Source organism: Streptomyces sp. SUK 48 (genome assembly GCF_009650765.1).
Lineage (GTDB): Bacteria > Actinomycetota > Actinomycetes > Streptomycetales > Streptomycetaceae > Streptomyces.
Genome location: NZ_CP045740.1, coordinates 2752941 through 2810611, shown reverse-complemented (window position 1 = coordinate 2810611; position 57671 = coordinate 2752941). Strand labels below are relative to the sequence as shown.

Genomic DNA, 57671 nt, shown 5'->3' with positions numbered 1-57671 from the left:
CAGCGCGAGCACGAGCCCGACGCCGACCAGGACGAAGCCGTCGTCCCCGCCCCCGACCAAGCCGACCCCGCCGACCACACCCCCGACCTCGCCGACCGGCTCGCCCACCCCGCCGCCCCCGACGGGCTCGCCCTCGGACTCGGCGAGCGACACGTCGTCGTTCACCAAGTCGGCGTCCGGGGCGGCCTCCCCGACGGACCCGGCCTCGGACCCGGCGGAGCAGGGGCAGATGTGAGAAACGGCGGTGCCGGACCGGCCCGAGGCCGGTCCGGCACCGCCGGTCACCACTGCGCGGGTTGAGCGCCGTCGCGACGGAAGGGGATACGCCGGGCCTCCTTAAGGCCCCGCCCCCTCAGAACAGCCGCAGCTTGTCGTCCTCGATGCCGCGCAGGGCGTTGTAGTCCATGACGTGGCAGTCGATGCCCCGGTCGGTGGCGAGGACGCGGGCCTGGGGCTTGATCTCCTGGGCGGCGAAGATGCCGCGGACCGGCGCGAGGTGGGGGTCGCGGTTGAGCAGGTCGAGGTAGCGGGTCAGCTGCTCCACGCCGTCGATCTCACCGCGCCGCTTGATCTCGATCGCGACCGTCCGGCCCTCGGCGTCCCGGCACAGGATGTCCACCGGGCCGATGGCCGTCATGTACTCGCGCCGGATGAGCGTGTAGCCGTCGCCGAGGGTCTCGATGCGGTCGGCGAGCAGCTCCTGGAGGTGCGCTTCCACGCCGTCCTTGATCAGACCCGGGTCCACACCCAGCTCGTGCGAGGAGTCGTGGAGGATCTCCTCCATCGTGATGATCAGTTTCTCGCCCGCCTTGTTGACGACGGTCCACACGCCTTCGTCCTCGCCCGCGCCCTCCTTCAGCGTGCAGGGCGGCGACATCCAGTTGAGGGGCTTGTAGGCCCGGTCATCGGCGTGGATGGAGACGCTGCCGTCCGCCTTGACCAGGATCAGGCGGGGCGCCGAGGGCAGGTGGGCGGTGAGCCGGCCGGCGTAGTCGACCGAGCACCGGGCAATGACGAGACGCATGGTCGGCAACGCTACTCGACACCCGCCGCCGTACGCGATTCGCCCGAGCCGCTCCCTGTGGATCGCCCCACTTGTCACTGCTTTGTCCCTGGAAACTCTTGTTCATCCATGGCCGATTGTGGGTGCAACCCGACCGTTCCATATACGCATTCTGGTGGTGTGGTCACCGACCGTTGCCTACCGTAGGGAACGGGAGGTCGCGGTCCATGTACTCAGCGTGTTTTTCGGCGCCGAACTCCCTTTATCCGTCCGGCAACCCCTGTTCACCAGGGGTGCGAGAGGAGAACCCATGTCGCTCGACGTCTCACCGGCCCTACTCGACGCGGCCGAGCGAGGCGAGGTCGACGAAGCGGAATTCGTCGACTGCGTCCGGACCTCCCTGCCCTATGCATGGGAGATGATCAGCTCCCTGGTGGCCCAGCTGAAGGTGGACGGCGGTCCCTTCGCCGACAACCAGACGCCCCCGCCCAACGAGCAGGCACGCGGTCAGCTGCTGCGCGCCCTCGCGAGCGACGCCATCCGCGGCGCGCTGCAACGGCACTTCGGCGTGCGGCTGGCCTTCCAGAACTGCCACCGGGTCGCGGTGTTCCCGCTGGACGCCTCGGTGGACGAGACGCTGACCCGCTTCACCTCGGTGCGGGCCCAGCTGCTGAACCAGTCGCCGGAGTTTCGGGACTGCTGACCCGCGGCCCCGGGACGTCCGGGGCGGTGCGTCGCCTGCTTGCCGCTCCACCCGTGCAAGGCGTCATCGGCGCTGGGGCGGCAAGCCCCCCAGGTGGCCTGCCCTCCATGCCTGTTCGCCCGCTTTCGCCGGTCGGACGACAGGCGGTCCGTCAGCGCAGCTGCGGGAGCACCTCGGCGCCCAGGCGGCGCAGGGTGTCCTCCGTCGCCGCGAGATCGCCGGAGCCCTCGACCAGCAGGGCGAAGCGGGAGATGCCCGTGCGCTCGGCGGTGGCCGCCAGCCGGTCGCCGGCGAGCCGGGGGGTGCCCACCGGGTGCAGCCCGCAGAGCAGTTCGGTGTAGGCGACCGGGTCGCGCATCGCCCGCGTGCGCCCGTCGACCGTCACATGCGCGTCGAGTCCTTGTTTCAGCCAACCCGGCATCGCCTTGAGCAGGGTCTCCGCCGCGTCCTGGCGGCGGTCGGCGAGCTGGCAGACCCCGGCCGCGACATGCGCGGCGTCCGCGATCTCCTCGGGCGTCCGCCCCGCCGCGCGGGCACTGCGCCGCCACAGCGCGACCATCTCGGCCTTCTCCTCGTCGCCCGCGTGCATCCCGAGCAGCATCGGCAGCCCGCGCTCCGCGGCCAGCCGTACGCTCTTCGGCGAGGTGCAGGCGACGACGACCTCCGGACCCGGGCTGTCCGTCAGGGCCTGGTCGGGACGGGGTACGACGGGCACCTCGCGGAACACGAAGCGCTCACCGGAGGCGCCCACCGAGGGCTCGCGCAGCCAGCGCAGCAGCAGATCGAGTGACTCGGGGAACCCGTTTTCGTACGCGTCAAGGCCGCTGCCGAACACCTCCAGGTCAACCCAGGGCCCGCCGCGGCCCACCCGAGGGTGAACCGGCCGCCGCTCGTCAGATGCAGCAGCGCGGCCTGCTCGCCCAGGGCGACCGGGTGGACGGTGGGCAGTACGCTGACGGCGGTGCCCACCCGGATCCGGCGGGTGCGGCCGAGCAGCAGCGCGGCCAGGGTGACGGCGGACGGACAGGTGCCGTACGGCACGAAGTGGTGCTCGGCCAGCCATACCGAGTCGAGCCCGGCCTCCTCGGCGACCTCCGCCGAGCGGACCGCCCGGTGCAGGGCCTCCCCCTGGCCCTGGCCCGGAAACTGGGCGCCCAGCACAAAGCTTCCTACGTACATCGCATTTCCCGCTTCCTCGGCTCCGACCCGAGCTCCCCCACCGGCATAACCGTCTGACACGTGCCAAGGACACGGCTTGGCAGGGTAATTTGCGGATTGTCTTCAGAATCGGCCGTTCCGGAGGGGGACTTGCGCCGGTTGGCGGCCTTCGCGTACCCCGCACGGCGGCGCGTACGCTGGACGCAGCCCTTGCTTGCCACCGAGCCCCGAGAGGTGTCCCGTGTCCCCGCGCCGCAACCGACCGAAGGCCGCCGATCCGACCGGCCGCAGCGCCGAGGACGACCGCACCGGGCGGTACGGCGGCTTCCAGGCCGCGGAGGACTGGCAGGGCGAGGAGTGGAGCGTGCGCCATGTCGCGGGCGCGAGCGCCCAGGGCAAGACCTACCGCTGCCCCGGCTGCGACCAGATGATCCCCTCCGCGGTGCCGCATGTGGTGGCCTGGCCGGAGCACGCGGGCGTGGACGACCGCCGGCACTGGCACAAGTCCTGCTGGAACGCGCGAGACCGCCGCACCACACGGGTGCAGCGGTCTCGTAACGCGCCGAAGTTCTGAGGAACCGGCCGGTCACACGCCCCGGCCGGTCACACGCCCCGGCCGGTCACACGCCCCGGCCGGTCACACGTCCCGGTTGCGCAGCAGCGCGTACGCCCCCGCGCCGGCCACCGCGGCCAGCCCCAGCATGATCCACAGCGGGTCCCAGTTCCGGGGCCCGGAACCGCTGAGCGTGCTGTCGTAGAAGACCCCGAGCTGGCTCGGGAAGCTGTACTCGAACAGGAAGTCGCGCACCGAGTGCAGCGACTCCGTGGCCATGAACAGGGCGAGCACCAGCGGGGCGAGCACCAGGCCGATCATGATGGTGATGCCGCCCGCGGAGTGCCGGATCATCGAGCCGACGAACAGCGCGAGCAGGCCGAGCAGCGCCATGTAGAGGCTCACGCCGACGGTGGCCTTCAGCCAGTCCCCGCCGGAGGGCGACTTTGTGCCGGAGCCGGACAGCATGGACGACTGCACCATCGCCACGAAGGTGACCGACACCAGGGAGACCACGAAGGCGACGGCGAAGAACACGATCGCCTTGGCGGCCAGCACCCGGCCGCGGCTCGGGCACGCGGTCATCGTCGTCCGGATCATGCCGGTGCCGTACTCCGAGGCCGTGGTCAGCACGCCGAGCGTGATGACGCACATGTTGCCGACGAGCAGGCCGAAGAAGCCGAAGGAGAGCGGGTTGGTGCCGTCCAGCGAGGACTCGCTGGCGTGCGCCGACACCAGCGCTCCGACCAGCAGGCCGATGCCCACGACGAGGAACACGAAGACGCTGAGCGTCCAGATCGTCGAGCGGACCGACCTGATCTTCGTCCACTCCGAGGCCACCGCGTGCCCGAGGTGGGTGCGCACGACGGGGATCGGCGAGGTGTAGCCGGGGTACGACCCGCCGGGCGCCGCCTGCCAGTCGGGCGCGCCGGGGGCCTGCGGCATCGGGGGCTGGTGGGTGCTCATCGGGCGTCCTCGGGCTGGGTCGGGTCGGCGGCGGGGGAGGAGGCGTCGGGCGTGGCGGGGGCGGCGGCCGGGGCCGGGGGAGCGGCCGGGGCCTGCGGGGCCTCGGCCGCCGGCTGGGCGTACGGGTTCGCGGCCGGGGCTCCCTGGCCCGCGGGGGCGCCCGGAGCGCCGTACGCGCCCGCCGGGGCGCCCGCGTACGGTCCCGAGGGCGCGCCGGGGCCGCCCGCCGGCATCGCGAAAGGCTGCCCGCCCTGCTGGGGCGGCGGCGGGGCGTACCAGCCGGGCTGGCCCTGCCCCGGCACCGGCACGGGCGGCTCGGCGCCGGGCGGCAGCGGCTGCTGGAGGCCCGCCTTCTGGTCGATGGTGGAGCGGTAGTCCACCGCGCCCTGGGTCATCCGCATGTACGCCTCCTCGAGCGACGCCTGGTGCGGCGACAGCTCCCACAGCCGTACGCCCGCCTCGTGCGCGAGGTCGCTGATGCGGGGCAGCGGCAGGCCCATCACGCGCAGCGCGCCGTCCTGCTCCGGCAGCACATGGCCGCCCGCCCCGGTGAGCGCGGCGCCGAGCTTCTCGCGCAGCTGCGGCTCGGTGTCGGGGGTGCGCACCCGCGCGAAGTCGGCGGAGTTGGCGGAGATGAAGTCCTTCACGCTCATGTCGGCGAGCAGCTGGCCGCGTCCGATCACGATGAGGTGGTCGGCGGTCAGCGCCATCTCGCTCATCAGATGGGAGGAGACGAAGACCGTACGGCCCTCGGCGGCCAGCGCCTTCATCAGATTGCGCACCCAGAGGATGCCCTCGGGGTCGAGGCCGTTGACCGGCTCGTCGAAGAGCAGCACCTGGGGGTCGCCGAGCAGCGCGGCGGCGATGCCGAGGCGCTGGCCCATGCCGAGCGAGAAGCCCTTGGAGCGCTTCTTGGCGACGTCCTGGAGGCCGACCACGCCGAGCACCTCGTCGACCCGGCGGGCCGGGATGCCCGAGAGCTGGGCGAGGCTCAGCAGATGGTTGCGGGCGGAGCGGCCGCCGTGCACGGCCTTGGCGTCGAGCAGCGCGCCGACCTGGCGGGGCGCGTTGGGCAGCCTGCGGTACGGATGACCGCCGATGGTCACCTGGCCGGACGTGGGGTTGTCCAGGCCGAGGATCATCCGCATCGTGGTGGACTTGCCCGAGCCGTTGGGCCCGAGGAAGCCGGTCACGGATCCCGGTCGTACCTGGAAGGAAAGGTTGTACACGGCCGTCTTGTCGCCGTACCGCTTCGTCAGGCCAACAGCCTCGATCATGCTCCGCACCCATCGGAAGATTCAGGACAGCGGAAAACCGCCCCCGTAAGGGTTAGGAGGATAGCCGGGCGCTGACGGTTCCGCCCAAAGAAAAGTAAAGCTGAAGTAATACGCTGCGTGAACGCGGCCTCTACTGCGCGTCCCGGTGCCTGAGCAGCGCATATCCTCCCGCGAGCGCGGCGATCACCCACAGCGCCATGATCCCGAGCCCGCCCCACGGCCCGTACGGGGTGCCGTCGGGATGCGGCACCGCCTGCATGATCCGGCTGCCGGCCTGGTCGGGCAGGTACTGGCCGACCTTCTTGGTGGTGTCGACGGCGGCCAGGATGTTGGAGATCAGGAAGAAGAACGGCATCAGGATGCCGAGCGAGAGCAGCGGTGAGCGCAGCATGGTGGCGACGCCCATGGAGAACACCGCGATCAGCGTCAGATACAGCCCGCCGCCGACCACCGCGCGCAGCACCCCCGGGTCGCCGAGCCCGGCGCGGTAGGGGCCGAGCACGGCCTGGCCGAGGAAGAACGTGGCGAAGCTCGTGACCATCCCGACGGCCAGGGCGAGCGCGCCCGCCACCGCGGTCTTGCCGAACAGGAAGACGCCCCGGCGCGGTACGGCGGCCAGCGAGACCCGGATCATGCCGGTGCTGTACTCGCTGGTGACGACCAGCACGCCGAACACGATCATGGCGAGCTGGCCGAGGGTCATCCCGGCGAAGCTGGTGAAGGTCGGGTCGAAGGCCAGCCGCTCCTGGACCGGCATCGAGTCGTACTCGTTGCGGGTCAGCGCGGAGATGAGCATGCCGATGCCGATGGTGACCACGACGGCGACCGAGAGGGTCCAGCCCGTGGACGACACCGACCGGATCTTCGTCCACTCGGCGCGGAGGCTCTGGGTGACCTGGGCGCTCGTCATGGCGTACCCCCTCGCCAGTCGGCACCCCAGTCCGCCGGGGCGGACTCCGCCTGCGCGTGGTACTCCACCGAACCCGCCGTCAGCCGCATGAACGCCTCCTCCAGGGAAGCCTGCCGCGGGCTCAGCTCGTGCAGGACGACGCCGTGCCCCGCGGCCAGCTCCCCGATCCGCTCGGCCTTGTCGCCCTCCGCCTCCAGCGCCCCGTCCGCCGCCTCCGTCACGGTGACCCCGGCCTCGTGCAGCGCGTCCAGGAGCCGTTCGCGCTGGGGGGAGCGGACGCGGACGTAACTGCGCGCGTGCCGCCGGATGAAGTCCGCCATGGAGGTGTCCGCGAGCAGCCGGCCCTGCCCGATCACGACGAGGTGGTCGGCGGTCTGCGCCATCTCGCTCATCAGATGGGAGGACACGAAGACCGTCCGCCCCTGCGCGGCCAGTGATCTCATCAGATTGCGGATCCAGTGGATGCCCTCGGGGTCGAGCCCGTTCACCGGCTCGTCGAACATCAGGATCCGGGGGTCCCCGAGCAGCGCGGCCGCGATCCCCAGCCGCTGCGACATGCCGTACGAGAACCCCTTGGCCTTCTGCCGCGCGACGGCCATCAGCCCGACCGTCTCCAGCACCTCGCCCACCCGGGCGCGCGGGATGCCGTTGCTCTGCGCGAGGCACAGCAGATGGTTGTAGGCGCTGCGCCCGCCGTGCATCGCCTTGGCGTCCAGCAGCGCGCCGATGTACGTCAGCGGGTCCGTCAGCTCGTCGTAGCGCCGGCCGTCGATCCGCACGGCACCGGCGGTGGGATGGTCGAGCCCGAGGATCATCCGCATGGTCGTGGACTTCCCGGCGCCGTTGGGCCCGAGGAACCCGGTGACGATGCCGGGCCGCACGGTACATGTCAGACCGTCGACGGCCACCTTCTCGCCGTACCGCTTGGTCAGCCCGTCCAGCTCGATCATGCCGCCACGCTAGAACGGGACAAAGCCCCCTGCCACTTGAAGCAGGGGGCTTTCGAAGGCGCGGAACCCTATCGGGACTGCTGCGCCGGGACCCCACGAGAGACGGGCTCGTCCTCGCCCGTCGTGCCGGCGGCGGCCACCGCCGCGCCGGTCAGCGTCGCCAGCATCTCGCGCACGTTCGTCAGCTGCGCGTTGATGCTGTCGCGGCGGTTGGTGAGGGCCGCCAGCTCACGCTCGGACTCGGAACGGATGCGGTCCGCCTTGGCGTTGGCGTCGGCCACGATGTCCTCGGCCTGGCGCTGGGCGGTCTCCACCGTCTGGCGGGCGCGGCGCTCGGCGTCGGTGCGCAGCTTCTCCGCCTCCAGGCGCAGCTGCTCGGCGCGGTGCTCGATCTCCGCCAGCCGCTTCTCCGCCTTCTGCTGACGCGAGGCCAGGTCGCGCTCGGACTGCTCGCGGCGCTTGGCCAGGTTCGTCTCGAAGTCGGCGGCGGCCTGCGCGGCCTTGGCGCGGGTCTCCTCGAAGAGGGCGTCCGCCTCCTCACGCTTGGACTGCGCGTCCTTCTGCGCGTCGGCCCGCAGCTGAGAAGCCTCGCCCTTGGCCTTCTCGACGATCCGGGTGCCCTCGTCCTCCGCCTTCGCCTTGCGCTCGGTGGCGTAGGACTCGGCGTCGTTGCGCACCTGCTGGGCGGCCGACTCGGCCAGCTCGCGGTGCTGTTCGGCCGCGCGGCGGGCCTCCTCACGCAGCTCCTTGGCCTCTTCCTCGGCCAGGCGCAGGATCTTCTCGACCCGAGCGCCGAGACCCGCGTACGACGGCTCGGCGTCGCTGACCTGGGTCTGGGCGTTCTGCGTCTCGAGGTGCAGCTCCTCGATGCGCTTTTCCAGGGCGGTGATACGGGCGTTGGCCTGGTCACGTTGGGAGACGAGGTTGGAGATACGTTCGTCCACCTGAGCGCGGTCGTACCCACGCCGCACAAGCTCGAAGCCGTAGGGGGAAGTGTCGCTCATGGGGTTCCTGTCAAATGAGACCGGTGAGGTGATAGGGGGAATCCTAGGCGCCGAAGCGGTGTGTCATCGAGCGGATACGTGTTTGATCTGGAGAATGACACCTCTTTTGAGTGGCTGACCGTCAGAGGACTTGCCAATGAGCAGGGCAAAGCCCTCAGTCGACACCGAAACACCCTTCGGATGCTAGCTGTCTGACGACTTGCCACCCGAACGGGGGGCTCCGACCGTCGCGCTCGCCTTGACCGAACCGTCCTTGCCCGCACCCGGTGTCTCGAAGGACTCCAGCGCGTCCAGCACCTCCTGGACACGGGAGATCTCGGCGTTGATGTCCTCGCGCCTGCGCACCAGGACCTCCAGCTCCCGCTTGCCCTCCTCGACCGAGCGCCGCGCCTCCTGGATCGCCTCCGCCTTGAGCTCCTCGGCCTCCTTGACCAGCCGCGCCTTCTTCTGCTCGGCCTCCTTCAGCAGGCCCTCTGCCTTCTTGACGGCCGCGATGCGCACCTTGCCCGCCTCGGAGTCGGCGTCCGAGCGGATCTCCTTCGCCCTCGCCTGGGCCTTCTCCAGCTGCTCCTCGGCGGCCTTGATGAGCGCGTCGCAGCGGTCACCGGTGGACTTCATCGTCTCGGCGGCCTCGCGGCGGGCCCGGGTGTGCAGCTCCTCGATCTCGGCGGTGACCCGCTCGCGCAGTTCCTCCGCCCGCTCCCGGATCGCGGTCGCGTCCCGGCGCGCGCCCACCAGCAGCTCGTCCGCGTCCGTCCGGGCCTTCTCCACCAGGGAGTTGCCCTCGATGGTCGACTCGGCGACGATCCGCTCGGCCTCGCTGCGGGCCGCGCCCACCATGGTGTCGGCCTGCGCCTCGGCGTCCGCCGTGGTCTGCTGCGCCTGCTGCTGTGCCTCGGTGAGCAGCTTGTCGGCCTCGGCCGTGGTCTCGCCGATGAGCTTGTCGACCTGCTCGGCCGCCTCCGAACGCCGCTTGTTGGCGTCCTTGCGGGCCTCGTCCATGGTCCGCTCGGCCTCTTCGCGCGCCGTGGCGAGCAGCCGCTCGGCCGCCGCCCGGGCGTCCGCCTCGACCCGCTCGGCCTCGGCGCGCGTCCGCTCGGCGTGCGCCTGCGCGGAGCCCACCGTCTCGGCGGCCTCGGCCCGCAGCCGCTCCGCCTCCGTGGTGGCCTCGCCGACCAGCTGCTCGGCCGCGGCCCGCGCCTCGGCCCGCACCCGCTCGGCCTCCGTCACGGACTCCGTGCGCACGCGCTCGGCTTCCGTCACGGACTCCGTGCGCAGCCGCTCGGCCTCGGTCATGGACTCCGAGCGGACCCGCTCGGCCTCCGCCACCGACTCCGTGCGCACCCGCTCCGCCTCGGCCGCGGTCTCCGTCCGGAGCCGCTCCGCCTCCGCGACTGTCTCCGTCTGGAGGAGTTCGGCCTCCTTGCGGGCCTCCGTGATGAGCGTGTCGGCCTGCGTCGCCGCGTCCGAACGGATGCGGTTGGCGTCCTCGCGGGCGTCCGCCCGGGTCCGCGCCGCCGCCTGGTCGGCCTCCGCCAGCGCGTCGGACGCCTCGGTGCGCACCCGCTGCGCGTACTCGCCCGCGTCCGAACGCAGCCGCTCGGCCTCCGCCGTCGCCTCCGCGAGGGTCCGCTCGGCCAGCTCCCGGGCCGCCTCGGACTCCTCCCGCGCCTCCTGCCGCAGCCGCCCGGCGTCCTCGCCCGCCCGCTCCCGCTCGGCGTGCGCGTCGGCCCGCAGCCGCTCGGCCTCCTCCTCGGCCTCCCGCTTCGTACGCTCCGCCGCGTGCTCGGCGGCCGAGCGCAGCCCGGCGATCTCCTCCTGCGCCTGCTCGTGCAGCCCGGCCACGGACTCCCGCACCTGCTGCGCGTGCTGCTCGGCGGCGGACACCATCTCGCCGGCCCGCCGCTCGGCCTCCTCGACCAGCCGGACCGCCTCGGCCTGCGCGTCCTCGACCCGCTTGCGCGCCGAGGCCAGCAGCTCCTCGCTCTGCTCGCGGGCCCGCCGGCGCTCCTCGTCGGCCTCCTCGCGGGCCGCGCCCAGCAGCTCCTCCGCCTCGCGGCGGCGCCGGGCGGCCTCCTCCTGCGCGGCGGCCAGCGTCTCGGACGCCTCGGCGGCCAGCCGCTCGGCGGCGGACTGCGCCTCCGCGCGCACCCGGTCGGCGCTCTCCTGCGCCTCGGTCTTCAGCCGCTCCGCCTCGGCCGCGGCCTCGCCCCGCAGCCGTACGGCCACGGCCTCGCCCTCGGCGCGGGACGCGGACGCGTCGGCCGCCGCCTCGTCGCGCAGCCGCTCCGCCTCGGTCTCGGCCTGCTCCTGGAGCGCCCGGATCCGCTCGGCGGCCTCGGTGCGCAGCCGCTCGGCCTCCTCGGCGGCCTCCTTGCGGATGCGGGTGGCCTCCGCACGGGCCTCGGTCAGCGCCTGCTCGGCCGAGGTGAGCCGCTCCTGCGCCTCGGTCCCCAGCCGGGTCAGCTCCTCGGCGGCCTCCGCGCGCCGCGCCTCGACCGCCTTGTCGGTCTCCTCGCGCAGCTCCCGGGCCGCCTTCTCGGCGTCCCCCTTGACGGACTCGGCCTGCTCGTCGGCCTCGGTGCGCAGCCGCTCGGCCTCCGCACGGGCGCGCTCCAGGGTCTCCTCGGCCTGCCGGCGCAGCGACGTGGCCCGCTCGATGGCCTCGGTGCGGACCTTCTCGCTGTCGGTGGTCGCCTTCTGCCGCAGCTCGTCGGCGTCCGCCTTGGCCTTGGCCAGCAGCTCCTCGGCGGACTTGGCCGCCTCCTCGATCTTGGTGACCGACTCCCGGCGGGCCTCCGTGCGGATCGACTCGCCCTCGGCCACCGCGTCGGAGCGCAGCTGCTCGGCCTCGCCGCGCAGCCGGCGGGCCTCCTCCTGGAGCTCGACCGTCTTGGCGCGGTACTCCTCGGTGTCGTCCTTCGCCGCGCCCTTGAGCTGCTCGGCGATGTCATGCGCCTCGGCGCGCAGCCGGTCCGCCTCGGCCTCGGCCTCGTTGCGGATCCGCTCGGCCTTCTCGGCGGCCGCCCGGGTGGTCTTCTGGGCGTCCTCCGACGCCTTGTTCAGGACCTCCTCGGCGGTCCTGGCCGCCTTGGACAGCTGGGTCGCGGTCTCCTCGGCGGTGGCCGTACGGGCCTTCTCGGCGGCCTCGGCGAGGATCTTCTCCGCCTCGGCGCGCGCGTCCGCCACCAGCTGCTCGGCGTCCGAACGGGTGGCCTCGGCCTCCTTCGTCGCCTCCCCGACCAGCCGCGCGACCTGCTCCTTGGCGGTGCGGGTGCGGGTCTCGTTGGCGGCCTCGGCGCTCGCCAGCTTCTTGGCGGCGGCCTCCTCGGCCTCGGTGACCAGCCTCTCGGCCTCGGACTGCGCCTTGCGCAGCGCCTCCTCCGCCTCGGCCATCTGCTTCTCGGCGGCCCGGCTCAGCTCGCCCGCCTGGCGGCGGGCGGTGTCCGACTCGGTGGCCGTGGTGGTGCGCAGCCGCTCGGCGTGCTCGGTGGCCTCCTGCGCCTGCGTGGACGCGGTGGTCAGCAGCCGCTCCGCGTCGGTGCGGGCCCGGCGCAGGATCTGCTCGGCCTCGGAACGGGCCTCCTCGGCCTCGCCGCGCAGCCGGTCCCGGGCCTGAAGGGTCAGCCGCTCGGCCTCCGCGCGGGCCGTGGCCATCGCCTGCTCGGCCTCCGCGCGCGACTCGTCGAGGAGCCGGCGGGCCTGCTGCTCGGTACGGGCCCGCAGCTGCTCCGCCCACGCCACGTTCTCGTTGACGTGCGACTCGACGGTCGCCCGGCGCTCGGCCAGCTCCTGATCGAGCTGCTGGCGCCGGGTGACCGCCTCCTGGTGCAGCTCGGCCTGGAGCCGCGCGGCCTGCTCGGCGTGCTCCTGGAGGATCCGCTGGGTCTGCGCGCGGACCTGGCTCAGCTCGCGCTCGGCGTCCTGCCGCAGCTGCTCCGCCTGCATCTGGGCGTTGCGGAGCAACTGTTCGGCCTGGTAGCCGATGTCGCCGCCGTCGAAGGCGGGACGGGTCATCAGGGTGCGGCGCGCCTCGTGCAGCTTGGCGCGCAGCACCTCGACCTGGTAGCCGAGGTCCTCGGCGTGCTGGATCGCCTTCTCCCGCTCGGTCCTCAGCCGCTTCATATCGGCCTCGAACCGAGAGAGGTGGTCGACGTCGTCAGCCGCCGGCTCTCGCTCCTGGCTCTCGTAGCCCCGCACTGCGCGGTCCCATCCGTCCCCTGGTCAGCTTCTCCAACGAGCCACGTCCAACCGCCGAACGGGGCCCCCGGGGAAATGGTGTCAGATCAACGGCGGAGCACTGCCTGCTGCCCCGACGCACGTCCCCCGAAACCCGGACCCCGGCATGCGGCCGCCCCGGTTCGCGGGACGACCGCCCCCAACCCTACCGGCCCTTATGTACGGCGGTCAGTGCTCGGGAGACTCAACAGGCGCCGAAGTCACCAGTTCTGTGAGGACACCATGGCAGTCCTTGGGGTGCAGGAAGGTGATCCTGGACCCCATGGAACCGCGTCGCGGCTCGTCGTAGAGCACCCGCACGCCCTTGCTCCGGATGTCCTCGGAGTCGGCGTCGACGTCCGCCGTGCCGAAGGCGATGTGATGCACGCCCTCGCCGTTCTTGGCCAGCCACTTGCCGACCGCGGAGTCCTCGCGGGTCGGTTCCAGGAGCTGGAGGTAGGAGGCACCGCCGTCCGAGGTCTCGTTGATCTTGAGCATGGCCTCGCGCACGCCCTGTTCCTCGTTGACCTCGGTGTGGAACACCTCGAAGCCGTAGGTGGCCCGGTAGAACTCGACGGTGGCGTCGAGGTCGTGGCAGGCGATCCCGATGTGGTCGATTCGCGTCAGCATGGTTTCAGTGCAGCGCCACGGCGGTGGTTACGCAACGTGCGCGCGATCACACCGACTGGACGATGACGGCACTGAGTGCCTCTCAGTACATTCGAGGTAAACCCTCGTTCACTCCTCGGCTCTGCGTAGCTGGAAGGGGATCGCACCTCATGTCTTCTGGAACGAACAGCTCGGTGATCGTCGCGGGCGCCCGTACGCCCATGGGACGACTGCTGGGCTCCCTGAAGTCCTTCTCCGCGGCCGACCTCGGCGGTCTCGCGATCAAGGCCGCCCTCGACCGCGCGGGCATCGGCGGCGACCAGGTGCACTACGTGATCATGGGCCAGGTGCTCCAGGCCGGCGCCGGCCAGATCCCGGCCCGCCAGGCCGCCGTCAAGGGCGGCATCCCGATGAGCGTCCCGGCCCTCACCGTCAACAAGGTCTGCCTCTCCGGGCTCGACGCCATCGCCCTGGCCGACCAGCTGATCCGCGCCGGCGAGTTCGACATCGTGGTGGCCGGCGGCATGGAGTCCATGACCAACGCGCCGCACCTGCTGCCCAAGTCCCGCGAGGGCTACAAGTACGGCTCGATCGAGATGATCGACTCGATGGCGCACGACGGTCTGACCGACTCGTTCGAGGCCATCGCCATGGGCGAGTCCACCGAGCACCACAACACCCGGCTCGGCATCGGCCGCCTCGCGCAGGACGAGATCGGCGCCCTGTCCCACCAGCGGGCCGCCGCCGCGCAGAAGAACGGCGTGTTCGAGGCGGAGATCACCCCCGTGGAGATCCCGCAGCGCAAGGGCGACCCGATCCTGTTCAGCAAGGACGAGGGCATCCGCGCCGACACCACCGTGGAGACCCTGGGCAAGCTGCGCCCGTCCTTCACCAAGGACGGCACCATCACCGCCGGCACCTCCTCGCAGATCTCCGACGGCGCCGCCGCCGTGGTCGTGATGAGCAAGGCCAAGGCGGAGGAGCTGGGCCTTCAGTGGCTCGCCGAGATCGGCTCGCACGGCAATGTGGCGGGCCCGGACAACTCGCTGCACTCCCAGCCGTCCAACGCGATCCTCAACGCCCTCAAGAAGGAGGGCAAGGAGGTCGCCGACCTCGACCTGATCGAGATCAACGAGGCGTTCGCCTCCGTCACCGTGCAGTCAATGAAGGACCTCGGTGTGTCCACGGAAAAGGTGAACGTCAACGGCGGCGCGATCGCGCTCGGCCACCCGATCGGCATGTCCGGCGCCCGCCTCGTGCTCCACTTGGCGCTGGAGCTCAAGCGCCGGGGCGGCGGCCTCGGCGCGGCCGCGCTGTGCGGTGGCGGCGGCCAGGGCGACGCGCTGATCGTGCGGGTACCGAGGGCCTGAGCCCTTCCGGCAGGTCGTGAAGCGAACGGAGCTGTGTGATGCAGGACGTCTCCTCCCTGGTGGCCCAGGCCAGGGACGGCAGGCCGCGGGCCGTGGCCCGGCTGATCTCCCTGGTGGAGGGGGCGTCCCCGCAGCTCAGGGAGGTCATGGCGGCGCTGGCCCCCTTGACCGGCAACGCGTACGTGGTGGGCCTGACCGGCTCGCCGGGCGTCGGCAAGTCGACCTCCACGTCCGCGCTCGTCACGGCGTACCGCAAGCAGGGCAGGCGGGTCGGCGTCCTGGCCGTCGACCCGTCCTCGCCCTTCTCCGGCGGCGCCCTGCTGGGCGACCGGGTGCGCATGTCGGAGCACGCCTGTGACCCCGGCGTCTACATCCGCTCCATGGCGACCCGCGGCCACCTCGGCGGCCTCGCCTGGTCCGCCCCGCAGGCGATCCGGGTCCTGGACGCGGCGGGCTGTGACGTGGTCCTGGTCGAGACGGTGGGCGTCGGCCAGTCCGAGGTGGAGATCGCCGCCCAGGCGGACACCAGCGTGGTGCTGCTGGCCCCGGGCATGGGCGACGGCATCCAGGCCGCCAAGGCGGGCATCCTGGAGATCGGCGACGTCTACGTCGTCAACAAGGCGGACCGGGACGGCGCCGACTCCACCGCCCGCGAGCTGAACCACATGCTGGGCCTCGGCGAGGCCCGCAAACCCGGCGACTGGCGGCCGCCCATCGTGAAGACGGTCGCCTCCCGCGCCGAGGGCGTGGACGAGGTGGTCGAGGCGCTGGACAAGCACCGCGCCTGGATGGAGGAGCACGGGGTGCTCACCGAGCGCCGGCGCGCCCGGGCGGCCCGCGAGGTGGAGACCATCGCGGTCACGGCCCTGCGCGAGCGCATCGGGGACCTGCACGGCGACCGGCGCCTGAGCGCCCTCGCGGAGCGGATCGTCGCGGGCGAACTCGACCCGTACCGCGCCGCCGACGAACTGGTGGCGGGGATCACCGAGGGCTGAGCCTGGCCGACTCCGGGTGCCTCCCGCTACCTTGTCCTCCGTGTTCCTCCTCCTGGCATAGGGCCCGCCCCGCACGCGACGCCGTGACCGATCCGGCGCTCGCGTGCCTCGGCATGCCCTTCTCCCGCCTCCACCAGAGGAACTCTCCGCATGTCCACGCACGCTCCCGTGCGGCCTTCGTACGCCGCCGTGCTGCGCCTTCCGGGCGCCCGCCGCACCTTCGCCGCGGCCCTGACCGCCCGTCTCTCCTACGGCACCGTCTCCCTCGCGGTGATGCTGTCCGTCACCCGCGCCACCGGCTCCTACGCCGTCTCCGGGGTGGTGATGTCCCTGTTCGGTGCCGCGTCGGTCTTCCTGATGCCGGTGCGCGGCGCCCTGATCGACCGGCACGGGCCGCGCGGTGCCCTCGCGCCCATGGCGTGCGTGTACGGCGCCCTGCTGACCGTGCTCGCCGCCCTGACCTGGCACCCCGGGGCACCGGTGGCCCCGCTCGCCGTGACCGCGGCGCTGGCCGGCGCGTGCACGCCCCCGCTGGGGCCGACGATGCGCGCGCTGTGGGCCGAACTCGCCCCCGACCGGCACCTGTTGCAGCGCGCCTACAGCCTCGACGGTGTCGCCGAGGAACTGCTCTACGTCTCCGGGCCGCTCCTGGTCGGCGTCCTGACCGGGTTCGCCCCGCCGGCCGCCGGCATCCTGCTCAGCGCCCTGCTGATCGTGGGCGGCACGGCGGTGTTCGTCGCCTCCCCGGTGCTGCCGGGGCCGCGGCCCGCCGCCCGGGGCGTACGGCTCGGGGGCGGCTCCGGTCCGCTCGCCCCCGCCGTCGTCGCCCTCGGCGTCGGGCTGACCCTCAGCGGGGTGGACCTGCTGACCATGGCCTACGCCTCCGCGCACGCGTACGACACCGATCTCGTGCCGTGGGTCCTGGGGGCGCTGTCCGCGGGCAGCGCGCTCGGGGGCCTCGTGAACGGGGCGGTGCGCTGGACGGCCCCCGCCCGCACGCGGCTGCTCCGCTTCTCGGTGGCGCTGGGGCTGGTGGTCGCGGCGGCGGGTCTCGCGCCCGGCCTCTGGGCCCTCACCGCCGCGCTGGCGCTCGCCGGGGTCTTCTTCGCCCCGACCCTGACGACGGCGTACCTCGCGGCCGACGAGTCCGTGCCCGCCGCGTCCCGTACGCAGGCCGGGGCGTGGGTCAACATGGGGGTGAACGCGGGCAGTTCGGCCGGGGCGCTGGCGACGGGGCTGCTGATCGGCCGGATGCCGCTGGGGGTCTGCTTCCTGGTGGCGGGTGCGACCTCCCTTGCCGCCGCCGCGGCCGGGTGCCTCCCGCGGGCCCGTCGTGGCTGAGCGCGTGGTTTCCCGCCGCCCTTTCCGGGGCGGCGGGAAACCACGCGGCCGGTCTAGGGGCGCCCCCGCTGCCCCCGCAGATGCTCGGCGATCGGCTTCAGTGCCTTGTCCAGCTCCACCAGGGCCTCCGGTGAGAGCAGGTCGATGAAGTGCCGCCGCACCGAGGACACATGGTGCGGCGCCACCTTCTTCATCGTCTCCATGCCGTGCTCGGTGAGCACCGCGTACAGCCCCCGCCGATCCGATTCGCAGTTCTCGCGGCGCACCAGGTCCGCGTTCTCCATCCGCGTGATCTGGTGCGAGAGCCGGCTCTTGGACTGCAACGTGGCGGAGGCGAGGTCGCTCATCCGCATCCGCACGTCCTCCGACTCGGACAGGTTCACGAGGATCTCGTAATCGTTCATCGTCAGGCCGAACGGCTGCAGATCCTTCTCCAGCTGGTACGTCAACAGCCTGTTGACCTCCAGGTGGGTGCGCCAGGCGCACTGCTCCGCATCGGTCAGCCAGCGCGTGGCCGTCTCGGTCTCCATGAATGAAGTCTACCTAAGAAGTTGAATGGCGAACTACTTCGGGTGGTGTGACTGTGCGCACGCGTTCGACGTCACACTCCGCAGACTACCGCTCACAGCCCGAAGCGACGCTGGAGGTCCCCCAGCTGTCCGGGAAGGCGCGGTGCACCGGGTGGTTGCGGACCGTGTCCGGGCCGCCCCGGTGCGCCACCGCCCGGAGTCCCCGGATCGGACGGAACGACCCCCGTGTCGACCTCCGCCATCAGCGCCTCCGAGGACTGCAGCAGCACCGTCCCGGCACCCACGAACTCGAACTGGTGCTCCTCCCCGGAAACCCCGCCCAGGCCCGTCATCGCACGGAGTCCGCCCAGTACACCGGTCAGGTACCCGTGGTCGTAGTGATGGCACGGGGAGGGGCAGTCCGCCCAGCCGACGAGTGCCTGCGGATCGACCCGCAGAGGGGGCTCCATGAACACCACCGGCCCGTTCGACGCGGCCACGAATCGTCCGGTTCCGATCAGGGTCAGAAAACCCGGCACGATCGATTGTTTGAGCGCGAGACTTGGCTGAAAAGCGAGCAGATTGCCCGCGCGAATGGTCAAGTTCCCGTCGTCCAGGTCGTACGAGTTGACGTCGAAGGCCCGGTCGGCGAGCAGCATCTTGCCCGAGCCGCTCGCCACGACCCAGTCGCTCGCGTGCAGTGGCGAATGGAACGAGGTGCGCACGAGATGGTCGAGCCGGCCGTGCCCGATGCCGTTGAACTCGATCGCCCCGTAGTAGGCGATCATCTTCCCCTTCTGGAGGAACCACTGACCGGACTTGAGCTCGACGCAGAACGTGTATCCGTTCACGTTGTCGTCGGCGGGCAGGGTCATCGGGTCGTACACCACCGGGCCGCCGGGACCGGCGGTGCCGTAGGTGCCTGAGTACGCGCTCACAGCTTTTCCTCCGAAGCCTGGACGTACACCGTGCCGCTGCCGCTCAGCTCCAGCTGGAACGCCTCGCCGGAACCGCGGCCCACCATCTCGCGCCAGCCGAGCGCGGTGGACAGCCGGTTGCGGACGTCGCCGTGGTGGGCGACGTACGCCTGCGGGTCCACATGCACCGGGCGGCCGGGGCCGATCGGCAGCTCGAAGACGCCGCCGTGCGCCATCACGGCGACCGCGCCCTGGCCCTGGAGGGTGGTGGTGAACAGCCCCTGACCGGTGACCTGGCCGCGCACCAGGCCCATCACCCCGCCCTGCGCGCCCATGAACATGGTGCCCTGGCGCAGCGTGCCCTCGAAGGCGAGCAGGCGGTCGGCCTCCACGTGGAGGGTGTCGCCGGTGAGGTGGATGACATGGATGTGATGGCCGCCGTGCCCGAAGAACACGGTGCCGCTGCCCTCGACGGTCATCAGCGGGGTCGCCTCGCCCGTCACCCGGCGCCCCAGCATGGACATCACCCCGCCCTGGCCGCCCTGGATGTTGGGCGTGAAGGACACGTCCCCCTGGTAGGCGAGCATCGCCCCGCGCTGGCTGAACAGCCGCTGCCCGGGGACCACCGTCGCCCGCACCATCTTGGAGTTGATCTCTCGGAAGGTCATCTCACAGGTCCCCCGCGATCGTGTTCCGCTCGCTCGGCTGCACATAGACCAGGCCGTCCCCCTCGAAGCGGATCTGGAACGCCTCGCCGCCGCCCTCCCCGACGAAGGTGCGGAACGTCACACCGGACTGGAAGGACTGCCGGACCTCGCCCTGATGGGCGATATAGGCCCCCGGGTCGACGGTCAGCGGGTACTGGGGGCTGACCCGCAGCGCCACCGCCGGACCGTCCGACATGATCGCCGCCTGGCCGTGCCCCTCCACCGTCGTGGTGAACAGGCCGTTGCCCTGGGAGGCGCCGCGCAGCCCGGTGAAGGTGGTGCCCGTACGCAGCGCCGCGTCCGTCACCAGCAGGTTGCTCGACTCCACGTACAGCTTCTCGCCCTGGAGGCGCACCAGGTTGATCTCGGTCGCCCGGTCGGCGAACCAGCAGGTCCCGTGTCCCTTCACCTCCATCACCGCCATCTGCTCACCGGTCAGCCGGCGGGTCACCATCCCGCGCAGCCCGTCGCCGCCCCCGGTGAGTTTCTTGAAGGTCATCTGCCCGTCGTACGCGACCATCGAGCCGTTCTTCGCCTTCACGGCGTCCCCGGTCATCTCGACGGCGAGCACCTTGCTGCCTTGCAATCGGAACATCGCCACGCTGGGAAACGTAGCGCCGACGCGGGTGGACCGAACAGCACCCGCGGGTGGAGCCGCACCCTGAGCGGACCCCCAGGGGCGCCGTTTGCCACAATGGCGGCACGCTTGTGCGTGCGTTCACAAACCGGTAGCCCCCGACGGCGCTCCGTAACCGCCGGACCGGCGACCCCGGGCCGGCACCCCCGGACCGGCGACCGCCGGACCCGGTCGGCCGCCACTCCTCGCAACTCCCACCGAAGGTGACCCGTGGACATCAAGACCGCCACCGCCATCCGCCGCCTCCGCCTCGTCTCCGCACCCGAGGCCGTGTCCTTCATCGTCCTGCTCGTCTGCTCCGTGCTGAAGCGGACCACGGACTTCAACGCGGTGCCCGTGATGGGCGCGATCCACGGTGTCCTGTTCGTCCTGTACGTGCTCTTCTGGGCCGACGCCTGGAACCGCGCCAGGTGGAGCCTCGGCACCGCCGCCCTCTACTTCGTCCTCTCGGTGCTGCCCACCGGCGGCTTCTTCGCCGAGCGCAAGCTGCGCCGCGAGGCCGAGGACGCCGTGATCGCCGCCCGCGCCCGCAAGGAAGGGGTCATGAGCGCATGATCGTCGCCTTCTCCGTGACGCCCCTCGGCGTCGGCGAGGACGTCGGGGAGTACGTCGCCGACGCCGTCCGCGTGGTCCGCGAGTCCGGCCTGCCGAACCGCACCGACGCCATGTTCACCTCGATCGAGGGCGACAGCTGGGACGAGGTCATGGACGTCGTCCGGCGCGCCGTCGCCGTCGTCGAGGAGCGCGCCCCGCGCGTCTCCCTCGTCCTCAAGGCCGACATCCGGCCCGGTGTCACCGACGGCCTCACCTCCAAGGTGGAGACGGTCGAACGCCACCTGGGGGCTAGCCGGCCACCACCTGGCGGGCAGCGGTTTTGAGCGATCGCTCAAAGGGAAGTACCTTCTTCTCGAAGATCCTTTGAGCGGTCACTCGAGCAGCGGCCTGACGTGGGGGAACACCATGGGTCTCTATACGGAGACACACATACGCGCCGACCTCGACCGGCTGTGGGCGCACACCCAGGACCCCGTCCTGCACCGGCGCTGGTACCTGCTCGTCACCGAGCTCCACCACCTCCCGAGCGACCCCGGCGAGCCGCGCCCCTTCCGGTTCACCGCGCGCCTGCCCCCCTTCCTCACCCTCTCCGGCACCGGCGTCTCGGCCGGCGAGAAGGAACGCCCCGACGGCACCCGCACCTCCGCCCTGTGCTTCTCCTCCACCCACCCCCTCGGCCTGATCGCCGAGGGCAGCGGCTACTGGCGCTACGTCCCCGACGACCGGGGCGTGCGCTTCCTCACCGGCTACGACTACCGCCCCCGCGGCGGAGCCCTCGGCGCCGCCGCCGACCGCCTCCTGGTGCGCCCGCTGCTCGACTGGGCCACCGCCTGGTCCTTCGACCGGCTCCGGCTCTGGCTGGAGCGCGGCATCACCCCCGAGCGCGCCCTGTGCAACTGGCTCGCCGAGATCGCCGTACGCGTCCTGCTGCTCGCCGCGTGCCTCGGCGGGCTGCGCCTGGAGCGGCTGATGCGCCTGTTCGGATCGTTCGCCGCCGCCATGGCCTACCTGTGCCCGGTGCTGCTGCTCGCCGCCGTCTGCCTCGCCCTGTTCAAGTCGCCGCTCGACTGCACCCCGGCCGCCCGCCGCTGCCTGCGCGCCCCCGCCACAAGGATCCGGGCCCCGCGGCTGCTGCGCACCCTCCAGAAGCGCGTGGAGGCCCCCGCGTGAGCCCCGAGACGGCGAAGGCCCGGGAGACCAAGACCAAGCTGCTGGAGGGCGCCCTGCGCACGCTCACCGAGCAGGGCATCGCCAAGACCTCGGCCCGTACGGTGGCCGCGGCCGCCGGCGTCAACCAGGCGCTGGTCTTCTACCACTTCGGCACGGTGGACGAGCTGCTCGCGGCGGCCTGCCGGTACGGCGCGGAGCAGGCGGTCGCCCGCTACCGCGAACGGCTCGCCGCGGTCACCTCCCTGTCCGAGCTGCTCGCCGTCGGCCGGGAGATCCACGAGCACGAGCGGGACGGCGGCCATGTCGCCCTCCTCGGCCAGCTGCTCGCCGGCGCCCCACGCACGCGGCGCTCGGGCCCGCGACCGCGGCGGGGCTGCGGCTGTGGATCGCCGAGATCGAACAGGTGCTCACCCGGCTGCTCGCCGCGACCCCGGTCGCCGAGTTCGTCGACCCGGCGGGGCTCGCGCGGGCGGTGGCCGCGTCGTTCGTCGGGATCGAGCTGTACGAGGGGGCCGACGAGGAGGGGGCGCGGGCGGCGCTGGAGGCGCTGGACCAGCTGGCCGCGCTGGTGGCCGCGCTGGAGGAGCTGGGGCCGGTGGCGCAGCGGGCCGTGCGGCATCGGCTGCGGCGGGCCGGGCGGTGACCGCGCCGGCCCGGTGCGGGCCGGGCGGGAACGGCCCGCGATGGCCGAAAGATGAGACGGAGCTGACCGGCATATGACCGGCCGGTAGGGTCTGATGACGTGCCGAAGCCTCTCAGCCTCCCGTTCGACCCCATCGCCCGCGCCGACGAGCTGTGGCAGCAGCGCTGGGGCAACGTGCCCTCCATGGCCGCGATCACCTCGATCATGCGGGCCCAGCAGATCCTGCTCGCCGAGGTGGACGCGGTGGTCAAGCCGTACGGGCTGACGTTCGCCCGCTACGAGGCGCTGGTGCTGCTCACCTTCTCCAAGGCCGGCGAGCTGCCGATGTCCAAGATCGGCGAGCGGCTCATGGTGCATCCCACCTCCGTGACGAACACCGTCGACCGGCTGGTGAAGTCGGGCCTGGTCGCCAAGCGGCCCAACCCCAAGGACGGGCGCGGCACCCTCGCCGTGATCACCGACAAGGGCCGCGAGGTGGTCGACGCGGCCTCCCGCGACCTGATGGCCATGGACTTCGGGCTCGGGGCGTACGACGCGGAGGAGTGCCGGGAGATCTTCGCGATGTTCCGGCCGCTGCGGGTCGCGGCGCTGGACTTCGACGAGGGGTGACCCCCGCCAAGATCTCCCGGAACGGGTGGTTACGCTCGACTCCATGAAGAAAAGCGTGCTGACCCGCTACCGCGTCATGGCCTACACCACGGGTGTCCTGCTGGTGCTCCTGTGCCTGAGCATGATCGCGAAGTACGGGCTGGACATCAGCGGCGCGGCCGACCTGACCCGTGTCGTCGCCATCGCCCACGGCTGGCTGTACGTCGTCTACCTGGTCTTCGCCTTCGACCTGGGCTCCAAGGCGAAGTGGCCGGTCGGCAAGCAGCTGTGGGTGCTGCTCGCGGGCACCATCCCGACCGCCGCCTTCTTCGTGGAGCGGAAGATCAGCCGGGAGCTGGACGGCAAGATCGCCGGCCGTACCGCCCCGGCCGTCGCCGAGGTGTAGGTCCCGGCCGTCAGGGGTCGCAGCCGCCGTACCCACCCGTACGGCGGCTTTGCCATCGACAGGTACTAGGACGTCCAAGTAAATTCGATGGTATGGACGCTCAGGCCATCGAGGAGGGCCGCCGGCGCTGGCAGGCCCGATACGACGCCGCGCGCAAGCGTGACGCCGACTTCTCCACGCTCTCCGGGGACCCCGTGGAGCCGGTGTACGGGCCGCGGCCCGGGGACACGTACGAGGGATTCGAGCGGATCGGCTGGCCGGGGGAGTACCCGTTCACCCGGGGGCTCCATGCGACCGGCTACCGCGGGCGCGCCTGGACCATCCGGCAGTTCGCCGGGTTCGGCACCGCCGAGCAGACCAACGAGCGCTACAAGATGATCCTCGCGGCGGGCGGCGGCGGGCTGTCCGTGGCGTTCGACATGCCCACGCTGATGGGCCGGGACTCGGACGATCCGCGCTCGCTCGGCGAGGTCGGGCACTGCGGGGTCGCGATCGACTCGGCCGCCGACATGGAGGTCCTGTTCAGGGACATCCCGCTCGGCGAGGTCACCACGTCCATGACGATCAGCGGGCCCGCCGTGCCCGTCTTCTGCATGTACCTGGTCGCGGCCGAGCGGCAGGGCGTCGATCCCTCGCTCCTCGACGGCACGCTCCAGACGGACATCTTCAAGGAGTACATCGCCCAGAAGGAGTGGCTCTTCCAGCCGGAGCCGCATCTGCGGCTGATCGGCGACCTCATGGAGTACTGCGCGGCCGGCATCCCCGCCTACAAGCCGCTGTCGGTCTCCGGGTACCACATCCGGGAGGCGGGGGCGACGGCCGCGCAGGAGCTGGCGTACACGCTCGCGGACGGGTTCGGGTACGTCGAGCTGGGGATGAGCCGGGGCCTGGACGTCGACGTGTTCGCGCCCGGCCTGTCGTTCTTCTTCGACGCCCATGTGGATTTCTTCGAGGAGATCGCCAAGTTCCGTGCCGCGCGGCGCATCTGGGCGCGGTGGCTGCGCGATGTGTACGGCGCGCGGAGCGAGAAGGCGCAGTGGCTGCGGTTCCACACCCAGACCGCCGGGGTCTCGCTGACCGCGCAGCAGCCGTACAACAACGTGGTGCGCACCGCGGTGGAGGCGCTGGCCGCGGTGCTCGGCGGGACCAACTCGCTGCACACCAACGCCCTGGACGAGACGCTGGCGCTGCCCAGCGAGCGGGCCGCGGAGATCGCGCTGCGCACCCAGCAGGTGCTGCTGGAGGAGACCGGGGTCGCGGGGGTGGCGGATCCGCTGGGCGGCGCGTGGTACGTCGAGCAGCTGACCGACCGTATCGAGGCGGCGGCGGAGAAGGTCTTCGAGCAGATCGAGGAGCGGGGGCGCGCGGCTCATCCGGACGGCCACCATCCCATCGGGCCGATGACCTCCGGGATTCTGCGCGGGATCGAGGACGGCTGGTTCACCGGGGAGATCGCCGAGTCCGCCTTCCGCTACCAACAGGCGCTGGAGAAGGGGGAGAAGAGGGTCGTGGGCGTCAACGCGCACACCGGTTCCGTCACCGGCGAACTGGAGATCCTGCGCGTCGGCCACGAGGTGGAGCGGACCCAGGTCCAGCTTCTCGGCGACCGCAGGGCGGCTCGCGACGAGACCGCCGTACGCACCTGCTTGGACGCCCTCCTCGCCGCCGCCCGGGACGGCTCCAACATGATCGAGCCGATGCTGTCCGCGGTCCGCGCGGAGGCGACCCTCGGCGAGATCTGCGGCCTGCTGCGCGACGAATGGGGCGCGTACACGGAACCGGCGGGCTTCTGAGGGCGCTCGGGCCCGCGCCTTCGCGCGCGGGCCGTTCCGGCCTTCTGCGCGAAGGGTTCCCGGTGGCAATTACGCCGGTGCCGACAGCCCCAGCAGCAGGACCCTGATGAAGCTTCGGATCCAGGGGCCGTCGGCGGGTTTGCCGCTGACCAGGGTGCGGTGGACGACGGCGCCGGCGACCATGTCGAAGGTGAGGTCGATGGTGCGGGCGGTCTCCTCCGGGTCGGATTCCGGGGGGAGTTCGCCGCGGGCCTGGGCGCGCGAGCGGCCCTCGACGACCAGGCGTTTCTGGCGTTCCACGACCGAGGCGCGGATGCGTTCGCGCAGGGGTTCGTCGCGGGTCGACTCCGCGACCACCGCCATCAGGCCGCTGCGGCACTCGGGGCGGTCCAGGAGCGCCGCGAACTGGAGGACCACGCCCTCGATGTCGGCGGCCAGGCTGCCCCGGTCGGGCAGCCGCAGCTCGTCGAAGAGTTCCGCGACCGCGTCGACGACCAGCTCGTTCTTGCCGGCCCAGCGGCGGTAGAGCGTGGTCTTCGCGACCCCGGCGCGCATCGCCACGTCCTGGAGCGTGAGCTTGGACCAGCCCAGCTCCACCAGCGCCTCCCGGGTCGCGGCCAGGATCGCGGTGTCCGCGGCGGCACTGCGGGGGCGCCCGGGGCGGCTGGCGGGGGTGCGGCTCTGCATCCCCCGACCATAACCGGCCCGTCGGCGGCCGGATCCGTGGCGTGGTGAGGGAGATCACCGGATTGCGGTGTCGCGTGACCCCTCATTGCCATTACGCTACGGGTCGTAGCGAAAGCTCGCGACGGACGTACGCGGGCAGAACGGCACGGCGCGGGTGGGGACCCGGCGCCGGACACCGACGCTTTTTTCTTCAGGCGCGGGAACAGGGGAGGATAGACGCATGCAGCCACGGAACATGTCCATGAGCGGCGTGGTCGACCTCGCCGCGGTGAAGGCGGCCCAGGAGGCCAAGGCCAAGGCCGAGCAGACGCGCGCCGAAGCGGCCCGGCAGGGCGGCACGGGTGCCGTCTCCCCGGCCGATCTCGTCATCGACGTCGATGAGGCGGGCTTCGAGCGCGAGGTCCTCCAGCGCTCCGCCGAGGTGCCCGTCGTCATCGACTTCTGGGCCGAGTGGTGTCAGCCCTGCAAGCAGCTGAGCCCGGTCCTGGAGCGGCTGGCCGTCGAGTACGCCGGGCGCTTCCTCCTCGCCAAGATCGACGTCGACGCCAACCAGATGCTGATGCAGCAGTTCGGGGTGCAGGGCATCCCGGCGGTGTTCGCCGTCGTGGCGGGCCAGGCCCTGCCCCTGTTCCAGGGGACGGCCGGTGAGGAGCAGATCCGCGGGACCCTCGACCAGCTGGTGCAGGTCGCCGAGGAGCGCTTCGGTCTGACCGGCCTGACCGTCGACCCGGAGGCGCAGCCGGGCGGTGCCCAGGGCATGGGCGCCGAGGCCCCGGTGGGCCCGTACGAGTCGCTCCTGAACGCGGCCGCCCAGGCCCTGGACGCCGGCGACCTGGACGGCGCGGTCACCGCCTACCAGAACGTACTGGCCGACGACCCGGCCCACCCCGAGGCCAAACTCGGTCTCGCGCAGGCCGAGTTGCTGCGCCGGGTGCAGGGTATGGACCCGCAGAAGGTGCGCCGGGAGGCGGCCGATCAGCCCAAGGACGCGGACGCGCAGATCGCCGCCGCGGACCTGGATCTGGTGGGCGGTCATGTCGAGGACGCCTTCGGGCGGTTGATCGAGACCGTGCAGCGCACGGCGGGTGACGACCGGGACGCGGTACGTCGCCGGCTCCTGGAGCTGTTCGAGGTCGTGGGCTCCGAGGACCCCCGGGTGATCGGTGCTCGCCGGGCGCTCGCGCGGGCGCTTTTCTGACCAGTCACTCAACGCCACGGCCGTGACGCCGGGGTGAAAGGTTTGGCGACAAGACGTTCAGGCCGCTCCACTTTGCCAAATCTTGGTAATCGGGGCGGCTGTTACTCCGAGTAAATCACAGCCGTTGATCTGTCTGGTTTCGTACAGGGATCAACGGCTTTGCTCTGCCCTGCGTTGCGACGGAGTGTCGCGCTCCGGGATCACCCGGTCGTGTCTTGGTTATCCGCCCGTTACTAGCCAGTAACGAACCCCCTTGTGCAGGCGGCCAATTTGCACCACGATCGGCGACGCTCGGTCCATTCCCGTACCCCGGCATCCGGTCGGGGCGAGGGAGACTCTGGGTCCCCACCGAGCAGAGCCGGCGGCAGTGGCGCCGGCTCTAGGGCAGGGGGGTCTTCGCCGGCCGGCGAAGCCTGTCCAAGCAAGGTTGTGCGTGATGTGTGTCAGGCGCGACCAGTGGTTGTCGCTCGGGGGTGATCGCCGGTGATTCGGGCGCTTGTGCGCCTGCGAGTACGGGCGCTCTCCTTCCCGAGGACGTAGCACTTCTCCCATCCCTGCCCGGCTGAGCCGCCGTATGTGGGCGAGTCCGGGCCAGGAGATGTACGTCCGAGAAGGAGGAAATATGGAGTCCCAGGTGCGTGGCGGGACCAGATGGAAGCGGTTCGCTGTGGTCATGGTGCCCAGCGTCGCCGCCACGGCGTGTATAGGTGTCGCCCTCGCTCAGGGTGCGCTGGCCGCGTCGTTCAGTGTGTCGGGTCAGTCGTTCAAGGTCACCGCCGACAAACTGGTCGGCCAGGGCTTCGAGCAGTACGGCGCGCTCGACAACGGCTACACCCTCGGTGGTGACCAGACGACCCACCCGGTCGCGGTCTCGGCCTTCAAGACGGCCCAGATCACGAACATGTGCCAGTCGGTCGTCACGCCGAACATCCCGGTGCTCGGCTCGGTCAGCCTGGTGCTGAAGGCGGGCGCGGACAAGCCGGTCGAGGCCGACCAGCTGTACATCGACGTCGACGACCTGAACGCCGACGCCACCTTCACCAACATCGACATCGGTGTTGCCGCCAAGGACGCCGGCAAGGGTCCTGGCATGAAGGGTGGCAAGGAGCAGGCCAACCCGTTCGGCTTCGCGCAGCAGGCCGACTCGGCCACGCTGACCGGTGTGAAGCAGACGGCGTGGGCGACCACGGCCGGCACCTTCAAGCTCAGTGGTCTGCACATGTCCGTGCAGGCGGGCACACACGAGTGCTACTAGGCACTCGTTGACGGGCGGGGGAGCCGACGGCGCCCCCGCCCGCGCCACATCCGCCGCGTCTTCACACGTGGCACACGTCATCACCACAGCAATGCCGCACCAGGGAGCTGTTTTCCATGAGCGCCGAGACCCCTGCCGCCGAATCCGGCCAGTTCGACATCCGGAGGCAGCAGTTCCGCGCCTGGCGGGGCGCGCGGCCGTTCTGGGCAGGTCTGTTCATCTTGCTCGGCGGCTTTCCGATCATGTACTTCCCGTACGCCCACCTCCAGCTCGGACACCTGACGCTGGCGATGGCGACCACCGCGGGGGCGGGATCCCTGATCATCGGTGTGCTGCTCGTCGTGCTGGGCGTCAGCCTCTGGTTCCAGAAGCATGTGCGGACCTTCGCGGGAGTCGCCGCGATCCTGCTGGCGCTGGTGTCCCTGCCCGTGTCCAACTTCGGCGGCTTCGTCCTCGGCTTCCTGTTCGCCCTCATCGGCGGAGCGATGGCCGTGGCGTGGGCGCCTGGCGAGCCCGGCGGACCGGAGTCACAGGCCGGTGAGGCCGCCCCGGGCACCGGCGGCGCGCCCGAGTCCGTGCCGCTGCCCGGCCAGGGCACCGCCGGCGCGTACGAGCCGAACGACCTGTCAGGAACGAGCCCGGCCAACGGGGCGAACGGGAGGCACAGTGCCGGCTGACGAGGTGAGCCGCGGGAGCGACGCGGACGAGTCCCGCGGGAGAACCGGAGCCCGCCACGCGGCCCCCAGGAAGCCGCTGTTCACCAGGTTCCACATGCCGGCCGGCAAGGCGATAGCCACCGTGGCGATGCCGACGGCCGTGCTCATGGGCATGGGCTTCACCTCCACGCTCGCCCTCGCGGCGGGCAGCGGCGGCAGCCCGGCCCCCTCCACCACGGCCAAGAGCCTGACGGCGGACGAGTACAAGGACTGCGTCAAGGCGCTGGACGACGGCAAGGACCCCTCGTCCTCGCCGTCGCCCTCGGCCACCAAGTCCACCGACGCGCCGACGCCGACGTCCTCGCCGAGCGGTGACGCGACGAAGGACACCGGCAAGGACTCCTCCGAGGACCCGTCCGACCCGTCGTCCAAGGACCCGGGCTCGGGTTCGGGCTCGGGTTCCGACTCGGGTTCCGCGGGCGGGACCACGCCGAAGCCGACCGAGACGTCCGGCTCCGGGTCGGGCTCGGGCTCCGGTTCGGGTTCCGGCTCCGGTACGACGACTCCGAGCGCGTCGCCCGGCAAGAGCAGCGGCGGCGGACTCCTCGGCACCATCGGCGACACCATCGGGAACATCCTCACCGGCGGCAAGCACGACACCGCCACGCCGTCCGCGAGCGCCACGCCCTCGGCGAGCCCCTCGCCGTCCGCGTCCGGCTCCACGGCGTCGCCGTCCGGCACGAAGCCGTCCGACACCGTCAAGGACACGGCCTCCAAGGCCGCCAAGACGGTCGGGGACACGGTGAAGAACACCACCGGCACGGTCTCCAAGACGGCCGACGACGCGGGCAAGGCGGTCGACGGCGCGGGCAAGGCGGTCAAGGACACGGCGGACCCGGCGACCCCGGACCCGTCCACGAGCGCGAGCCCCTCGGCCAAGGACTGCCCGGCGGCCACCACCGACGAGGGCGGCGTCGACAACCAGGTGCCGGTGGCGGACGACCCCTGGTACCTCCAGGCCAGCTCGCTGCTGCTCAAGGGCGCCGACTACCAGGGCGTCGTCGAGGTGAGGACGGCGGGCGGCACCACCAAGAAGGTGCTGAAGTACGTCATCTCCGACGGCACCGACATCGGCGACCTGCACCAGACGGTGCACGACTCGCTGTCCGGCAAGACGTACCACGTCCAGGCGTCCAAGGGCTCGACGTCGACCATCCGCGACGGCAAGACCGTGATGTACACCGAGTCGATCTCGGGCAACCTGTTCGGTCTGATCCCCATGACCTTCAGCCCCGACAGCCCGCCCCCGCTCAACCTCCCGCTGATCTACTTCACCAGCGTGAAGGTGACCCAGGCCGCCCAGTTCGGCGGCAGCCTGCACGTGCCCGGGATGCATGTGTACACGACCGGCTGACCGGTCCCCCGGACCCCTCCGGGAGCCGCGGCACCGCGAAGGGCTCCCCCTGCGAACAGGGGGCGCCCTTCGCGCCGTTCACGTCCGTGCGGGCCGCGTCAGTTGTCGGTGCCCAGGTGGTGGACCCGGATCATGTTGGTGGTGCCGGGGACGCCGGGGGGCGAGCCGGCCGTGATGACCACGGTGGCGCCCTTCTCGAAGCGGCCCAGGCTGGCCAGCTCCTGGTCCACCTGGTCGACCATGTCGTCGGTGGTGTTCACGAACGTCACCACGTACGGCTCCACGCCCCAGCTCAGCGTGAGCTGGTTGCGGGTGGACTCCTCGGTGGTGAAGGCGAGGATCGGCTGGGCGGCGCGGTAGCGCGAGAGGCGGCGCGCGGTGTCGCCGGACTGGGTGAACGCGACCAGGCCGCGGGCGCCGAGGAAGTCGGCGATCTCGCAGGCCGCGCGGGCCACCGAACCGCCCTGCGTGCGCGGCTTCTTGCCCGGCACCAGCGGCTGCAGGCCCTTGGAGAGCAGCTCCTGCTCGGCGGCCTGGACGATCTTCGACATGGTCTTGACCGTCTCGACCGGGTAGGCACCCACCGAGGACTCGGCGGACAGCATCACCGCGTCGGCGCCGTCCAGGATCGCGTTGGCCACGTCGGACGCCTCGGCGCGGGTCGGCCGGGAGTTGGTGATCATCGACTCCATCATCTGGGTCGCCACGATCACCGGCTTGGCGTTGCGCCGGCACAGCTCGATCAGGCGCTTCTGCACCATCGGGACCTTCTCGAGCGGGTACTCCACCGCGAGGTCGCCGCGGGCCACCATCACCGCGTCGAACGCCGCGACGACGTCCTGCATGTTCTCCACCGCCTGCGGCTTCTCCACCTTGGCGATGACCGGGACCCGGCGGCCCTCCTCGTCCATGACGCGGTGCACGTCCTGGACGTCCTTGGCGTCCCGCACGAAGGACAGCGCGACCATGTCGCAGCCCATGCGCAGCGCGAACCGCAGGTCCTCGACGTCCTTCTCGCTCAGCGCGGGCACGTTGACGGCCGCGCCGGGCAGGTTGATGCCCTTGTGGTCGGAGACGACGCCGCCCTCGATCACGATCGTCCGGACCCGGGGGCCCTCCACGTCCACGACCTTCAGCTCGACGTTGCCGTCGTTGATCAGGACCTGGTCGCCGCGCGTGACGTCGCCCGGCAGCCCCTTGTACGTCGTCCCGCACAGGTGCCGGTCGCCGGGCACGTCCTCGGTGGTGATGACGAACTCGTCGCCGCGCTGAAGCTCGACCGGACCGTCGGCGAAGGTCTCCAGGCGGATCTTCGGGCCCTGGAGGTCGGCGAGGACGCCGATGGGCCGGCCGGTCTCCTTGGACGCGGCCCGGACGCGGTCGTACCGCGCCTGGTGCTCGGCGTGGGAGCCGTGGCTGAAGTTGAAGCGGGCCACGTTCATGCCCGCCTCGATCATGGCGACGAGCTTCTCGTGGGAGTCGACCGCGGGGCCGAGAGTACAGACGATTTTCGAACGGCGCATGGGGCGATCCTATCGGTTTGTTTCGCTACGGAATATTCCGTCTGGCGGAAGATACAAATGAGAGGCGTCCTGCTCAGGTGCTGCTCAATTGCTCTTTCCGACCAGTGCGTAGGTCTGCGTCGCGATCTCCAGTTCTTCATCCGTCGGCACCACCGCCACGGCCACCCGGGCGGACGCGGGCGAAATCAGCCGCGCCCCGTCGCCGCGCACGGCGTTCAGCTCCGGGTCGACCGCCGCGCCCAGCCCCTCCAGGCCCGCGATCGCCGCCTGGCGCACGGGCGCCGCGTTCTCCCCGACCCCGGCGGTGAACGCGATCGCGTCCACCTTCCCGAGCACGGCGTAATAGGCGCCGATGTACTTCTTGAGCCGGTGAATGTAAATGTCGAAGGCGAGAGCGGCTTCCTCGTCGCCCTCGTCGATCCGGCGGCGGATCTCCCGCATGTCGTTGTCCCCGCACAGACCGAACAGGCCGCTCCTCTTGTTGAGGAGAGTGTCGATCTCGTCCATGGACATTCCGCCGACCCGTGCCAAATGGAAGATGACGGCGGGATCCAGATCACCGGAGCGCGTACCCATCACCAGCCCCTCCAAAGGCGTGAGCCCCATGGAGGTGTCCACGCACCGGCCCCGCTCCACCGCGGACGCGGAGGCGCCGTTGCCGAGGTGCAGCACGATCACACTGACCTCGGCGGGGTCCTTGCCCAGCAGCCGGGCCGTCTCGCGGGACACATAGGCGTGCGAGGTGCCGTGGAAGCCGTAGCGGCGCACCCGGTAGCGGTCCGCGATCTTCGGGTCGATCGCGTAGCGCGCCGCGGACTCCGGCATCGTGGTGTGGAACGCGGTGTCGAACACGGCGATCTGCGGCAGGTCGGGGCGCAGCGCGCGGGCCGTGCGGATGCCGGTCAGGTTGGCCGGGTTGTGCAGCGGGGCGACCGGGATCAGCCGCTCGATCTCGGTGATCACCTCGTCGTCGACGACGGTGGGCTCGGTGAAGAACATCCCGCCGTGCACCACCCGGTGGCCGATCGCCAGCAGGTCCGGCGAGTCCAGGCCGATGCCGTCGCGGGCCAGCTCCCCGGCGACGGCCTTGAGCGCGGCGTCGTGGTCCGCGATCGGGCCGTTCTGCTCGCGGGTCTCACCGGTGCCGACGCAGGTGTGCTTGAGCCGGGAGGTCTGCTCGCCGATCCGCTCGACCAGGCCGAGGGCGAGCCGGCTCGCGTCCCGCATGTCGAGCAGCTGGTACTTCAGCGAGGAGGAGCCGGAGTTGAGGACGAGGACACGGGTCGCGGTCACGGTACGGGCACGCTTTCTGCTCGGTCTGCGGAGGTCTGGGCCTGGATGGCGGTGATGGCGACGGTGGTCACGATGTCCGGCACCAGGGCGCCCCGGGACAGGTCGTTGACCGGCTTGTTCAGTCCCTGGAGGACCGGGCCGACGGCGATCGCGCCGGCCGAGCGCTGCACGGCCTTGTAGGTGTTGTTGCCGGTGTTGAGGTCCGGGAAGATCAGCACCGTGGCCTGCCCGGCGACCTCGGAGCCCGGCAGCTTGGTCGCGGCGACGGTGGGCTCCACGGCGGCGTCGTACTGGATCGGCCCCTCGATCTTCAGGTCGGGTCGGCGGGCGCGCACCAGCTCGGTGGCCGCGCGCACCTTGTCGACATCGGCGCCGGTGCCGGAGGTGCCGGTGGAGTACGACAGCATCGCGATCCGCGGCTCCACCCCGAACCGGGCCGCCGTACCGGCCGACTGGATGGCGATGTCGGCGAGCTGCTCGGCGTCCGGGTCGGGGTTGACCGCGCAGTCGCCGTAGACCAGCACCTTGTCGGCCAGGCACATGAAGAACACCGAGGAGACGATCTCGGCCTCGGGGCGGGTCTTGATGATCTCGAAGGCCGGGCGGATGGTGGCCGCCGTGGAGTGCACCGAGCCGGAGACCATGCCGTCGGCGAGACCCTCCTCGACCATCAGGGTGCCGAAGTAGTTCACGTCCGTGACGACGTCGTACGCCAGCTCCACCGTGACGCCCTTGTGGGCGCGCAGGGCCGCGTACTTCTCGGCGAAGCCGTCGCGCAGCTCGCTGGTGGCCGGGTCGATCAGCTGGGTGTCGCCGAGGTCGATGCCCAGGTCGGCGGCCTTCTTGCGGATCTGGTCGGCGGGCCCGAGCAGGGTCAGGTCGCACACGCCCCGGCGCATCAGCACCTCGGCCGCGTGCAGCACCCGCGCCTCGGTGCCCTCCGGGAGCACCACCCGGCGCCGGTCGGCGCGGGCCCGGTCGAGGAGCTTGTGCTCGAACATCATCGGGGTGACGCGGTCGCCGCTGGTCGCCGAGATGAGGCTCGCCAGCTCGGCGGTGTCGACATGGCGTTCGAACAGGCCCAGCGCGGTCTCCGCCTTGCGCGGGGTGGCCGCCGTCATCCGGCCCTCCAGCGAGAACAGCCGCTCGGCGGTGGGGAAGCTGTTGCCGCGCACCGACAGCACCGGGGTGCCCGGGGCGAGCCGGTCGGCCAGCGTGAGGATCTCCTGGCTCGGCACCTCGTCCAGGGTGAGGAGCATGCCGGCTATCGGCGGGGTGCCGGCGCTGTGCGCGGCCAGCGCGCCGACGACCAGGTCCGCGCGGTCCCCGGGGGTGATGACCACACAGCCCGGCATCAGGGCGGTCAGCAGGTTCGGCAGCATGGCGCCGCCGAAGACGAAGCCGAGGGCGTCGCGGGCGAGCCCGGAGTCGTCGCCGAGCAGCACCCGGGCGTCCAGGGCCTGGGCGATCTGCGCGACGGTCGGCGCGGACAGGGCGGGCTCGTCGGGCAGCACGTAGCAGGGCACCGGCAGCCGGGAGGCCAGGCGCTCGGCGAGTTCGTCGCGGTCCTCCCGGGCGACCCGGTTGGCGATCATGGCGAGGACGTCGCAGCCCAGGCCGTGGTAGGCGCGGTAGGCGTTGCGGACCTCCGCGCGCACCGACTCGGCGTTCTGGCCGCGGCCGCCGACGATCGGCAGCACGGAGGCGCCGAACTCGTTGGCCAGGCGGGCGTTCAGGGCCAGCTCGTCCGGGAGCTGGGTGGCCGCGAAGTCGGTGCCGAGGACCAGGACCACGTCGTAGTCGCGGGCCAGCAGGTGGAAGCGGTCGACCAGAGTGGAGACCAGTTCGTCGGTGCCCTGCTCGGCCTGGATCGCGGACGCCTCCCGGTAGTCCATGCCGCCGACGGTCGCCGGGTCCTGGGAGAGGCGGTAGCGCGCCCGCAGCAGCTCGAACAGCCGGTCGGGGCCGTCGTGCACGAGCGGGCGGAAGACCCCCACCCGGTCCACCTGCCGGGTCAGCAGTTCCATGACCCCCAGCTCCGCGACCTGGCGGCCGTCGCCGCGGTCGATGCCGGTCAGGTACACGCTGCGCGTCACGTGTCCACTCCGTTTCTCATGTCGCCGTTTCTCATGGCGCCGTCGAAAGATCGTCGCCGCAGGATCGTCGTCGAAGGGTCGGCATAAAAATCGCCCACCAGGGTGAGCGGAACCCTCTTGACAGTACCCCTCGGCCGGGATAAGGCGCCCGTCAGGATCCCGGGGCTCCCGGCGGACGTGAAAGAATCGGGGCAGGCTCACGCACGGACGAGACAGCGAGCAGGAGACACAGCACGATGCGCATCGGAGTTCTCACCGCAGGCGGCGACTGCCCCGGCCTGAACGCCGTGATCCGTTCGGTCGTGCACCGCGCGGTGACGCAGTACGACGACGAGGTCATCGGATTCGAGGACGGCTACCGGGGTCTGCTCGACCGCCACTACCGCGCCCTCGACCTGGACGCGGTCGGCGGCATCCTGGCCCTCGGGGGCACCATCCTCGGCTCCTCCCGGCTGGAGCGGGACCGGCTGCGGGAGGCGTGCGAGCGGGCCACCGACATGGTCGGGGAGTTCGGCATCGACGCGCTGATCCCGATCGGCGGCGAGGGCACCCTGACGGCGGCCCGGATGCTCTCCGACGCGGGCCTCCCGGTCGTCGGCGTGCCCAAGACGATCGACAACGACATCTCCGCCACGGACCGCACCTTCGGCTTCGACACCGCGGTGGGCGTCGCCACCGAGGCGATGGACCGCCTCAAGACCACCGCCGAGTCCCACCAGCGGGTGATGGTGGTCGAGGTCATGGGCCGGCACGCGGGCTGGATCGCGCTGGAGTCCGGCATGGCCGCCGGCGCCCACGGCATCTGCCTGCCCGAGCGGCCCTTCGACCCCGCGGACCTGGTCAAGATGGTCGAGGAGCGCTTCTCCCGCGGCAAGAAGTTCGCCGTGGTCTGCGTCGCCGAGGGCGCGCACCCCGCCGAGGGCACCATGGACTACGGCAAGGGCGCCATCGACCAGTACGGCCACGAGCGCTTCCAGGGCATCGGCACCGCCCTCGCCTACGAGCTGGAGCGCCGCCTCGGCAAGGAAGCCAAGCCGGTCATCCTCGGCCATGTCCAGCGCGGCGGCGTGCCCACCGCCTACGACCGCGTCCTCGCCACCCGCTTCGGCTGGCACGCCGTGGAGGCCGCCCACCGCGGCGAGTTCGGCCGGATGACCGCCCTGCGCGGCACCGACATCGAGATGGTCCCGCTCGCGGAGGCGGTCACCGAGCTGAAGACGGTCCCGAAGGACCGGATGGACGAGGCGGAGTCGGTCTTCTAGACCGCCCCGCTCTCCGGAGGCGTTGTCCCGGCGGGAGTTCTACGGCTCCCGCCGGACCGCCGCCCAGAAGTTCTCCACGATCCGCTCCAGGAACTCCTCCCCGGCGGCCCCGGCCGTGCCCCCGCCGCCCCAGCCCAGGGTGGCGGTCATCCGGCCCTGGTAGTCCCGGTGCAGCCGGCGCAGGCCCTCCTCCAGGACGGGGCGCTCCAGGGCCACCAGCTCCCCGACCTGGCGCACATACGCCTGCCAGCGGGTGGTCACGGCCCCGCGCAGCAACGCGGCGAGCGGCTCCGTACGGCCCGTGACGGCCACCACGTCCGGCGGTTCGAGGCGCAGCACCCGGACGAGGTCGAGGAGCTGCCGCTCGGTGCCGCGCCAGACGCCGTCCTCCTCCATCCGCAGATACGCCGGAAGGCCCACGCCGACGGCGTGCGCGACGTCCTGCGGTGCGACGCCGCGCGCGATGCGGTGCTCGCGCAGGGTGCGGGGGCGGTCGAGGAGTTCGCCGGGGTCACACCACAACGCCCCGGCGAGCGCGGCGAGTTCGGTGTGATCCGGGCCGACGGTGCCGCGCTCCCAGGCGAGCACGTACCCGGGGGTGACGTAGGGCAGCCCGTACGCGGACCGCAGGGCGTGGGCGACATGCTCGGGACCCATGCCGAGGGCGCCGCGCAGCCGCCGGGCGGCCTGGGCGTCGAACGGGGGCGGAGGCGGGGGAGAGGAGGGTGGGCGCACCCCGCACAAGGTAGGCCCGGCGGGGCGGGGGCGATACGGTCCGTTCCGACAGGATCACGTATTGGCCGAATACACAGCCCCCGCCCGTCCGTTCGTCAGCCCTTCACCGCGCCCCCGAGCGCGAAGCCGCTTCCCAGCCGGCGGGAGACCAGCACGTACAGCAGGATCACCGGGGTCGAGTAGACGACGGAGAACGCGGCGAGCTGGCCGTAGGCGACCATGCCGCGGTTGCCGAAGAAGTCGTTGACGCTCACCGAGGCCGGCATCTTGTCGGGGGTGAGCAGGAGCATGAAGGGGACGAAGAAGTTGCCCCACATCATGACGAACGAGAAGACCGTCACGACGGCGAGGCCCGGCCCCATCAGCGGCAGGACGACGCGCAGCAGCGACTGCACGGGCGAGGCGCCGTCGGTCCAGGCGGCCTCCTCCAGTTCCTTCGGGACACCGTCCATGAAGTTCTTCATCAGCCAGATGGCGAACGGGAGCTGGGTCGCGGCGAAGAACAGGATCGTGCCCTGGAGGGTGTCGATCAGATTCACCCGGACGAACAGGGCGTACACCGGCACCATGATCGCGGTGATGGGCAGGCTGGTGGCGAAGAGGATCGTCAGCAGGAACGGCCGGTTGAGCCGGGACCGGAACCGGGAGAGCGGGTACGCGGCGAGCGCGGCGCACCCGACGGTGAGCGCGGTGGCACCGCCGCACAGGATCAGGCTGTTGAGCAGCGGGGTGTAGGTGATGTCCGGGGTCAGGATCGCCCGGAAGTTGCCGAGGGTGAGCGCGTGCGGGACCCGGACCCGCAGACCGGCGGACGGGTCCACGCTCGCCAGCACCACCCAGGCCAGCGGCAGCGCGAAGGCGGCGGCCACCAGCAGCAGACAGGCGTCGGCGGTACGGCGCCGTGCGGCACGTGCGCGGGTGCGGGTGCGAGTACTGCGGGTGCGGGTGAGGGCGCGGGCCATCACACCTCCGTCCGCAGCAGCCGCAGATACACGGCCGAGAACAGCGCCCCCACCAGCAGCAGGAGCAGCGCGACGGCGGTGCCGTACCCGATCATGCTGTTCTGGAAGGCTTGTTCGTACATCAGCAGCGGCAGCGTCTGGCTCCGGTCGCCGGGGCCGCCCCGGGTCATCACCCAGATCAGCCCGAACACCGAGAGCGTCTGGAGGGTGTTGAGCATCAGATTGGTGCCGATGGACCGGCGGATCATCGGCAGCGTGATGTGCCACAGCCGCCGCAGGCCGCCCGCCCCGTCCACCTCGGCCGCCTCGCTGATCTCGGCCGGGATCTCGTCCAGCGCGGCCGAGTACACCAGCATCGAGAAGGCCGTGCCGCGCCACACATTGGCGAACGACACCGCGAGGATCGGCAGGGTGTACAGCCAGTTCTGGCGCGGCAGCCGGAGCCAGCCGAGGACCGCGTCCAGGGTTCCCTCCCGCCGGAAGAAGGCGTAGAGCAGGAACCCGGCGACCACCTCCGGCAGCACCCAGGCCGTGACCACCACCGCGCCGGCCACCGCCCGCACCGGCCGCGACGCCCGCTTCATCAGCGCGGCGAGCGCGAGCCCCAGGGTGTTCTGCCCGACGATCGAGGACAGCACGGTGAACACCAGCGTCAGCCAGACCGCGTTGAGGAACGCCGGGTCCGCGAAGGCCCGGCGGAAGTTGGCGAACCCCACGAAGGAGGAGTGCGCCTGGCCGGTCAGCTGGAGGTCGGTGAAGGCGATCAGGACGCAGTAGGCGATGGGCCCGGCGAGGAAGAGCAGCAGCAGGACGACGGCGGGGGCGAGGGGCAGGGCCCGGAGGAGCCCGGGTGCCGCGCCCCGTCTCCTCATCCGCCGACCACCTGTCCGCCGGTGGCGTCCTTGAGCGCGGCGTCGTAGTCACCGGCCGCCTGCGCCACCGTCCGGTCCCCGGTGGTCACGCCCTCCATGGCCTCCTGGATCGCGGTCGACACCTTCGGGTAGGCGGGGAACGCGGGCCGGTAGTGCGTGGTGGCCACCAGGTCGGTGAAGAACTTGATCCCGGGCTGCGCGCCCGCGTACGCGGGGTCCGACGCCACGTCCGCGCGCACCGCGATACCGGAGTTGGCGATGTACCACTTCCGCGCGTTGTCCCTGGTCTGGAGCGTCCTGATGAAGTCGAACGCGAGGTCCGGATGGGCCGCCCGCGCCGGGATCGACCACGTCCAGCCGCCCGACATGCTCACCTTGCCCGGCGCCTGCCCGTGCTGGGTGGGCATGGAGGCGAGCCCCGTCTCCTTCGACCAGTCCTTCCACTCGTGTCCGCTGCCCGGCAGCCAGTCCTGCGGCAGCCAGGAGCCGTCCAGGTCGATGCCGAGCCTGCCCTCGGGGAGCAGTTCACCGCGCACGGTGGTGGAGTAGTTGGGGTCGAGCGCGTCGGACACGTCCGGGCCCAGCTTCTCCTGGAACACGCTGTGCACGAACGCCAGCGCGTCCTTGAAACCCTGGCCGGCCGCGATCCACTTCTTGCTCGCGGCGTCGTACAGCGGATCGCTCCGGCCGTCGTTCGTGCCGTACAGCAGTTCCTCGAAGCCCTGCATCGTGGCCTCTTCGCCCGCGGGCTTGCCGGTGTAGAGGTTGAGCGGGGTGACCCCGGGGACCTTCCGCTTGATGGTGCGGGCGGCGGCGAGGATCTCGTCCCAGGTCCGCGGCTGCCAGTCGGCGGGCAGCCCGGCCTTGCGGAACACCCGCTTGTCGAACCAGAGTCCGCGGGTGTCGGTGCCGTCCGGGACGCCGTACGTCTTCCCGTCCTGCCCCCGGGCGGCGGCCTTCGCGGTGCCGATGAACCGTCCCCAGTCCGGCCACTTCGCGAGATACGGGTCGAGGGGCTTCAAGTACCCGCTGGTGATGTCGGAGTTGATGAGGAAGGTGTCCTCGTAGACCAGATCGGGTGCGGTGCGCGGGGAGCGCAGCATCTGCTGGAGCTTGGTGTAGTACTCCGAGTCCGGCGCCTTGATCGGCACGAACTCGACCTTCTTCCCGGGGTGTTCGCACTCGAACTGCTTCTTGATGCCGGCGAGGTAGGTGTCCATCACCTTGACGGAGTTGTCGGTCGACTGCTTGTACGACACCCGCAGGGTGTCGGGTCCCTCGCCGGAGCCGGCGTCGCACGCGGTGAGGGCGCCGGCGGCGAGGACGGTGGTGAGCAGGGCGGTGAGAGCGGCGGTGGGGCGCACGGGCATGACCTCCTGCGGGCACACGTGGGGGTGGCCTCGGTGGTGTCCGTGAAGGTAAGAGCGGCACTCCGCTCAGGTCAATGCGTGTGCAGTGAAAGGGAGTCGGCGATCACGGCCGGCTCACGGCGCCTGCGGCACCCAGCGGTAGACCAGTTCCGGCCGCCCCACCTGGCCGTACAGCGGGCTGCGCGCGGCCCGGCCGGTGGCCACCAGGTGCTCCAGATAGCGGCGCCCGGTGATCCTCGATATGCCCACCGCCTCGCCGGCCCCGGCCGCGGTGAGCCCGTCGGGCGCCTCGCGCAGCGCACCGGTCACCCGCTGGAGCGTGGGCCCGCTGAGCCCCTTGGGCAGCGCGGCCGGGGCGGGCGCCCGCAGCGCCGCGAGCGCCCGGTCCACCTCGTCCTGCCCGCTCGCCTCGCCCGCCGCGCCGCGGAACTCGGCGTAGCGCACCAGCCGGTCGCGCAGCGTGCCGAAGGTGAACGGCTTGAGCACGTACTGCACGACGCCCAGCGAGACCCCCTCGCGCACCACCGCCAGATCCCGGGCCGAGGTCACCGCGATCACATCCGCGTGATGGCCGGCGGCGCGCAGCGAGCGGGCGAACTGGAGCCCGTGCACATCGGGCAGATGCAGATCGAGGAGGAGCAGATCCACCGCCGTGCGGTCCAGGACCCGCCGCGCCTCGGCGCCCGTGCGGGCCTTGCCGACCGCGGTGAAGCCCGGCACCCGGCCCACGTACAGCTCGTGCGCGTCGGCGGCGACCGGGTCGTCCTCCACCACCAGCACTCTGATCGCCTCCGTCATCCGGCACCGCCCTCGGCCGCCGCCGGCACCGGCGCCGGGCGCAGCGGCAGCCGTACCTCGAACACGGCGCCGCCCCCGGGCGCCGCGTCCGCGACCGTCAGCGCCCCCGCGTGCCGGGTCACCGCCTGCCGTACGAGCGCGAGCCCGAGACCGCGGCCACCGGGCCCGGCCGGCTTGGTGCTGAAGCCGCGCTGGAACACCAGGTCGGCGTGGCCGGGGTCGACGCCGGGGCCGGAGTCCGCGACGCGCAGCACCAGTTCGGCCGCGGCGGCGTACGCCGTCACGGTCACCCGCGCCCGCGCGCTGCCCTGCGCCGCGTCCACCGCGTTGTCGATCAGATTGCCGAGGACGGTCACCAGATCCCGCGCGGGCGGAGCGCCGGACAGCAGACCGTCGTCGAGCCGGCTGTCCGGCGACACCACCAGCTCCACGCCCCGCTCGTTGGCCTGCGCGGTCTTGCCCAGCAGCAGCGCCGCGAGGACCGGCTCGCCCACCGCCGCCACCACCTGGTCGGTCAGCGCCTGGGCCAGCTCCAGCTCCGCCGTGGCGAACTCCACCGCCTCCTCGGACCGGCCCAGTTCGATCAGCGAGACCACGGTGTGCAGCCGGTTCGCCGCCTCGTGCGCCTGCGCGCGCAGCGCCTGGCTGAAGCCCCGCTCGGTGTCCAGCTCGCCCATCAGGGACTGGAGTTCGGTGACATCGCGCAGGGTGACGACGGTGCCCCGGCGTTCCCCGCCCAAGACCGGGGAGGTGTTCACCACCAGCACCCGGGAGGCGGTCGGATGCACCTCGTCCACCCGGGGCCGCGCGGACAGCAGCGCACCCGTCAGCGGCGCCGGGAGGCCCAGCCCGGCCACCGACCGTCCCACCACCTCGTCCTCCTCGCCGACCCCGAGCAGCTCCCGGCCGCCGTCGTTGATCAGCGCCACCCGGTACTGCCCGTCCAGCATCAGCAGCCCCTCGCGGACCGCGTGCAGCGCCGCCTGATGGTAGTCGTGCATCCGGCTCAGCTCGGCGGCGTTCATGTGGTGGGTGTGCCGCCGCAGCCGGGCGTTGATCACGTACGTGCCCACCGCGCCCAGCAGCAGCGCCCCGCCGGCCACCCCGAGCAGCCCCGTGACCTGGTCCTGGAGCCGTGCGGTGATCCGGTCCACGGTGATGCCGGCGCTGACCAGGCCCACGATCCGGCCGCCGTCCGTCACCGGGGTCACCGCCCGCACGGAGGGGCCGAGGGTGCCGGTGTAGGTCTCGGTGAAGGTGCGGCCCGCGCGGGCGGGTGCGGTGGTGCCGAGGAAGCGCTTGCCGATCTGCCGCGGGTCCGGGTGCGTCCAGCGGATGCCGGCCGGGTCCATGATCGTCACGAAGTCGACGCTGGTGTCCCGGGTGACCTTCACCGCGTACGGCTCAAGGCGTGCGCTCGGGTCCGGGGTGCGGATCGCCGCGCGGACCGCGGGGGAGTCGGCGATCGAGCGGGCCACGGCGGTGGCCTGCCGGGCGGCCGCGTCCTCCGCCTGCCGCCGGTCGCTGACGTAGGTGAACAGCGCGTATCCGGCCACCACCACCGCTATCAGCACCGCCTGCATGGCGAACAGCTGGCCCGCCAGGCTGCGCGGACGGGGCAGGGACGGAAGGCGCATGCCAGCCAGTGTGCCCCCGGCCGTGGCGTGAACTAAATGAACGCAAGCGTGACCGCCCTCACAGGACGGGAGATAGTCACCGCGTTCCCCCGCACCACCCGGACGTGAGCCGCACGCCGGTCGTGCACCGACGACGACGTCGACGAAGACGTCAGGACGACGTCGACGAAGACGTCAAGGAGGGCAGTCGTGGCCGCCACCACCCCCGATACGGCAGCTGCCGCACCCCGCGCGCGGCGGGACCGTACCCATTACCTGTACGTCGCCGTCATCGTGGCCGTCGCGCTCGGCATCGCCGTCGGACTCATCTGGCCGGATGCCGCCGTCCAGCTCCAGCCGCTGGGCACCGGGTTCGTCAATCTGATCAAGATGATGATCTCGCCGATCATCTTCTGCACGATCGTGCTCGGCATCGGATCGGTGCGCAAGGCGGCCAAGGTGGGCGCCGTCGGCGGGATCGCCCTCGGCTACTTCCTGGTGATGTCGCTGGTCGCGCTCGCCATCGGGCTCGTCGTCGGCAATGTGCTGCACCCCGGCGCGGGGCTCCATCTGACCAGCGCCCTGAAGCACACCGGACACGCGCAGGTCAGCAGCGACGCGCTGCCGCCCGTCGACTTCGTCCTGTCGATCATCCCCCAGACCTTCGTGTCCGCCTTCACCGAGGGCCAGGTGCTCCAGACCCTGCTGGTCGCCCTGCTCGCCGGGTTCGCCCTCCAGGCGATGGGCACGGCCGGACAGCCGGTGCTGCGCGGTGTCGAGCACATCCAGCGGCTCGTCTTCCGCGTCCTGTCCATGGTCATGTGGGCCGCGCCCCTCGGCGCGTTCGGCGCGATCGCCGCGGTCACCGGCTCGGCCGGACTGGACGCCCTCAAGAGCCTCGCCGTGCTGATGTTCGGCTTCTACGTCACCTGTGTGCTGTTCGTCTTCGTGGTGCTCGGCGCGGTGCTGCGGATCTTCGCCGGGGTCAACGTCTTCTCCCTGTGCCGCTACCTGGCCCGCGAGTTCCTGCTGATCCTGTCCACCTCCTCCTCCGAGTCCGCGCTGCCGCGCCTGATCGCGAAGATGGAGCACCTCGGGGTGAGCAAGCCGGTCGTCGGCATCACGGTGCCGACCGGGTACTCCTTCAACCTCGACGGCACGATGATCTACATGACCATGGCGTCGCTGTACATCGCCGACGCGCTGGGCACGCCGATGTCGGTGGGCGAGCAGATCCCGCTGCTGCTCTTCCTGCTGCTGGCGTCCAAGGGCGCGGCGGGGGTCAGCGGCGCGGGTCTCGCCACGCTGGCCGGCGGCCTCCAGTCGCACAAGCCCGCGCTGGTGGACGGCGTCGGACTCATCGTCGGCATCGACCGGTTCATGAGCGAGGCGCGGGCGCTGACGAACTTCGCGGGCAACGCGATCGCCACGGTGCTGGTCGGCACCTGGACCAAGGAGATCGACACGGTGCGGGTGGCGCGGGTGCTCTCCGGCGAACTCCCCTTCGACGAGACCGTGATGGACGCGACGGCGGGTACCGTGGCCGGGGTCCCCGAGCCCCGCGAGGAGCGGCTGGCCAAGGCGTAGCCCCCGGTCTCCTGCTCCGGATGCCCGGCCCCGCCTGAACCGGGGCCGGGCATCCGGCTGTTCCGGAAAGCCAGGGGCCCGGACCCTAGAGGTCCGCACTCACCTTGGTCACCAGGGCGGTGGCCAGCGAGGCGGGTACGCCCGCCGCGGTCAGCACGGTGACCGTGGCGGCGCGGCCCGCCTCCTTCGCCGCCAACAGGCCGTCGTTGACCGCCTCCATGACCGCGAAGAGCGTCTGCTCGTGCACATAGGCGAGCGCCGGGGCGGGCAGCGGTGAGGTGAACACGCCTTCCTCCAGGCCCTGTTGGAGCACCCGTACCTTGGCCGCGCGCACCGGGGCGAGCCGTTCGCGGATGCCCTGGACGGTGACCGTGCGCTGGGCGAGGGCGATCAGCAGCCGGTAGCGGTCGGCGGTCGCCCAGAGCGCCAGTACCGAGCGGGCCAGTGCCTCCGCCGGGTCCGTGACTCCCGTGCGTCCCGCCGCGTCCGCGTCCGCGAGCGCCTGCACCGCCTCGTCGGTCAGGGTGCTGATCAGCGCCTCCCGGCTGGGGAAGTGGCCGTACACGGTCCGTCGTACGACTCCGGCGGCGCGCGCGATCTGGTCCATCGACGCGTCCGGGTCGCGCAGCAGCTCGGCGAGGGCGACGTCGAGGATGCGGCGGCGGTTGGCGTCGGCGCGGCTGGGGTTACCCGTGGTCATGGGGGCCATTCTGCACTTCCTCACCCAACTTGCACAGCACTGTGTAACGGCGTACATTGCACATCGTTGTGCAATTGCACGCTGATGTGCAAGTCCGTCGCGAACCCGAGGAAGGCAAACCCCTGCCATGCGACTCGTCATGACCGAACCGGTCGAGAAGATGGAGCGCCCCTACGCCCGGCGCTGGTGGGCCCTGCTGGTGCTCTGCCTGAGCCTGCTGATCATCGTGATGGCCAACACGGCCCTCACGGTCGCGGCGCCCGACATGACGAAGGACCTCGGGCTCTCCAGCGCCGACCTCCAGTGGGTCATCGACGGCTACACCGTGCCCTACGCGGCGCTGATGCTGCTGCTCGGCGCGATCGGCGACAAGTACAGCCGGCGCGGGGCGCTCGTGCTCGGCCTGCTGGTCTTCGGCGGCGGCGCCGTCTTCGGCTACCTCGCCGACAGCGCGGCGACCGTGATCGCGGCGCGCGCGGTGATGGGCGTCGGCGCGGCGCTGATCATGCCGGCCACGCTGTCGCTGCTCGCGGCGACCTTCCCGCGGGCCGAGCGGGCCAAGGCGATCGTGCTGTGGACGGCGACGGCGGGCCTCGCCATCGCCGCGGGCCCGGTGGTCGCCGGCGCGCTGCTGCGCGACCACGGCTGGTCCTCGACCTTCCTGATCAACGTGCCGATCGCGCTCGTCGCGCTCGTCGCCGCCTTCGTCCTGGTCCCGCCGTCCAAGGCCGGCCACCACGACCGCATCGACTACGTCGGCGGTCTGCTGTCCGTGATCTGGACCGGCTCCCTGGTCTACATGATCATCCAGGGCCCGCACTTCGGCTGGAGCGGCAAGGCCGTCGCCGCCGCCGTGATCGCCGGCGTGGGCCTGATCGCCTTCGTCCTGTGGGAGCTGCGCCACCCGCGTCCGATCCTGGACGTCCGCCGCTTCGCGCACCGCCGCTTCGCCGGCTCCAACCTGGCCGTCGCCCTGTTCTTCCTGGCCGTCTTCGGCGCGTTCTACTTCCTGACCCAGCACCTCCAGTTCGTCCTCGGCTACGACGCCCTGGAGACCGGCGTACGGATGCTGCCGCTGGCCGGCGCCGTGTTCGTCGGCTCGGGCCTCACCGGCTGGCTCACCCCGCGCGTCGGCATGAAGTGGACCGTCAGCGCGGGCATGGTCCTCGGCACGGCGGCGCTGGGCCTGCTCACCCAGGTGGACGCGGGCTCGACGTACGGCGACTTCGTGGCCCCGCTGATCATCCTCGGCCTGGCCATCGGCCTCGCCCTCTCGCCCTGCACCGACGCGATCATGGGCGCGTTCCCCGAGTCCGAACTGGGCGTCGGCGGCGCGGTCAACGACACCTCGCTGGAGCTGGGCGGCTCGCTCGGCATCGCCATCCTCGGCTCGCTGCTGGCCACGTCGTACGGCAACCACCTCACCGACGCCACCGCCGGCAGCAAGCTCCCGCCGAGCGCCCTGGAGACCGCCCAGGACTCGGTCGGCGCGGGCTACGCCGTCGCCCAGGGCATCGCCGACAAGGCCCACCAGGCCGCCGCCCAGGCCGCCCACGCGAGCAGCCCCCAGCAGGCCGCCGCGCTCAAGCAGCAGGCCACCGAACTGGCCGCGGGCGCGCACCAGATGGCCGACGCCGTCGGCTCCTCCTTCTCCTCCGCCGTCGCGCACACCAGCCTGGTCGGCGCGGTCGTCCTCGGCATCGGCACGGTCCTGGTGGCCTTCCTGCTGCCGCGCCGCGCGACGACCGAAGAGGTGAAGGAAGAGGAGAGGGAACCGGCCGAGACCACCGCCGGCTGACGTTTCCCCACCGACATCCATTAGCGTGCCGTTCCGGACGACCGGAACGGCACGCTCGCGCGTGGCGTCTGTACCTGTATGGAGGCACGGGGGACATGAAGATCGACTGGGACCGGCGGACCTGCGCGCGCAAGGGGCATGTGACCTACGCGCCGGACGATCCGCGGCTGCGGGTACGGCTGCACGCGCAGACCGGGCTCGGGGACGCGTGGCGCTGTCTGCGCTGCGGGGACTTCGTGCTCGGGGAGCCGCACGGATCGGGACCGGCGCGGGACGCGCCGCTGGTGCCGCGGGGCAAGGTGCTGCGGGACCTGTTCATCCTGCGCTTCCTCGCCGTCGAGCGAGCCGTGCGCGGGGTGTTCATAGTGCTGGTCGCGGTGGCCGTGTGGAAGTTCAGCAACAGCCAGGACGCGGTGCGGCGGCTGTTCAACGAGTACCTGACGGTGCTGCGCCCGGTCTTCCGGCACTTCCACTACGACCTCGACCACTCACCCGTGATCGGCTCGATCCAGAAGGCGTTCGGCTACAAGCACTCCACGCTCCTCCTGGTCGCCGGGCTGCTCCTCGCCTACGCCCTGATCGAACTGGTCGAGGCGGTCGGCCTGTGGCGGGCCAAGCGCTGGGCGGAGTACCTCACGGTGGTCGCGACCGCCGCGTTCCTCCCGCTGGAGATCTACGAGCTGACCGAGAAGATCAGCTACCTCAAGATCGCCACCCTCGTCCTCAACATCCTCGCGGTCCTCTACATCGCCCTCGCCAAGCGCCTCTTCGGCCTGCGCGGCGGCCGCCGCAAGTTCGACGAGGAACGCCACAGCGCGTCCCTGCTGGAGGTGGAGGAGTCGGCGGGGGTGCTGGTCTGAGGCCACCGTGCGGCGTCGCCCTCTCTCCCACCGGTGGGAGAGAGGGCGACGCCGTGTGCGGGTGATCCGCTGAGGCCGTCTCAGCCGATCCGGACCAGCTGTTCGATCCGGAGGAAGTGGGACTCGCCGTACCGGAACCGTTCACCGATGGCCTCGTACCCGGCGAACTGCTCGCGGGTCAGGGGCACGGCCAGCGCGGCCAGGGCCCGCAGGAACAGCCGGAACCCCAGATCGGGATCGACCCGGGTGACGACCCGCCGCAACGCTGCTGCCACGACGGAGCCTGGTAGAGCCTCCCCGCCGTAGCCGACGACCCGGCCCGCCATGTCCTCCTCCCTCTCGCGGAGCTGCCGCAGCACACCCGCTGCCGCCCCGGCGTCGACGGGTCGCAGGACGGGAACGTACCCGGGGGCGACGGCACGCAGCCGTTCCTCGCACACCGCGACGACCTCTTCCAGCCATCGGCGCCCGTCGCCGCCGAAGAGATGGATACCGCTGCCCTGTTCCGAGGCCGCGAGCCACAGAGTGGTAAGGGTGTCCGTGGCGAGACCGGACCGGAGCACGCGCAGCACGTCCTCCAGCAGAAGTGCCGCTTCCGTACCGGGAGTCCGCTCGAATCCGTCCCAGGAGAGATGGTCGGTCAGGATTTCCCGGGCGGTGTGCGGGTGCCATGAACCTGCGAACCGCTCGGCGAGTCCGGACAGACCAAAATCCCGTTCCATGTCCCGCCGCCGGGTATCGACGGGCGGCCAGCACACGTCGAGCCCGTCATGGACGACCGCGAGTGGGTGACCGAGGGGCCCTGCCAGCGCGAGGAGCCGGTCGTAGCGCTCCTTCCCGATCCGCGGCCGGGACACCTTCAGGGCCCTCAGGAAGAGCCGGTACCCGAGGTCGACGTCCGCCCGGTCGACGACCTCCTCCAGGCCCGCGGCCAGACCTGGAGCCCCCTGCGCACGGTCCAGGACCGCGCCCAGGTCCCGGATCTCCGCCACGACCAGCCGTCCGAGCCCGGCGTCCCGCACCGGACGGATCTCCGGTGGGACGTAGGAGCGCTTGTTCCGCCGCAGACGGGCCGTAGCCACCTCCGACAGTTCCGTCAGCCAGGCACGGGCAGCCATCCCGTGGGCGGCCGGATCGAAGCACGCTCCGACGGAAGCCAGCCATACGGTGCGCAGGACCTCGTCGGAGACCGGCGAGGACAGCAGACGGCGTGCGTCCTCGCCCAGTTCGACCGCCTCTTCCCCCTCCGATCCGTCCGCCGACTCGGCCGCGAGGGCGAGAGCCGACATCCGGTCGATACGGCGCCCGCGGGCGTGGATCAGCTCCGCCAGCCCGGTCAGCCCGAAGTCATCGCTGTAGCCGAGTGCGACGTACGTGGAGTGCTCGTCCATGATCCGGCCCTTCACCGCGGGTAAGCCGTTTTGACGACGTACCCGCCCCGGCCGGCGCCGTTGTGGCCCTTGACCTTCATCAGGATCACCACGACGTCGTTGCCCGCGTCCGTTATTGTTCGGCCGTCCGGATGATACGCCTTGCCCAGGGACTGATAGGCATCCCACTGGCCCGTCATGGATTGATACTGCTCACCGTCCCGGGCCCGGGCCAGCCATTTCTCGAAGCTCGCCCACTTCCTGGTGTCCAGCACCCTCTGGCCGGCACTGTTGAAGGTGGAGAAGTAGTCACCCACCACGCGGTCCACTGCCTGCTGCGCGATGTCCTGATTGGTCCAGACAGAGTTGGGCTTTCCCTTCTTCCTGGCAAGCTCGAATGCCGTCTGCTCATCGACATTCACATGCTCCTTGAGGGTGTGGATCTCGTCCTTGTACGGCTGGAGAGCAGGCAGCAGCTCGTCGCCGAGGTTGAGGCAGTTGTGCACCAGCACATCCGTCGTGCGCCCGGAGCCTGTCGTGCGCACGTAGAACGTGTGCAAGCCGGCGACCGTCAGGTCGTACACCCGCCGGGGGGCGAGCCCCGAGTGGTCGCGCACACGGGTCACCGTGCGCAAGGACCCGTCCGAATCGAGCAGCCGGTCGTCCACCAGCAGTTGGGAAGCGACGATCCAGCCACGGTCCCTGGTCCGGATCTTGTGCCCGGCGGTGGTGTCGAGTCTGCCGCCGTCGGCCAGCTCGATGCTGACCAGTCGACCTGTGTTGTGCCGGTAGGTGTCGGTGACGGGTGCGGATCGGGCGATGCCGGTGTCTGGGTCGGCCGCCAGCACCTGGTCACCTATGTGCAGCGAAGGGATCGGCCGGTACGAGCCATCGGCCATGACCACCTGTGTGGTGGCTGGGAAACTGTTCTTTGTGCACGCAGTGAACGCCACTTCGGCCACTTCGGCCCTGCGCTCGATGGCGGCCATCACCTTGGGATCCAGATTGAGTACGCGCAGGGCCTTGGCCGCGTCCTCGATGCCGACTCCGCTGCGCAGCGCGATCTCGAAGAGTCGAATGGCGTTCGCCGCCTCCTCGATCGCCTTGCCGGGGATGAAGTTGGACGCGGCCCAGGCACAGTCGCCGAGGCTGCCGCCGTCGCCCTTCAGCTTGTGATAGCAGCCGGTGAAGTCGCCGGTGATCGCCTCGAACAGCCCCTTCCACAGGTCGACGGTCGCCTGCCAGGAGGAGACCTTCACCTCGTGGGTCTGGTTGGCGAATGTCTGTGTGCCGAGATAGACGGTGTCGGTGTCGGGGCAGCCGGCCTCGGTCGCAGGCACGTCCGGGTTGACGCACATGTAGAAGCTGACGACCGCGTCGAAGTGCACCCGGTACACCAGGTCGCACGGGAGGCGATGACAATCGTCCGGCAGGCGCTCCGGGTCGCCCTTCTGCTTGATGTCATCGATGACGGAGAACACTCCGCCGACACCGGTCGTGGCACCGGTCTGGACTTGTTGGTTGGCCTTTTCGTGTTCGGTCCTGTCGGCCGCGTCCTGGGCGTCCTTTGCGTACTTGTCGGCGTCCTTGGCGGCCTGTTCGGCCTCGGTCGCGGCGGTGTCGGCGCGGTCGGCGGCCGCGCGGGCGTCCTTGGCGTCCTGTTCGGCCTGGTCCGCGGCGGAGCGGGCGGCGGTGGCGTCGAGTTCGGCGGCGTCGGCGGAGGCGCGGGCGTCCTTGGCGTAGCCCTCGGCGTTGCCGGCTGCCTTGTCGGCGGCCGTGGCGTCGTCGGCGGCCTGTCTGTCGTAGGCGATGGTGCGGGTCAGGGACGCTGCGGCGGCCGATGCGGCCGTGGCGGCGTCGGCCGCGTAGCCGAGGGCCTCCTTGGCGTAGGTGCGGGCGTCGGCCGCGTACCGGGCGGCGCCCGCCGCGTGCTGGTACGCCTCCTTGGCGTCGCCCTTGGCCTGGTCGGCAAGGTCCTTGGCGGCGTCCGCCTCGGCGGCGGCGTTCTTGGCGTGGGCGTCGGCGACGGCTCGCTGCTGGTCGGCGATGGACTTGGACGCCTGTCCGGTCAGCACCACCAGGGCGGCGGCCGAGTCGGTGTCGACGTACGGTGAGCCGAGCTGGATCGCGTCGTTGGCCGGCTTCGCGACCTGTTCGGCGGCCTTTCCGGCGTCGACGGCGGCCTGGGCGGTGACATGGGCGAACCCGGCGGCCTTCGCGGCGGCCGCGAGGGCCTTGCCCGCCTCGCTGTTCGCCTGGTCGGCCTGGCTCTCGGCGTCCTTGGCGTGCTGTTCGGCCTCGTCGGCGAGCTTGACCGCGGACTTCGCCTCGGCGGCGGCGTCCTGGGAGGCGGCGATGGCGTCGGCCACCGCGCTGGTGGCGGTCCGGACCGCCGCGTCCGCCTTCAGCTTGTCCGCCTGGGCGGCGTCCGCGTCCGAGCGGGCCCGCTCGGCGGCCGCCTTCGCACGGGTCGCCGCGGCGTCGGCGTCGGCCGCCGCCTGGGTGGCCGCGTCCGCGTCCGCGCGGGCCTTCGCCGCCGCCGTCTCGGCTTCGGTGGCGGCCTTGTCCGCGTCGCCGGCGGCGGAGCGTGCCGCGTCGGCCGCGGCCCCCGAGTCGAGGGAGTCGGCGTAGGCGTTCTTGGCGTCGGCCTTGGCGCGGGCCGCGTCCGCCTTCTGTTCGGCGTCCCAGGCGTCGTCGCGCATCGCCTTGGCGTGGTCACTGGCCTTGACGGCGTCGTCGCGCTTGCCCTGGGCGGTCTTCTCCGCCGCGTCCGCCTTGTCCTTGGCCGCGTCGGCCTTGGTCGCCTGTGCCTGCGCATCCTGTTTGTACCGGGCGGCGTCGGCCCGTTCGGCGGCGGCGGTCTCCTTCTCCGCCTTGGCCGTCTTCTCCTCCGCCTCCGCGGCCAGCCGCTTGGCGTGGGCGTCTGCGGCGGCCGCCTTCGCGTCCCCCTCGGCCTTCAGCGCGTCGCCGAGTTTCGCCTCGGCGGTCTCCTTGTCCGCCTTGGCGTTGTCACGGTGCACCTTGGCCGCGTCCGCGGCCGCCTTGGCCTGTTCCTCGGCCGCCTTCGCGGCCTCTTTGCGGAACTCCGCCTTGACCTGCGCGGCCTGCGCCAGCGCGCGCTGCGCGATGGTCGCGCTGTCTCCGGCCGAGGCACGGGTGGCCGCCAGGGCCGTCTCACCGGCCTTTTCCATCGCCTGGAGCGCGGCCACCGCACCTCGGGTCACCTGCGCCTTCTGCTGCCCCACCAGCAGACCCCGGCCGCGCGGCGCGCCCGCCGCGTCGGCGATGCCGTACGCGGTCTGAAGGGCGCCGTCCGAGACGACGCCGGCATTTTTCGCCGTGAACAACTGCGCCTTGAGCGTTCCCAGTTTCGCACCGGCGCCGGTGCGGGCGGCGGTGACACCGGCCGTCGCCTTCGTGAACTGCGCCTTGTCCGGGTACGACGGCTTGTCGGTGCCGTCGTGCGACTGCGCCACCATGCGGATCTTCTGGGCGTCGGTGCCGTTGCACGTGTACAGCCGGCTGTCGTTGCCGTTGGTGAACGTATGCAGGTCCAGGCACTTGTCGGTGGCGGCGTTGCGCAGCTCGCCCGCGGCGTGGACGTCGAGCTGCCACTGCTGGGCCGCGGTGCCGTTGCACGTCCATACCTGGATCTTCGTACCGTTGGCGTCGGCGGCGCCCTTCACGTCCAGGCACTTCTGCGCCTTGGTGTTGTACAGGGCGTAGCCGCCGTCGTAGGAGCCCCAGAACTTCCACTGCTGGGCGGCACCGCCGTTGCAGGTGTAGATCTGTACCGGGGTGCCGTCGGCCGTCCCGCCGCCCTGCACGTCCAGGCACTTGCCGTCAGCTGCCTCCACCCGCATGACCAGGGAGCCGTCACCGATCCAGCCGACACCGCCCGGCGACCAGTAGTCCTGCCAGCGCGTGAGATGGTCCGCGACCCAGGAGCTGCCCAGCATCTCGCTCAGCGCCTTCGCGCCCTTGGACAGGGCGTCGACCGCGGACTTGTTCGCGTCCAGGAGCCGGTCGCGCTGCGCGGCCTGCGCGGAGACCTCCTGCTGCCACTCGTCCGCGGCGGTGGACGTGACATCGCCCAGCACCCCGTCCGGGTCCAGCGGGTCGCGCCAACCGCACCCCGCGAACCGGGACTTCACATCCTCCACCGCGATGCGGTACTCCGGTGTCCCCGGCTGCGGAGCCGTACGCGGGAAGCCGCCGGAGGACAGGAAGAGCCGGGCGTCGTCGGCACCCGCGTTCGCGCCGGGAAGGCCGTGCATCCACTGGAACGCGTCGTGCTCGGCCCATGCCCGGTCCCGCTCCTGCGGGGTCATCCCGGACGTGTCCGGGGCCTTGCCGTAAAGGGCGTTGCCGAGGGCGTCGACCGCCTTGAGGGTCTTGCCGTCGGCCTCGGGGGTCTCGTCCCGGTAGAAGTCGTCGTCCTCCTGCCAGAACCGGTCCGCGACCCACTTGCTCAGACCGGTCTGGTTGTAGAAACTCCGGTCGCCGTCCGGCGGCCAGTGGAAGTCCGTCTCGGTGAACCCGGCCGGCGTGGCCAGGCCGTCGAGCGGCTTCTTCCAGGCGGCCCGCAGCGCGTCGAGGTCGTCCAGCTGCTTGCCCGCCGCGGCCCGGTCGCTCTGGTACGCGACGGCCAGCGGCGTCTGCCCCCAGTTCTTCCGGTCGGCGAGGACATGCAGCTTGTCCGGGCTCTGGTCGAGGCCGTCCTGCGCGGTCGCGGCCATCGACGGCCCGCCCAGCCGCAGCACGTCGGTCATCAGGCACTGGTCCTGCCGCAACTGCTCGGCGGCCGAGTCCTGGTACCAGGGATAGGAGTCGGCGGCCGGCTCGGCGGTCAGCCGGGACAGCCCCGGCTGCACCGCGAGACCGGCCACGACAGCCAGCGCGGCCACGGACGACACACCGGCGGTCAATTTCCCTGGTCTTCGTAACCCGGGCAGACGGAACCACGACGTGGAGCGCAAAAGAGAGTCCCCCTTCTTCACGGCCGGACGGTCGGACGGCCGGACTGCCGGACCGGGGAGATCCGCCGTACGACGGCAGCAGAAGGCTCCGGTACGAGCAGAGCCCGAGCTGAGCCCCGCTCCCCGTGAACGCAGGTGTTCCCCCGGTCATCGAGCGATGTGCGCGCGACCACGGATTGGTCAAGATCCGGTAAGGCGCGGCGATACCTTACGCATACACGGATCGCGCAGTACAGAGCGTTATGCCGGGGTCGCGCAGCGTTGGCCTGAACCTTTCGCGGCGTTCTGTCGGCCGGGTCGACCGGCAATGTGTGGCTTCACCATGGGGAACTTGTGCGTTCCCTGTGTGTCTTCTGTGGTGACGCACGGGAGATCCGTGGTCGGAGACGACCGGTTTTCGACCCGGTGGGCCGTGTGGGTGGCGGAGCCCGGCCGCGGGCCGGGAGGGTCGCGCCCGGGCATAAAAAATCCCCCGGATAATTGCGTCCGGGGGATTTCTGCGGGTATATTCAATGGTTCGTGACTTCGCAAAACCGCAGTCACGAAAAGCTTTGTGGGCACAGTATATCCGGGCGGGAGCGGAATTGTCAAACACCGAATTTCCAGACGATGAATTGCGTCGCGAGCAGGAATTCATCGACGGACTGTACGCGCGCGTCGACGTGCTGCGCGGTGACACCGAGACCTCGGTCGGGGACGCGCTCGCGCAGGGTGACAAGCCCATGCAGGCCCGGCTGGAGCGGGACATCCTGGTCGCGGAGCGGTCGGGGCTGCTCGCCGCGCTGAACGCCGTCGACGGCTCGCTCTGCTTCGGGCGGATCGATCTCGCGAGCGGTACGACCCACCACATCGGCCGGATCGGCCTGCGCGCGGACGACGCCGAGCACACCCCGGTGCTGATCGACTGGCGCGCCGACGTCGCCCGGCCGTTCTACCTGGCCACCGGGCACACCCCGATGGGGCTGCGGCGGCGCCGGCACATCGCCACCGAGGGCCGTACCGTCACCCATCTGCACGACGAGATCCTCGACCTCGGCGACGCCACCCGCACCGGACACGAGGACCACAACGGCGACGCCGTGCTGCTCGCCGCGCTGAACTCGGCGCGCACCGGCCGGATGGGCGACATCGTGCGCACCATCCAGGCCGACCAGGACCGGATCATCCGGGCGCCGCACCGGGGCGTGCTGGTCGTGGAGGGCGGACCCGGCACCGGCAAGACCGCCGTGGCCCTGCACCGGGCGGCGTACCTGCTCTACGAGCACCGGGAGCTGCTGGCCCGCCGCGCCGTGCTGATCGTCGGGCCCAACCCGGCCTTCCTCGGCTACATCGGCGAGGTGCTGCCCGCCCTCGGCGAGACCGGTGTCCTGCTGGCCACGGTCGGCGAGCTGTTCCCCGGGGTGAGGGCCACCGCCACCGACACCCCCGAGGCGGCCGCCGTCAAGGGGCGCGCGGACATGGCGGAGGTGCTCGCCGAGGTGGTCCGCGACCGGCAGGCGCTGCCCGACCCCGTCCTCGCGATCGAGCACGACCGCGAGGTGCTGATGCTGGACGACGGCCTGGTGGGCGTCGCCCGCGAACGCACCCGCGCCGCGAAGCTGCCGCACAACGCGTCCCGCGAGTACTTCGAGGGCCACATCCTCAACACCCTCACCGAGCTGTACGCCGAGCGGGTCGGCACCGACCCCTACGACGGCAGCAGCCTGCTCGACGCCTCCGACATCACCCAGATCCGCGACGAGCTGGCCGAGAACCCCGAGGTCTGGTCCGCCATCGACCGGCTGTGGCCCCGGATCACCCCGGAGCGGCTGGTCGCCGACTTCCTGGCCGAGCCCGAGGGGCATCTCGGCGACGCGGACGCCGATGCGATCCGCCGCCCGGTGACCCGCGCCTGGACCGTCGCCGACGTGCCGCTGCTGGACGAGGCCGCCGAACTCCTCGGCGAGGACGACCGGTTCGCCCGCGTCCGTGCCGATCGCGAGCGCGCGACACAGATCGCGTACGCGCAGGGCGTGCTGGACGTGTCCTACGCGTCGCGGACGTACGAGTTCGAGGACAAGGAGGACGGCGACCCGGACGGCTCGGAGGTGCTGTCCGCGCACGACATCATCGACGCGGAGCGGTTCGCCGAGCGGCAGGAGGAGGCGGACCACCGCAGCGCGGCGGAGCGGGCGGCGGCCGACCGGACCTGGGCGTTCGGGCACATCATCGTGGACGAGGCGCAGGAGTTGTCGCCGATGGCCTGGCGGCTGCTGATGCGGCGCTGCCCGACCCGCTCGATGACCCTGGTCGGCGACCCCGCGCAGACCGCGGAGGCGGCCGGGGTCGGCTCCTGGTCGAAGATCCTCGCGCCCTATGTCGAGGACCGGTACGAGCACACGCGCCTCGGCGTCAACTACCGCACCCCGTCCGAGATCATGGACCTCGCCGCGGCCGTGGTCCGCGCCGAGCACCCGGACTTCCGGCCGCCCAGCTCGGTGCGCTCCACCGGGGTACGGCCCTGGGTGCGGCGGGCGGGCGACGACCTGCCCGGCGTGGTGGCCAAGGCCGTCGCCGAACTCGCGCCGGTGGAGGGCAGGCTGGCGGTCATCGCGCCGCGCCGGCTGCACCGGTCGATCGCCGCCCGCCTGGACGGCGTCACCGCCGGCGCCGAACCCGACCTCACCCGGGCGGTCGTGCTCCTGGACGCGCGCCAGTCCAAGGGCCTGGAGTTCGACTCGGTCCTCGTGGTCGAACCGGCCGCGTACGGCACCAGCGACCTCTACGTCGCCCTGACCCGCGCCACCCAGCGCCTGGGCGTCCTGCACACCGGCGAGCTGCCGCGGGCGCTGGCCCGGCGGGACGAGTAGCGCACGCTAGGCCGGTCGCAGCCACACCGTGGCCAGCGGGGGCAGGGTCAGGCGGACGGCGGCCGGGTGGCCGTGGGCGTGCTGGGGTTCGGGCTTCAGGGGGCCCGGATTGGTCACTCCGCTGCCGCCGTAGGCGAGGTCGTCCGTGTTCAGGACCTCCGCCCAGGCCGACACGGAGTCGGGGACCCCGATGAGGTAGTCCGGGCGGACGACGGGGGAGAAGTGGCAGACGGCGAGCAGGGGTGAGCCGGCGGCGTCGTGGCGCAGGAAGGCGAGCACGTTGTCGGACGCCGAGTCGCCGCTGATCCAGGCGAAACCCGAGGGGTCGGTGTCACGCTGCCACAGCGCCGGGGTGGCCCGGTAGCGGGCGTTCAGATCGCGGACCAGGTCACGGACGCCCCGGTGGTCGGGGGCGGCGGGATACGACGGGTCGAGCAGCCACCAGTCGGGTCCCGCGGCCTCGGACCACTCCGCGCCCTGGGCGAACTCCTGCCCCATGAAGAGGAGTTGCTTGCCGGGGTGGGCCCACATGAAGGCCAGGTAGGCCCGCAGGTCGGCGCGCCGCCGCCACCAGTCGCCCGGCATCTTGGCGACCAGGGAGCCCTTGCCGTGCACCACCTCGTCGTGGGATATCGGCAGGACGTAGTTCTCGCTGTACGCGTACACCATGGAGAAGGTCAGCTCGCCGTGGTGGTAGGCGCGGTGCACGGGGTCGTGCGCCATGTACTGGAGCGAGTCGTGCATCCAGCCCATGTTCCACTTCAGGCCGAAGCCCAGGCCGCCGAACCCGCTCGGACCCTGGAGATGGG

46 protein-coding genes and 3 pseudogenes (2 of these 49 cut by a window edge) are annotated in these 57671 nt (G+C 71.6%); 22 read left to right on the top strand and 27 right to left on the bottom strand.

Annotated features, from left to right (window positions below; genetic code table 11):
* Window positions 1-235, top strand: partial view of an ATP-binding protein gene (locus GHR20_RS11755; protein ID WP_153813137.1) — the end only. Its footprint begins 2207 nt before the window's first position; 235 of the gene's 2442 nt are visible here — the last part of the coding sequence; its start codon lies off the left edge, out of view; it ends in the stop codon at window positions 233-235.
* A gap of 117 nt (window positions 236-352) precedes the next feature.
* Here the strand turns inward: GHR20_RS11755 and nucS are convergent, their stop codons facing one another.
* On the bottom strand, window positions 353-1024 hold the full coding sequence (nucS, locus tag GHR20_RS11750; protein ID WP_181516436.1) for an endonuclease NucS: 672 nt from the start codon (window positions 1022-1024) through the stop codon (window positions 353-355).
* A 289-nt stretch (window positions 1025-1313) separates the two neighbouring features.
* On the opposite strand from nucS, the gene GHR20_RS11745 reads away from it, so the two are divergent.
* Complete coding sequence (locus tag GHR20_RS11745; RefSeq protein WP_037656476.1) at window positions 1314-1706, top strand: SCO5389 family protein; 393 nt, start codon at window positions 1314-1316, stop codon at window positions 1704-1706.
* Between the two features lie 151 nt (window positions 1707-1857).
* Here GHR20_RS11745 and GHR20_RS11740 read toward each other — a convergent pair.
* Window positions 1858-2885, bottom strand: a pseudogene (locus GHR20_RS11740) (LLM class flavin-dependent oxidoreductase).
* Between the two features lie 220 nt (window positions 2886-3105).
* Between GHR20_RS11740 and GHR20_RS11735 the strand changes: the two are divergent.
* Window positions 3106-3438, top strand: coding sequence for an ATP/GTP-binding protein (locus tag GHR20_RS11735; protein ID WP_111584636.1), 333 nt, complete (start codon window positions 3106-3108; stop codon window positions 3436-3438).
* Window positions 3439-3501: 63 nt separating this feature from the next.
* Here the strand turns inward: GHR20_RS11735 and GHR20_RS11730 are convergent, their stop codons facing one another.
* The 7 genes from GHR20_RS11730 to mce form a co-directional block, all read right to left on the bottom strand.
* Window positions 3502-4383, bottom strand: coding sequence for an ABC transporter permease (locus GHR20_RS11730; RefSeq protein ID WP_148023585.1), 882 nt, complete (start codon window positions 4381-4383; stop codon window positions 3502-3504).
* On the bottom strand, window positions 4380-5660 hold the full coding sequence (locus GHR20_RS11725) for an ABC transporter ATP-binding protein (protein ID WP_153813136.1): 1281 nt from the start codon (window positions 5658-5660) through the stop codon (window positions 4380-4382). Before GHR20_RS11725 ends, GHR20_RS11730 begins: the two co-directional genes overlap by 4 nt.
* Before the next feature lie 130 nt (window positions 5661-5790).
* On the bottom strand, window positions 5791-6570 hold the full coding sequence (locus GHR20_RS11720) for an ABC transporter permease subunit (RefSeq protein WP_153813135.1): 780 nt from the start codon (window positions 6568-6570) through the stop codon (window positions 5791-5793).
* Window positions 6567-7520 (bottom strand): ATP-binding cassette domain-containing protein, encoded by a 954-nt coding sequence (locus GHR20_RS11715; protein WP_153813134.1) that lies wholly within the window; start codon window positions 7518-7520, stop codon window positions 6567-6569. The genes GHR20_RS11720 and GHR20_RS11715 overlap by 4 nt, the downstream gene beginning before the upstream one ends.
* Window positions 7521-7588: 68 nt before the next feature.
* Window positions 7589-8524: a cellulose-binding protein gene (locus tag GHR20_RS11710; protein WP_111584631.1), complete on the bottom strand. Its 936-nt coding sequence runs from the start codon at window positions 8522-8524 to the stop codon at window positions 7589-7591.
* A 183-nt stretch (window positions 8525-8707) separates the two neighbouring features.
* Window positions 8708-12724 carry a polarized growth protein Scy gene (gene scy, locus GHR20_RS11705; RefSeq protein ID WP_153813133.1) on the bottom strand — a complete coding sequence of 1339 codons (4017 nt, stop codon included), beginning with the start codon at window positions 12722-12724 and terminating at the stop codon, window positions 8708-8710.
* Between the two features lie 207 nt (window positions 12725-12931).
* Window positions 12932-13372 (bottom strand): methylmalonyl-CoA epimerase, encoded by a 441-nt coding sequence (gene mce, locus GHR20_RS11700; protein WP_111584629.1) that lies wholly within the window; start codon window positions 13370-13372, stop codon window positions 12932-12934.
* 149 nt (window positions 13373-13521) lie between these two features.
* Between mce and GHR20_RS11695 the strand changes: the two genes are divergently transcribed.
* From GHR20_RS11695 to GHR20_RS11685, 3 genes are all read left to right on the top strand, one after another.
* Window positions 13522-14721, top strand: coding sequence for an acetyl-CoA C-acetyltransferase (locus GHR20_RS11695; protein WP_153813132.1), 1200 nt, complete (start codon window positions 13522-13524; stop codon window positions 14719-14721).
* A gap of 38 nt (window positions 14722-14759) precedes the next feature.
* Window positions 14760-15716 (top strand): methylmalonyl Co-A mutase-associated GTPase MeaB, encoded by a 957-nt coding sequence (gene meaB, locus GHR20_RS11690; RefSeq protein ID WP_153813131.1) that lies wholly within the window; start codon window positions 14760-14762, stop codon window positions 15714-15716.
* A gap of 150 nt (window positions 15717-15866) precedes the next feature.
* Window positions 15867-17057: an MFS transporter gene (locus GHR20_RS11685; protein ID WP_153813130.1), complete on the top strand. Its 1191-nt coding sequence runs from the start codon at window positions 15867-15869 to the stop codon at window positions 17055-17057.
* Between the two features lie 53 nt (window positions 17058-17110).
* On the opposite strand, the gene GHR20_RS11680 is transcribed toward GHR20_RS11685, so the two are convergent.
* The 4 genes from GHR20_RS11680 to GHR20_RS11665 form a co-directional block, all read right to left on the bottom strand.
* Window positions 17111-17587, bottom strand: coding sequence for a MarR family transcriptional regulator (locus GHR20_RS11680; RefSeq protein WP_046424311.1), 477 nt, complete (start codon window positions 17585-17587; stop codon window positions 17111-17113).
* Window positions 17588-17679: 92 nt separating this feature from the next.
* Window positions 17680-18441, bottom strand: a complete 762-nt coding sequence (locus GHR20_RS11675; protein WP_111584850.1) for an AIM24 family protein — start codon at window positions 18439-18441, stop codon at window positions 17680-17682.
* A 59-nt stretch (window positions 18442-18500) separates the two neighbouring features.
* Window positions 18501-19151 (bottom strand): AIM24 family protein, encoded by a 651-nt coding sequence (locus GHR20_RS11670; protein ID WP_111584625.1) that lies wholly within the window; start codon window positions 19149-19151, stop codon window positions 18501-18503.
* Window position 19152: 1 nt separating this feature from the next.
* A complete protein-coding gene (locus tag GHR20_RS11665; RefSeq protein WP_111584624.1) occupies window positions 19153-19785 on the bottom strand; it encodes an AIM24 family protein in 633 nt (210 codons plus the stop codon).
* A 252-nt stretch (window positions 19786-20037) separates the two neighbouring features.
* On the opposite strand from GHR20_RS11665, the gene GHR20_RS11660 reads away from it, so the two are divergent.
* The 7 genes and pseudogenes from GHR20_RS11660 (at window position 20038) to GHR20_RS11630 (ending at window position 24982) form a co-directional block, all read left to right on the top strand.
* On the top strand, window positions 20038-20382 hold the full coding sequence (locus tag GHR20_RS11660) for a DUF3817 domain-containing protein (protein WP_153813129.1): 345 nt from the start codon (window positions 20038-20040) through the stop codon (window positions 20380-20382).
* Window positions 20379-20705, top strand: coding sequence for an MTH1187 family thiamine-binding protein (locus tag GHR20_RS11655; RefSeq protein WP_153813128.1), 327 nt, complete (start codon window positions 20379-20381; stop codon window positions 20703-20705). Before GHR20_RS11660 ends, GHR20_RS11655 begins: the two co-directional genes overlap by 4 nt.
* Window positions 20706-20787: 82 nt before the next feature.
* Complete coding sequence (locus GHR20_RS11650) at window positions 20788-21552, top strand: hypothetical protein (protein ID WP_153813127.1); 765 nt, start codon at window positions 20788-20790, stop codon at window positions 21550-21552.
* Window positions 21549-22195: pseudogene (locus GHR20_RS11645) on the top strand (TetR/AcrR family transcriptional regulator). The gene GHR20_RS11650 and the pseudogene GHR20_RS11645 overlap by 4 nt, the downstream one beginning before the upstream one ends.
* A gap of 99 nt (window positions 22196-22294) precedes the next feature.
* Window positions 22295-22804: a MarR family transcriptional regulator gene (locus tag GHR20_RS11640; protein WP_111584619.1), complete on the top strand. Its 510-nt coding sequence runs from the start codon at window positions 22295-22297 to the stop codon at window positions 22802-22804.
* 43 nt (window positions 22805-22847) lie between these two features.
* Window positions 22848-23189, top strand: a complete 342-nt coding sequence (locus GHR20_RS11635; RefSeq protein ID WP_111584618.1) for a DUF3817 domain-containing protein — start codon at window positions 22848-22850, stop codon at window positions 23187-23189.
* Between the two features lie 92 nt (window positions 23190-23281).
* Window positions 23282-24982 (top strand): methylmalonyl-CoA mutase family protein, encoded by a 1701-nt coding sequence (locus tag GHR20_RS11630; RefSeq protein ID WP_153813126.1) that lies wholly within the window; start codon window positions 23282-23284, stop codon window positions 24980-24982.
* A 69-nt stretch (window positions 24983-25051) separates the two neighbouring features.
* Here the strand turns inward: GHR20_RS11630 and GHR20_RS11625 are convergent, their stop codons facing one another.
* Window positions 25052-25669 (bottom strand): TetR/AcrR family transcriptional regulator, encoded by a 618-nt coding sequence (locus GHR20_RS11625; protein ID WP_111584616.1) that lies wholly within the window; start codon window positions 25667-25669, stop codon window positions 25052-25054.
* A gap of 220 nt (window positions 25670-25889) precedes the next feature.
* On the opposite strand from GHR20_RS11625, the gene GHR20_RS11620 reads away from it, so the two are divergent.
* The 4 genes from GHR20_RS11620 to GHR20_RS11605 all read left to right on the top strand — a co-directional run bounded on the left by GHR20_RS11620 (window position 25890) and on the right by GHR20_RS11605 (window position 30192).
* A complete protein-coding gene (locus tag GHR20_RS11620) occupies window positions 25890-26867 on the top strand; it encodes a tetratricopeptide repeat protein (protein WP_153813125.1) in 978 nt (325 codons plus the stop codon).
* A 622-nt stretch (window positions 26868-27489) separates the two neighbouring features.
* Entirely contained in the window at window positions 27490-28122 is a 633-nt protein-coding gene (locus GHR20_RS11615) for a DUF6230 family protein (protein WP_153813124.1), read from the top strand.
* A 116-nt stretch (window positions 28123-28238) separates the two neighbouring features.
* Complete coding sequence (locus GHR20_RS11610) at window positions 28239-28799, top strand: DUF6114 domain-containing protein (protein WP_111584613.1); 561 nt, start codon at window positions 28239-28241, stop codon at window positions 28797-28799.
* The gene (locus tag GHR20_RS11605) at window positions 28789-30192 is read left to right on the top strand and encodes a hypothetical protein (RefSeq protein ID WP_208446845.1); all 1404 of its coding nucleotides are present in this window, start codon (window positions 28789-28791) and stop codon (window positions 30190-30192) included. The genes GHR20_RS11610 and GHR20_RS11605 overlap by 11 nt, the downstream gene beginning before the upstream one ends.
* 98 nt (window positions 30193-30290) lie before the next feature.
* Here the strand turns inward: GHR20_RS11605 and pyk are convergent, their stop codons facing one another.
* The 3 genes from pyk to pta all read right to left on the bottom strand — a co-directional run bounded on the left by pyk (window position 30291) and on the right by pta (window position 35104).
* Window positions 30291-31715 carry a pyruvate kinase gene (pyk, locus tag GHR20_RS11600; RefSeq protein ID WP_111584612.1) on the bottom strand — a complete coding sequence of 475 codons (1425 nt, stop codon included), beginning with the start codon at window positions 31713-31715 and terminating at the stop codon, window positions 30291-30293.
* Between the two features lie 84 nt (window positions 31716-31799).
* The gene (locus tag GHR20_RS11595; protein ID WP_153813122.1) at window positions 31800-33008 is read right to left on the bottom strand and encodes an acetate kinase; all 1209 of its coding nucleotides are present in this window, start codon (window positions 33006-33008) and stop codon (window positions 31800-31802) included.
* Window positions 33005-35104 carry a phosphate acetyltransferase gene (gene pta, locus GHR20_RS11590; protein ID WP_111584610.1) on the bottom strand — a complete coding sequence of 700 codons (2100 nt, stop codon included), beginning with the start codon at window positions 35102-35104 and terminating at the stop codon, window positions 33005-33007. The genes GHR20_RS11595 and pta overlap by 4 nt, the downstream gene beginning before the upstream one ends.
* Before the next feature lie 236 nt (window positions 35105-35340).
* Between pta and GHR20_RS11585 the strand changes: the two genes are divergently transcribed.
* A complete protein-coding gene (locus GHR20_RS11585) occupies window positions 35341-36366 on the top strand; it encodes an ATP-dependent 6-phosphofructokinase (RefSeq protein WP_111584609.1) in 1026 nt (341 codons plus the stop codon).
* Window positions 36367-36405: 39 nt separating this feature from the next.
* Here GHR20_RS11585 and GHR20_RS11580 read toward each other — a convergent pair whose 3' ends face one another.
* From GHR20_RS11580 to GHR20_RS11555, 6 genes are all read right to left on the bottom strand, one after another.
* Window positions 36406-37101: a helix-turn-helix transcriptional regulator gene (locus GHR20_RS11580; protein ID WP_243878005.1), complete on the bottom strand. Its 696-nt coding sequence runs from the start codon at window positions 37099-37101 to the stop codon at window positions 36406-36408.
* Window positions 37102-37196: 95 nt separating this feature from the next.
* Window positions 37197-38063: a carbohydrate ABC transporter permease gene (locus tag GHR20_RS11575; protein ID WP_194858867.1), complete on the bottom strand. Its 867-nt coding sequence runs from the start codon at window positions 38061-38063 to the stop codon at window positions 37197-37199.
* Window positions 38063-38935, bottom strand: coding sequence for a sugar ABC transporter permease (locus tag GHR20_RS11570; protein ID WP_111584607.1), 873 nt, complete (start codon window positions 38933-38935; stop codon window positions 38063-38065). The genes GHR20_RS11575 and GHR20_RS11570 overlap by 1 nt, the downstream gene beginning before the upstream one ends.
* Window positions 38932-40305, bottom strand: coding sequence for an extracellular solute-binding protein (locus GHR20_RS11565; RefSeq protein ID WP_153813120.1), 1374 nt, complete (start codon window positions 40303-40305; stop codon window positions 38932-38934). Before GHR20_RS11565 ends, GHR20_RS11570 begins: the two co-directional genes overlap by 4 nt.
* Before the next feature lie 114 nt (window positions 40306-40419).
* Window positions 40420-41103 (bottom strand): response regulator, encoded by a 684-nt coding sequence (locus GHR20_RS11560; RefSeq protein WP_111584605.1) that lies wholly within the window; start codon window positions 41101-41103, stop codon window positions 40420-40422.
* Complete coding sequence (locus GHR20_RS11555) at window positions 41100-42740, bottom strand: sensor histidine kinase (protein ID WP_148023605.1); 1641 nt, start codon at window positions 42738-42740, stop codon at window positions 41100-41102. Before GHR20_RS11555 ends, GHR20_RS11560 begins: the two co-directional genes overlap by 4 nt.
* Window positions 42741-42929: 189 nt before the next feature.
* Here GHR20_RS11555 and GHR20_RS11550 point away from each other — a divergent pair, with 189 nt between their 5' ends.
* The gene (locus tag GHR20_RS11550; protein ID WP_153813119.1) at window positions 42930-44306 is read left to right on the top strand and encodes a cation:dicarboxylase symporter family transporter; all 1377 of its coding nucleotides are present in this window, start codon (window positions 42930-42932) and stop codon (window positions 44304-44306) included.
* Between the two features lie 85 nt (window positions 44307-44391).
* On the opposite strand, the gene GHR20_RS11545 is transcribed toward GHR20_RS11550, so the two are convergent.
* A complete protein-coding gene (locus GHR20_RS11545) occupies window positions 44392-45015 on the bottom strand; it encodes a TetR/AcrR family transcriptional regulator (RefSeq protein ID WP_111584602.1) in 624 nt (207 codons plus the stop codon).
* Window positions 45016-45133: 118 nt separating this feature from the next.
* On the opposite strand from GHR20_RS11545, the gene GHR20_RS11540 reads away from it, so the two are divergent.
* Both GHR20_RS11540 and GHR20_RS11535 read left to right on the top strand, forming a co-directional pair.
* A complete protein-coding gene (locus GHR20_RS11540) occupies window positions 45134-46804 on the top strand; it encodes an MFS transporter (protein WP_153813118.1) in 1671 nt (556 codons plus the stop codon).
* Between the two features lie 95 nt (window positions 46805-46899).
* Window positions 46900-47664 (top strand): DUF2127 domain-containing protein, encoded by a 765-nt coding sequence (locus tag GHR20_RS11535; protein WP_111584600.1) that lies wholly within the window; start codon window positions 46900-46902, stop codon window positions 47662-47664.
* 80 nt (window positions 47665-47744) lie between these two features.
* Here the strand turns inward: GHR20_RS11535 and GHR20_RS11530 are convergent, their stop codons facing one another.
* Both GHR20_RS11530 and GHR20_RS11525 read right to left on the bottom strand, forming a co-directional pair.
* Complete coding sequence (locus tag GHR20_RS11530; protein ID WP_153813117.1) at window positions 47745-49055, bottom strand: hypothetical protein; 1311 nt, start codon at window positions 49053-49055, stop codon at window positions 47745-47747.
* An 11-nt stretch (window positions 49056-49066) separates the two neighbouring features.
* On the bottom strand, window positions 49067-53941 hold the full coding sequence (locus GHR20_RS11525; protein WP_153813116.1) for an RICIN domain-containing protein: 4875 nt from the start codon (window positions 53939-53941) through the stop codon (window positions 49067-49069).
* A 686-nt stretch (window positions 53942-54627) separates the two neighbouring features.
* On the opposite strand from GHR20_RS11525, the gene GHR20_RS11520 reads away from it, so the two are divergent.
* The gene (locus GHR20_RS11520; protein ID WP_243878004.1) at window positions 54628-56862 is read left to right on the top strand and encodes an AAA family ATPase; all 2235 of its coding nucleotides are present in this window, start codon (window positions 54628-54630) and stop codon (window positions 56860-56862) included.
* Between the two features lie 6 nt (window positions 56863-56868).
* Here GHR20_RS11520 and glgB read toward each other — a convergent pair.
* Window positions 56869-57671: pseudogene (gene glgB, locus GHR20_RS11515) on the bottom strand (1,4-alpha-glucan branching protein GlgB); it runs 1374 nt beyond the window's last position.

Coding starts and splice junctions, on each gene's coding strand:
- GHR20_RS11685 (WP_153813130.1), top strand. CDS start 15,867: ATGTCCACGCACGCTCCCGTGCGGCCTTCGTACGCCGCCGTGCTGCGC.
- GHR20_RS11665 (WP_111584624.1), bottom strand. CDS start 19,785: ATGTTCCGATTGCAAGGCAGCAAGGTGCTCGCCGTCGAGATGACCGGG.
- GHR20_RS11655 (WP_153813128.1), top strand. CDS start 20,379: ATGATCGTCGCCTTCTCCGTGACGCCCCTCGGCGTCGGCGAGGACGTC.
- GHR20_RS11670 (WP_111584625.1), bottom strand. CDS start 19,151: ATGACCTTCCGAGAGATCAACTCCAAGATGGTGCGGGCGACGGTGGTC.
- GHR20_RS11570 (WP_111584607.1), bottom strand. CDS start 38,935: ATGAGGAGACGGGGCGCGGCACCCGGGCTCCTCCGGGCCCTGCCCCTC.
- GHR20_RS11695 (WP_153813132.1), top strand. CDS start 13,522: ATGTCTTCTGGAACGAACAGCTCGGTGATCGTCGCGGGCGCCCGTACG.
- GHR20_RS11650 (WP_153813127.1), top strand. CDS start 20,788: ATGGGTCTCTATACGGAGACACACATACGCGCCGACCTCGACCGGCTG.
- GHR20_RS11535 (WP_111584600.1), top strand. CDS start 46,900: ATGAAGATCGACTGGGACCGGCGGACCTGCGCGCGCAAGGGGCATGTG.
- GHR20_RS11725 (WP_153813136.1), bottom strand. CDS start 5,660: ATGATCGAGGCTGTTGGCCTGACGAAGCGGTACGGCGACAAGACGGCC.
- GHR20_RS11545 (WP_111584602.1), bottom strand. CDS start 45,015: ATGGCCCCCATGACCACGGGTAACCCCAGCCGCGCCGACGCCAACCGC.
- GHR20_RS11555 (WP_148023605.1), bottom strand. CDS start 42,740: ATGCGCCTTCCGTCCCTGCCCCGTCCGCGCAGCCTGGCGGGCCAGCTG.
- nucS (WP_181516436.1), bottom strand. CDS start 1,024: ATGCGTCTCGTCATTGCCCGGTGCTCGGTCGACTACGCCGGCCGGCTC.
- GHR20_RS11625 (WP_111584616.1), bottom strand. CDS start 25,669: ATGCAGAGCCGCACCCCCGCCAGCCGCCCCGGGCGCCCCCGCAGTGCC.
- GHR20_RS11615 (WP_153813124.1), top strand. CDS start 27,490: ATGGAGTCCCAGGTGCGTGGCGGGACCAGATGGAAGCGGTTCGCTGTG.
- pyk (WP_111584612.1), bottom strand. CDS start 31,715: ATGCGCCGTTCGAAAATCGTCTGTACTCTCGGCCCCGCGGTCGACTCC.
- GHR20_RS11730 (WP_148023585.1), bottom strand. CDS start 4,383: ATGAGCACCCACCAGCCCCCGATGCCGCAGGCCCCCGGCGCGCCCGAC.
- GHR20_RS11630 (WP_153813126.1), top strand. CDS start 23,282: ATGGACGCTCAGGCCATCGAGGAGGGCCGCCGGCGCTGGCAGGCCCGA.
- GHR20_RS11675 (WP_111584850.1), bottom strand. CDS start 18,441: ATGACCCTGCCCGCCGACGACAACGTGAACGGATACACGTTCTGCGTC.
- GHR20_RS11715 (WP_153813134.1), bottom strand. CDS start 7,520: ATGATCGAGCTGGACGGGCTGACCAAGCGGTACGGCGAGAAGGTGGCC.
- GHR20_RS11720 (WP_153813135.1), bottom strand. CDS start 6,570: ATGACGAGCGCCCAGGTCACCCAGAGCCTCCGCGCCGAGTGGACGAAG.
- GHR20_RS11575 (WP_194858867.1), bottom strand. CDS start 38,063: ATGGCCCGCGCCCTCACCCGCACCCGCAGTACTCGCACCCGCACCCGC.
- GHR20_RS11585 (WP_111584609.1), top strand. CDS start 35,341: ATGCGCATCGGAGTTCTCACCGCAGGCGGCGACTGCCCCGGCCTGAAC.
- GHR20_RS11680 (WP_046424311.1), bottom strand. CDS start 17,587: ATGGAGACCGAGACGGCCACGCGCTGGCTGACCGATGCGGAGCAGTGC.
- GHR20_RS11610 (WP_111584613.1), top strand. CDS start 28,239: ATGAGCGCCGAGACCCCTGCCGCCGAATCCGGCCAGTTCGACATCCGG.
- GHR20_RS11635 (WP_111584618.1), top strand. CDS start 22,848: ATGAAGAAAAGCGTGCTGACCCGCTACCGCGTCATGGCCTACACCACG.
- GHR20_RS11620 (WP_153813125.1), top strand. CDS start 25,890: ATGCAGCCACGGAACATGTCCATGAGCGGCGTGGTCGACCTCGCCGCG.
- GHR20_RS11560 (WP_111584605.1), bottom strand. CDS start 41,103: ATGACGGAGGCGATCAGAGTGCTGGTGGTGGAGGACGACCCGGTCGCC.
- GHR20_RS11565 (WP_153813120.1), bottom strand. CDS start 40,305: ATGCCCGTGCGCCCCACCGCCGCTCTCACCGCCCTGCTCACCACCGTC.
- GHR20_RS11745 (WP_037656476.1), top strand. CDS start 1,314: ATGTCGCTCGACGTCTCACCGGCCCTACTCGACGCGGCCGAGCGAGGC.
- GHR20_RS11710 (WP_111584631.1), bottom strand. CDS start 8,524: ATGAGCGACACTTCCCCCTACGGCTTCGAGCTTGTGCGGCGTGGGTAC.
- meaB (WP_153813131.1), top strand. CDS start 14,760: ATGCAGGACGTCTCCTCCCTGGTGGCCCAGGCCAGGGACGGCAGGCCG.
- GHR20_RS11530 (WP_153813117.1), bottom strand. CDS start 49,055: ATGGACGAGCACTCCACGTACGTCGCACTCGGCTACAGCGATGACTTC.
- GHR20_RS11540 (WP_153813118.1), top strand. CDS start 45,134: ATGCGACTCGTCATGACCGAACCGGTCGAGAAGATGGAGCGCCCCTAC.
- mce (WP_111584629.1), bottom strand. CDS start 13,372: ATGCTGACGCGAATCGACCACATCGGGATCGCCTGCCACGACCTCGAC.